Here is a 46578-nt window from a genome sequence, read left to right on the forward strand (position 1 = left end):
CCGCTATTTAATAATCCACTATAAATGTTTTCTTCACTATTATATTTATCTTTTTCAGATTGTTCTTCTTGTTTAACTTTATTTTCAGCATCATTCTTAGGTGATGAACATCCTACAAAAATACTTGTAATTGCTATAACTGTTAATAATGCTACTAAAAACTTTTTCATTATATTATTCCTCCTATGTATCTTTTATTTAACTTATCTTTAGTCATATATTTTATCTTTTCCAAAATAACATCTTAGTATTATTTATTTCCGCCTAATATTCTTAAAAATTCATCAGCCATATCTTCAGGTAATTCTTTTGCACCATCTTCAATCCAACTCATAAGCATATTATAAAAAGCACCTGAATAATCAAAGTTGCAATAGCTGATTATATATCATTCTTAAATAAAACATTACAAAAACAATAATTATTAAAGGTCGGATATACTATTAAGCATATCCGACCTTTAACTTTTTGATTTTAATGTTCCAATTTTTTCACCTTAAAACCCATTAATATAATTAACACTTGTTTTTATTTAATAATTATTGATTTTCTTCTACTGTATTTTCTACATTATTATTTTTAGAATCTTGTGTATTTTGCTTTTTCAATGCATTTGGCGGAGCGTCTAAAGCTGTTGATTTACCAAAGTAATAACCAATTATCATACTAAAGATAGGAATAAATTCATTACTTTTTACAATTCCTCTAATGCTTAAGTAGCAAAATACTCCTGTAACACTTAATGCAATTATCTTTCTTACACTAAAATTATAACTGCAAATACTATCTATAATTTTCACTAAATCCCCTCCCCTTAATAAGGGTATATTACTTTAGATATAAATTTATTACTATTTGTTTTATTGCTCTAAAAATAAATTTGTATTATAATGGACATACTTTTTAAAATGAGGTGATTAAATGAAATTTCTACAAGGAACTTATGGTATAGATCTTCTTTCTTTATTTCTATTTTTTTTAGGCTCATTATTTAATATGTGGAAGGGTACCTTTATTTTAGGTTATGTCCTTCTTATTTTAGGGATTTATAGAGCCTTTTCAAAAAAGGAATATAAAAGAAAACAAGAATTAATTAAATTTATTTCTTTAATTAACTCTGTTTTTAAAAGATTTAATAAATCTATTCCTTATAATCTTCCTGTATTTGATTTAAATAACTTATCATTTATTTTCCAAAAGATAAGCTATTGGTTTAATGAAAAGAAGAATTTTAAGATAACTAAATGCCCTTCTTGTGGACAAAAACTTAGGCTTCCAAGAGGTAAGGGTAAAATAGTTGTTAGCTGTAAAAAATGCTCAACTAAATTTGATTTAAAAACATAAATGCTCGTCAAAAGACGAGCATTTTTATTATTGATTTTTTATTACTCCTATAGCAACTCCTAATATACTAACTTCCTTATTAATTAAAGGAATAGGTGTATATAGTTCATTTGCAGGCATAAGCATTGGCACTTCACTATTCATATTTAAGGTCTTTAATGTAGCCTCTCCATCTAAGTTGGCTGCTACAATATCATTATGGTTAGCAGTATTTTGCTTTTTAATAACTACTAAATCTCCATTGCAGATATTTTTATCAACCATACTATCACCTTTTACCTTTAATATAAAGCTTTCTTTTCCTTTTTCTAGCCACATCTTAGGAATGTTAAATACTCCTTCTATGTTTTCATTTATTTCTATAGGATTACCTGCTGCTATATCATTAAATACAGGAACATCAATAAGCTCTTTTTCTTTAAATGATATTCCTTCATTTAAGAAAATTTCCTTTTCTGTAGATGCCGTATCTATATTAAAGTCGAATATATTTTTATTTTTAATATTTATATATTTATAATTACTAATAGTATTAATAATAGATTTTTTATTAGTTGCTTCAAAGGAAGTTTTATAGCTAAAGGTTCTTCCTTTAAAATCCGCACCTAAGGTTTTTAACTTTCTTCCTTTAACTAACCATGAGTATTTTTCACTATGTAATTCACTATTAACGATAAATATTAAAGAAGAATGAGACTTTCCACTATAAATATCCTTTAAAAAGCCTATTTCTCCCTTTGTTAACTTTTCACAATCATCAATTATTATATGTGTATAGTTAATATTATTATTCTTTATATAAAATCCTGCAAAAGTAATATGATCATATTTATCCATATAACCATTAACCTTTAATTCTTCATTATAAAGTTCCATAAGCTTAAAAAGAAATTCTCTAGTAGTTGAATTTTTAAGAACTCTTCCCGTTCTTCCTTTTCTTTCAACTTCCATATATTCTTCTAAAGTAAATGCTGAACTTTTAATCCATAATACTTCATCTAATAAAAAGTCTTTAGTAGAATTTTTTATTAACTTAGACTTTTTACTAAATTCTTCAATCTTATCATTTAATTTCTCAAAAATAATATATTGATTTTTTTCATCTATATTAGATAAACTAATTTTCTTTTCTCTTTTATAAGCTGCTGAATAAGTGCTTATTAGCTTTTCTAATGTTGATATATTAACTCTATTTTTATCTAATGAAAATAAGGAATAAAAGTAATCTCTATTTGATTCTTCATCATATAGCTCTAAAGCATTTCTAGTTTTCGAGTAATTAGATGTAACTATTAATATTTTATCTTCCTCATAAATACAATAATTATTTTCTAAATTAATTGCCCTATAAATTGCTGAAGTACTTTTACCTGTTCCCTTTTTTCCCTTTACTATCTGATAACCAACAGATTTTTGATTTATAAACCTTTTTTGTACCTTTGAAAACTCCATCTTTTTTCACCTTCCTCCACAATTGCATATAATACAACATTTTTACTTATATAAATATCATATATATCTAATGAAAAAGTGTCAATTCCAAATATAGTAAAAGATATAATTAACCTTACAATTTTAAAATCATTTCATAATTAATACTACATGAACTATTTTTCAATAGGTAATAATCATTGATAATCATTTCATTAAATCCAAGAGATTTATAAAACTCTCTTTCATACGTCTTTTTACTTTTAACTACAATATACTTAACTAAATCTTCTTTTTTTATTTCTTTAATTAAAGTCTGTATTATCTTAGCCTTTACTTTAAGTGATAAACTCTCTCCTTCTAATGTATCTAAGGAAACTATTAATAATTCATTTCTTATATCAATTAAATTATCTATTATTTCATCATTATAAATATTAAAATCACCATTTAATATATTTTTCCTATAACCATAATGAATATTTATTTCATACTTCAATTTATTGCTAAAGCTAAAGTTTCTTGTAGTTAAATTATAATAAGTATGTCTACATCCTAACATCTCCATAGGCGGAAATTCATTTATTATTTCTTTATGCCTTAAGTTCGCATTATTAAGAAAAGCTTTTACCTTATTTTCATCCCTTAACTTTAACTCATAAGCAATTTTTTCAAGACTTTTTATTATCACAAAAATCCCCCCTTATAAAGATTCACCGCCTTAATATAATTACAAAATTTCTAAATTAATCTTTATAACATTTTGTAATTAAATATTAAGGTTATATCCTTAAAGGTATTAACGTTACTTAACCTTTATGACAATATTTATTAATATCTTTTTATTTTTTTAGAAATAAATAATTAAAAAACACCATTTTATATTATCACTTTAAATATAAGTATAAAAAATGTCCAAGCAATATTTGCTTGGACTTATGTATCTTAATAGTTTTTTTTCCAAAGTGATGCACTAAATAATATTAACATAGGATATATTTCTAATCTTCCTGCTAGCATACAGAATGATAATACTATCTTACTTAAAGGAGAAAAGGCTGCAAAGTTACCTGTTGCTCCTACTGCTTCAAATCCTGGTCCTATATTACTTATTGTTGCTATAACAGATGTTGATGTAGTAACTAGGTCAAACCCATCAAGAGATACTATAAGCATTGCAATTAATGAAATAACAACATATGCTCCAATAAATAAAAATACTCCTGATATTATTTCTTCTCCTACAACCTTACCATCTATTTTTACACTTTTAACTCTCTTTGGATGTAATATCTTATTTATTTCTCTTCTTATTACCTTTAATATAATAACTATTCTTACAGTTTTAATTCCACCACCTGTAGAACCAGCCATGGCACCCATAAACATTAAAATAGTTAATATAATTTTACTGAATGTTGGCCACAGATTAAAATCTGTAGTTGCATATCCAGTTGTAGTTACAATAGATGCTACTTGGAATGATGATTGTCTAAATGACTCACTAAAATTTCCTCTATTTAAAGGCATAATATTTATAGTAATAAATATTATCGCTACTGCTACAGTTAAAAGATAAAACTTTAATTCTTCACTTTTAAATATGCTTTTAACATTTCCTTTAACCATTTGATAATATAATGCAAAGTTAACACCAAATAAAAGCATAAATATTGTAATAATCCACTCAACAGTTGGATTAGCAAAGGCAGCTACACTAGAATTCATATTAGAGAATCCACCTGTACCAGCTGTACCTAGTGAATGTATTAATGAATCATAAAGTGATAATCCCGCCATCATTAATAAAACAGTTTCTATTAATGTTAATATGAAATAAATAATATATAATATCTTAGCTGTTTCCTTTATCTTTGGAACTATCTTTCCTGGATTAGGTCCTGGACTTTCTGCCTTTAATAAATGGATTGTATTAGAACCTAATGAAGGAATAAGAGCTAAAATGAATATTAAGAATCCCATACCTCCTATCCAATGGGTAAAACTTCTCCAAAATAGTATTCCCTTTGGAAGAGATTGAATTTCTGTTAAAATTGATGCACCAGTTGTTGTAAATCCTGAAGCTGTTTCAAAAAATGCATCAATAAATGATGGAATAGCTCCACTAAATACAAATGGTAAGGCTCCTACTGCTGATATTAGAATCCATGCTACCCCAACAGTTATAAAACCTTCCTTTGCATATATTGCATTTTTCTTTGTTTTTATCCTACATAAGAAAAATGCTACAGGTGCCATTAATACAATAGTTAGTATAAATCCTAATGCATCTCCATCACCATAATAAAGTGCCACTAATAATGGAATTATTAAAAGTAATACTTCGTATTTTAAAACATTACCTAATACCTTTAAAACTACTTTATAATTCATATTAGCTTTCACCTCCAAGGAATATGTCATTAATGTCTAAAAGGTTAGTATTTTTAGTAACAATAATAACCCTATCATCATTTTTAAGACAATCATCCCCTGTTGGTATTATTATTTTATTATTTCTAAGTATTGTTGAAACTAATAAATCATCTATTAAATTTAACTCTTTAAGCTTAATGTTTTTATTTAAAGTCTTATCACCTATTAGGAACTCTATAGCCTCTGCCTTTTCGTTGCAAATTCTACGTATATGTCTTATAGAAGATCCTCTTTTATTTTTTAATGTTCTAACATACTTTATTATTTTATATGATGTTATAAGCTTAGTATTTACTATTGAGTTTATTCCAACAGATGTTGCAATTTCGTTATAATTATCTCTAGTAATTTTAGTTATTATATTATCTACATTATTGTTTGCTGCAAAGATTGAAGCAATTAAATTATCTTCATCTCTTCCCATTAAAGTAATAAAGCTATCCATTGCTGTTACTCTTTCAGAATGTAAAAGATCTTGATCCATTCCGTCTCCATTAATTATTATAGAATCAGGAAGTAATTCTGTAAGCTCTTCACATTTTTCAATTTCTTTTTCAACTATTTTACAGTTAACTCCAATTTCCTCCATAGCCTTAGCTAAATAGTAAGAAATCTTTCCCCCACCAATAATCATAGAATTTTTAACTCTAGTTTTATACTTTCCTAATTTTTTGAAAAGTGTTTGTATTTCTCTATGTTCACCAATTACATATATTCTATCATCTTCATGGAATACATAATCTCCATTAGGAATTATAACCTCATCATCTCTTTCTATCCCACAGAAGATTACATTTCCTTTTACAAAATCTATATCACTTATTTTCTTTCCTGCTAGTCCGATTTTTTCAGTTACTTTAAAACCAACTAAATTAACTTGACCATGTGAAAAGCTGTCTATACTACATACAGATGGGAACTTTATTCTTTTAGCAATTTCTGTAGCTACTGCCTTCTCTGGATTAATTACAAGGTCTATTCCTATTGCTTCTGTTAAAAGTGAAATATCCTCATCATAATCTGGTGTTCTTACTCTTGCTACAGTATGTTTAACACCAAGCTTTTTTGCTGCTAAAGAACAAAGCATATTAAGCTCATCACTATCAGTTACAGAAATTAAAATATCTGTCTCCTCTATTCCTGCTTCATATAAAACCTTTAGGTTTGTGCAAGTTCCTTTAATACACATAACATCTAAATTATTATTTATACGTTCAAGCGCATCTTCATTTTTATCTATTATAGTTACATTGTCATGTTCTAAAGAAAGATATTTGGCTAAGGTGTACCCTACTTTACCTCCACCAACAATAATAATATTCATCATTAGTCTCCTTATTTAATAATATTTATTTTATATCTCTTAACATATTCTTTATGATTATACATTATTGTATAGGTTTCTACAAATATTTTTAAAGCTTATATTTCAATATTATTTATTTTTCTACTTCAGCAAATTCTCCTGCAATAATATCTATGAAATCTTTTACCATCATTTCTATTTGAATTCCTATTTTCCCACCACTAAAAACTATATTTTTAAGCTCTTTTGCTGATATATTAATAAATGTTTTATATTTTTTCTTCATTCCTATTGGTGAACATCCACCTCTAATATAACCTGTTACTTTTAATAAATCTTTTACATCAATCATTTCAATACTTTTTTCTCCTGCAACTTTTGCAGCTTTTTTAAAATCTATTTCTTTATGTACTGGGATTACAAAGACGTATATATTTTTGCTATGCCCTAGTGTAACTAAAGTCTTATAAACCTCATCATTTGTTTTTCCTATTTTATGTGCTACAGCTACTCCATCTATTTTACCGTCTTTATTATCATAACCTAAAACATTGTATTCAATTTTTTCCTTATCTAATATCCTCATAGCATTAGTTTTTACTTTCGACATCTTAATTACCCTCTTTCGTTTTTTTATATTTTAACATAAAAATAAAATACATTATTAAAATTCTTTTGCATTTTTAAATTAATTTCATTTTTCAAATATTAAAAATAATATTTGAATATATTTACATATTATCCATTTTTATGTAATAATTAAGTGTATAAAATATTAGGAGGGAAAATTAATGATAAGCAAAAAATTAAAATGTCTACTTTCAATGAGTATGGCTATGGGCATGAGTTTTTCTTTACTTGGAAATACAACTTCTGCTATTTCTATTAGCAAAAATAATTCTCCTCATTCTGTAAACGATACCCAAACCGAAAAGGTAAATATTGCTCCAAGAGGATCTGCTACTGCAAATTCAACTGAAGTTGGTAGAAATCCTTCTATGGCAATAGATGATAACACTTCGTCTCTTTGGGCAGCTCAAGGAAGAGTTTTTCCATCATGGGTTAATGTAGAACTAGATAAGACCTATGAAGTGGAAGATATTGAAATAGTATTTGAAAAAGCAACTGCTTTCCAATTTGACGTTTCTGTATCAGAAGATGGTACTACATGGACTAAGGTTCACGAATATCGTGGTGATGAAGCTATAAAAAATCAAGTTATAAACTATACTGGTTTAGCCAAATATGTAAAGCTTGACCTTATTGATGTTAAAAACAATTCTACTATTTGGCCTGCTGTAGCTGAAATTAAAGTCTTTTCTAATATAGAAGTAGCTCCACCTCCTGTAGATGGAAATAATATAGCTCAAGGAAAAATAGTATATGGTCGTGATGATAATAAAACACATAAATTAAGTGATGCTGTAGATGGAAAGCTTAACACATACTGGGATGGAGGCCAATATCCTTCATACTTAGAAATTGACTTAGAAAATGTTTATTCCCTTGATACTATTAATATAGTTAATTATGAAGCTGGAAATAGATATTATGAATATAGTGTTTATGGAAGCGTAGATGGTGTTAACTTTGATAAAATAGCTGAAAAAACATCTCACTCTCCTTCAACTTGGGAGGGAGATACATTTGATCTTAATAAAGAAGTGGAGGCTAGATTTATTAGAGTTCTTTTAGAATATGGTTCTGCAAATGAAGCTGCTCATATTTCTGAAGTAAGAGTTTATGGTGAAGAAAGTGGACAAACAGGTTCCCCTGCTCCTGAAATAAATATTCAAAGCTTTGAAGATACAGAATACGCTGCACCAGTAACTACAGAAGATACTATTAATGAAGTTAATGGTATTGTAGAAAGAAGATTAGGCGCAGAATATATTTCATGGTTTGACTTTGAAGTAGCCCAAAGCTTAGATGGATTAGATTATTATGAAATCACAAATGGGGAAAATGGAAAAATTAAAATAAAGGGTAATAATGGTGTATCTATTGCTACAGGTTTAAATTACTATTTAAAATATTACTGCAAAGTAAATATAGCACAAAATGGTGCTCCTGTTACTATGCCAGAAACTGCTCCAGCTGTTGATGGCTTAATAAGAAAAGATACTCCTTATGAAACTAGATATGCATATAATTACTGTACACTTTCATATTCAATGGCATTTTGGAATGATGATGAATGGCAAACTGAATTAGATTGGCTTGCATTAAGTGGGGTTAATTTAGTCCTTGACTTAACTGCTCAAGATGAAGTTTGGAGAAGATTCCTAGGTAAATTAGGATATGATATAACTGAAATTAAAAATTGGTTAGTTGGACCTGGTTATATGGCTTGGCAACACATGGCTAATATGAGCACCTTTGGAGGACCTCTTCCTGATCAATGGTTTGAAGCTAGAACAGATTTAGCTAGAACTATGCAAAGAAAAATGAAAACTTTAGGGATGGAACCTGTTCTTCAAGGTTATTCAGGAATGGTTCCTACAAATATAAAAGATAAGAGACCTGATGTAGAAATTATAGCTCAAGGAACTTGGAATGCCTTCCAAAGACCTTCAATGCTTAAAACAACAAGTGCTGAATACGAAGAATTCTCAAGGCTATTCTATGAATCACAAGAAGAGGTATTTGGTAAGGATGCTACAAATTACTATGCTACTGATCCATTCCATGAAGGTGGAATTACAGGTGGAATGTCTAAGGGAACAGTTTATCGAGAAACATTAGATTCAATGCTTGAATATGATAATGATGCTATTTGGGTTGTGCAATCGTGGCAAGAAAATCCAACTCAAAATGCTTTAGATGGTGTTGGAACTGCTGATAGAGATCATTTATTAGTCTTAGATCTTTATTCAGAATTAGATCCAAGATGGCCTGGAAGATCTAATATTTGGGGATATCAATGGAAAACCCCTGAATTTGATGGAACTCCTTGGGTATGGAATATGTTAAATAACTTTGGTGGTAGAATGGGGCTTCATGGACAGCTTGAAACTTTAGCTACTGAAATTCCAAAAGCTTATAAGGCTACTTCTACTGGTAAACAATCAAAAATGAAGGGTATTGGTATCACCCCTGAAGCAACTGGAACTAACCCTGTAATATTTGATTTAATGTTTGAAATGGCATGGACTGAAGAAGAGGTGGATATAGACACTTGGCTTAGAAATTATGTAGAAAGAAGGTATGGTAAAGTTACTGATAATGCTTATGAAGCATGGCTAATACTAAATGAAACTGCTTATAAGAGAAGAACTGACTACCATGAGGGAGCTGGTGAATCTATTATAAATGCAAGACCTAAGTTTAATGTAAATTCTGCATCTACTTGGGGATCAGCTAAGATATCTTATAATAAGATGAAGCTAGAAGAAGCTGTTAAATTACTTCTTGAGGATTATGATACTTTAAAGGATAGTCCTGGTTACCTTTATGACTTAACAGATTGTTTAAGACAAGTATTAGCTAATTCATCACAAGAATATTATAAGAAATTCACTTCATTGTATAATACTGGAGACAAGGAAGGTTTTATAGAATATGCTGATAAATTCTTAGAATTAATTAAATTGCAAGAGGAGCTTTTAAGTACTAATGAAAACTTCTTATTAGGAACTTGGATTGAAGATGCAAAAGAAATTGCCTTTGATGACTTCTCAACCGATATGTTTGAAATAAATGCAAGAGCCTTATTAACTACATGGGGAGCAGTTAAACAATCTGAAGGTGGGCTTCATGACTATTCAAATAGACAATGGTCTGGATTAACTGGAGATTTCTATTTAAAGAGATGGGAAATGTGGATAGATACATTAAAAACTGCTATAGAAACTGGTACTACTCCTCAAGGCATTAATTGGTTTGAGTGGGAATGGGATTGGGTAAGATCAAATAATGAATTTACTACTAAAGCTTCTGATTTAGATGTTAAGACTATAGGAAATAGAATATTTGAAGAATTCTCGGTAAGTGAGCTAAATAAACCAGATCCATTAGCAATTCCTCAAGGAAAAATGAAGGCTACTGCTACAAGCTCTGAGCCAAGTACTTCCGAAGGACCTGCTGAGTATGTTTTAGATGGTGATAGCGAAACTATTTGGCATACTAAATATAGTGGTGGTAAAGATGAGCTTCCTCAAAGTATTACATTAGATTTAGGTGATAATTATGTTATAAATAAGTTCTCATATTTACCTAGACAAAATGGAACAAATGGAAATATTACTTCATATGACTTACAAGTAAGTACTGATGGAGTAAACTTTACAACTATTAAATCAGGTACCTTAGCTAATGATGCTTCTGAAAAAATCATAACATTTGATGATGTAACAGCTTCATATGTAAGATTAGTTGCAAAATCTGGTGCTGGTGGATATGCTACTGCTGCTGAATTAAATGTATATAAATCTGATAAAGAAATTGTAGTAGAAAAACCAAGTAACCTAATGGCTTCAGAAATTGAATCAAATAGTGCTAACATTACTTGGTCTGCTCCAAAAGAAACTACTGGTTTAGTTGGATACCTAATTTATAAAGATGGTAAATTATTAACTGAAGTAACTGCTTCTACTACTTCCTATAATATAGAAAACTTAAAATCTAATAGTATTTATGGATTTAAAGTAGTTAGTAAATACTCAAATGGTCAAACATCTAATCCTATATCTTTAAATTTAAGAACTCAAAAATAGTTAAATAATTTATAAATTTATCCCCTAAAATAAGTTTGATTATTTTAGGGGATTTAAACTTTTATATCTAAAGCTTCTTTTATAGCTTCTTTTTTATTTCCTTATAATTTGGCATATATACACCTACGTAATTCCAGAAATCCTTACTGTGATTAGGATGTTCTATGTGTGCTATTTCATGTAATACTACATATTCTATACATTCTAAAGGCTTTTTTATAAGTTCTAAATTTAAGCTTATATTTCTTTTTTGTACACTACAGCTTCCCCATCTAGTCTTCATAGATTTAATAGCAACTTTATTGACATTCTTATTTAGTATTTTACTGTACATTAAAATATATTTATTAAATATCTCTCTAGCTTGATTTTTATACCAATAATTAAGTAATAGTGCCTTTTTTTCCTTATTATCTATATACCGTGTATAAAGAACTAGATCTTCCCCTTCAATTTTAACCTCTTCCTTTAAAGCAGAAATAACTTTTAATATATAAGGTTTTCCAAGATAATAATGAACTTCTCCATTATCCATACTAATATTAGTTGTTCTCTTATTCTTATCTAATACATTTTTTAAAGAATCCTCAATCCACTCTCTTTTTCTTTTAATAAAGTCATCAATAATTTCATCCTTTAACCCATATGGTACAGATAAGTGAATTGTCCCATCAGGTTTAACCTTTAAAATCATATTTTTCATTTTTTTACGTTTAATACTTATCTTGTCTTTCATTTATATCTCCACTTACTTTTTCATTTTTACCCATAATATGAATTTTACCTATTCTAAATAAACTTTGTCAAATAATACTTAATATCATTTATTATCAGCTTAATTTATATTCTATTTTATCTATGTTATAATTATTAAAATATTTATTAAAAAGGAGAGATTAGTATGCCTCTTTTAAAAAAGGGAGATTATATAGGGATAATTTCATGTTCTAATGGAATAGATAAAAAAAATGAAAATCAAATAAATCATCTAAAAGAAACTTTGATTTCTCTAGGATTAATTCCTATATTTGCTGATACCATATATAAGGAATTTTCTATTTTTAGTGGTAGCGCTGAAAAACGTGGAAAAGAATTAATGAAACTTTTTACTAATAAAGACATAAAAGCTATCTTTGATATATCAGGTGGTGATGTATCTAATGGAGTATTAGACTATTTAGATTTTGAAGTAATTAAAGAAAATAAAAAGCCTTTTTTTGGATATAGTGATTTATCTGTACTCTTAAATGCATTATATACTAAAACCAATATTCCTACATATCACTATCAATTAAGAAATTTAATTGGAAGCTATAAAGATAAACAAATTAAAGAATTTAAAAACACCTTCCTTAATAATAGTAATGAATTACTAAAGTTTAACTATGACTTTATAAAGGGCTATTCATTTAATGGTATTGTAGTTGGTGGTAATATTCGTTGCCTTTTAAAGCTTGCTGGAACTGAATATATGCCTTCTTTTAAAGATAAGATACTATTTTTAGAATCCATGAGTGGTGATGTGGCTAAAATGGCTACTTACTTAACTCAATATAAGCAGCTAGGAATATTTAATGAAATTAACGGTCTTCTTCTTGGAACCTTTACAGAAATGGAAAGAGAAAATTACTCTCCTTCTATTGTAGATTTAGTTAAAGAAATAACTAAGGAATATAACTTCCCTATTGTTAAAACTTGCGATATAGGTCATAGCTATAATTCTAAATGTTTAATAATTGGAAGTTCTATTTTCCTTGAATAATTAAATACTAATAATAAAAATGCTGAAGGATTTATTTAATCTAATCTTCAGCATTTTTATCTTATCATATCCTTATAAAATTATATCTTTATAAAGTACTTTATCTATCTATTTTTTTAACCTTAAACTTATTATCTCTTTGAACAATTTCTATTCCTAAACGTCTTTGTAACTTTTCTAAGCTTTTTAAATTATTTATGTACTTTATCTTGCCTCTATTAACTAATACTTCTACCATTTCTATTATGTCTTTCTTTTGATCACTAGCTAATCTATTAAATCTATCCTTTAAGTGCCAAGCATTAATATAGGTTAATGTTTCCCATATTTGTTCTTCTGTAATTTTATTTATATCCATTAAAACCCAAGTAAAGCCTTTTCTTCTTTGCCCTGCTGGATAAGCTTCCTTAAAGAATTCTATAAAATGATTTATTTTCTTAGGATCCTTTTCTTTTACAAGCTTTCCCAGATCAGCCTTTAATTGATTTTTTAAATACATTATAGTATTAGGCTTTACCAAGTTAGACATTCCTTCAATACTGCTATATATAACATTATAAACTTCTTGCATTTTTTCTTCGTTTAAGCTCTCTTTATTTTCCTTTATTACCTTAATACACTCTAATACAGTTTTCTTTGAATTTAATTCCTTATTATATAAATCTACTAGAATTTCTTTTCCATTTAATTCATTAAAATCTACTATTTCATTTGTTTCTAAGCTCATATTTTAACCTACCTTTATTAAATCAATAACATTATTATATCATAATTTCATAATTTTAAATATGCAAATAAAAGACTTATACATAAGATAAGTCTTTTATTTGCAAACTTATAAAACTGCTAATTTGACTCATAAAAATTCTTCATAAATAAAGGGTAATTATTATTTTAGACTTACAAGTCATATATTAACATTAATTATATTATATTCCATATACCTTTTTAAGTAAACTCTTATTACTAATTTTTAACATACTAGATTTTTTCCTAAATGATGAAACCTTTTAACCTCAACATAATATAATATATTAGAATGATATTTATTATAATCTAAATAAGGTTTTCAACTACAAATATAATGAGGTTTTATTATGAAATATAATTCTAAAATTAAAATAAATAATTTGTCTTTAATATTAATTCTTATTTTTTTATCTCTAGCTTTATATACAATACACTATCTGCTTTTTAAAAATATATATGCAACTATATCCACAGTACTTTTTTCAATTGCTTTTACACCACTTCAAGCTGTAATTAATACTCAAATTATAAATAAGATTTTAATTCAACGAGATAAGGTTAAAAAGGAAAAAAAATTAGAAATGCTAGTTGAAAATTTTTATTCACAAATTGGAACAGATTTACTTAAGCTTTTCACTAATTCTGATTCTAATTTATCATCAATCACAGTTATTACTTTAGATAATAACTGTCTAGAAGATAACTACTTCCAATGCTTATCTTCTGCCTTATCCTCTTATAATTACTCAATTAATGAATCTGATATTAATTTTGATACTTTATATACTATTCTTAATTCAAATATAAATGTTTTTATGGATCTTCTTAATAATCCTATTTTAGATGAAGATACATCATTTACTGATACTCTTAATTCATTAGTTCATTTAAAAAAAGAACTAGAGTTTAGGTATATAGATTCAAATCTAGATGAAAAAGAAAAACAGCACATTATGAAAGATCTTAATTTAACCTATAGTTTACTTTCAAAAGAATGGATAAAATATATTGATAGATTATCTAAACTATATCCAGATATATATGTTAAAGAATTAATTTATTCACCATTTCATCTTAAAAGTAAGTCTGAAAAGGATAATATGTATTTTTCATATACTGCTAAAACTAATCTATAATATAAAAAAACTCAAGTTACCTTGAGTTTTTTATAAGTTATTATAATAATATCCCTGATTTAAGAAGATTACAGTTGTCACCAACTTTAATTTTCCCACCTCTTAATACCTTTGCAAATATACCATTAGTTGGCATTATACATTGCCCTACTTGATAAAATATTGCACATTTATCATGGCATTTCTTTCCTATTTGAGTTACTTCTAATAAAGTTTCTCCTACTTCTAGTTGTTGTCCAACAGGTAATTTATTTAATTCTATTCCTTCTATTACTAGATTTTCTCCAAAAGCACCAAAGTCAACATTTGCTCCTTTTCTCTTAAAATCTTCAATTTTTTCTAATGCTAAAAGGCTAATTTGTCTATGCCATTTTCCTGCATGAGCATCTCCTTCTATACCAAAGTCAAATAGTACATTTACCTCTTCTACCATTTCCTTTGATGTTCCTTTTGCTTTACTTGTGCATATTGCTATTACCTTGTTCATTTAATTAGCCTCCAATTTCATTCATAAATCTTAATTCTTCATCTTTGTTTATTTCATCAAATAGATGTTTTTCTGGTTTATCATAAATATTTTCTTTTATAACTTCTCTTAGTTCTTCATCAGTAATACCTTTTCTAATTAAGTCTCTAAGGTTTACACCATAATTCCAATGTAAACATCTTTTTAAAAATCCATCTGGTGTAACTCTTATTCTATTACATTCACTGCAAAAACAACTGCTTATTGCACTGATAAATCCTACTTTTCCTAAGGAATCATTAAACCTTATGTACTTAGCTGGGCCATCCATAGCCACTCTTTGTAATTCTTCAACTTCTTTAAAATTACTTTTTATTATATCTTGTATTTCTACATTAGTTACAGGCTTAAAGCTTTTACCTTCACCTATAGGCATTAATTCTATAAATCTTACATCAATACTTTTTCTTTTAGTTAAATTAATAAAATCTATAATTTCATCCTTATTAATTTCTTCTACAATAACTGTATTAAGCTTAACCTTAATATTGAACTCTAGGCATTTATCTATAGCTCTTAATACTTTATTTAAATCACCATTTCTAGTTAGTTTTTTAAATCTTTCTTCCTTTAAAGAATCTAAACTTATATTTACACCCTTTAAACCATTTTTAGCTAACTCTTCAACCTTATCTTCTAAAAGAATACCATTGGTAGTTAAATTAATAGTGTTAATTCCTAATATCTTGTTTATTCTAGAAATTAAATCTACAATACCAGGTCTTACTAATGGCTCTCCACCTGTAATTCTTACTTTCTTTATTCCAAGCTTAGCTGAATTTTCTACAATTCTAATTATTTCATCATCTGTAAGCTTATTATTAAAAGATAAAAAATCAGTATGGTTTTCTTCCATGCAATAAATACATCTTAAATTACAATTATCTGTAACTGATAATCTTAAATAATCTACTTCTCTATCAAACTTATCCTTCATTCTTTCCTACCTTCTAGAAGTTAAACTCTCCACTTTTTCCACCTGTTTTCTTAAGTAAGTGAGTTCCTTCTATAACCATTCTTTTATCTGATGCCTTACACATATCATAAATTGTTAAAGCTGAAACTGTTGCTGCTGTTAATGCCTCCATTTCAACTCCAGTTTTATCTACTATCTTAACTGTAGCTTTAATGTTTATAGCACTTTCTTCCTTATCTATATCAAATTCTATATCACAGCTAGATATCATAAGAGGATGACACATTGGAATTAAATTTGATGTTTGTTTACTAGCCATAATTCCTGCAACTCTAGCTACACCTAAAACATCACCTTTTCCTATTTTACCTGCAATTATTAATTCTAATGTTTCTTTATTTACCTTTATTTTAGATACTGCTATAGCTACTCTTTCTGTTTGATTTTTAGCAGATACATCTACCATTCTTGCATTTCCACTTTCATCAAAGTGAGTTAGTATATTACTCATAATAATCCGTCCTTTCTACTTTCCAAATGAACAATGTGGAAAAGTACATACTGGGCAATCTAAACAAAGACCTCCATGTCCATATTCAACAATATCATTTAATGTTAATTTTTCATCAGCTAATACTCTTGGAAGAACTAAGTCTAAAACAGTTCTCTTTGAATACATAGCACAGCTTGGAACTCCTAAAATAGGCGTTCTGCCATTATAAGCAAGTAAGAACATCGCTCCTGGTAAAACTGGAGCCCCATAAGTAACTAGTTCTGCTCCTGATTCCTTTATAGCTGTTGGAGTAACATCATCTGGATCTACTGACATTCCACCAGTACAAACAACCATATCTGCGCCATCATTTATAGCCTTATTTATTTCTTCCTTTATTCTTTCTTTATCATCTGGAAGAATAACCTGTCTTAAAATACTACTTCCATATTCATTAAGCTTTCTTTCCATAACAGGTAAAAAAGCATCCTTTATTCTTCCATGATATACTTCATTTCCTGTAGTGATTAAAACAATGTTTTTAGGTTTTATTTCTAAAACTTTAATAAGTTTTGTCTTAATTAAGTTTTCTGCTTCTATAATTTTTTTCTCATCTATAATTAATGGAATTACTCTTGTACCTGCTAACTTATCACCTTTTTTAACTGGAGTATTATTATGAATAGTTGATACTATTATTTCTCCTAAAGAGTTAAGCTTAAGTAAATTTTCCTTATCTATTTTTAATAATCCTGTTCTCTCCGCATAGAAATCAATTTTACCTTCTTTTATTTCCTTTGATTCTTCTACACCTTCACCTTTTACAAGCTTTGCTAATCTTATAGCAGCATCATTTTCATGTAATTCTCCTTCTTTTGGTTCCCATACATAAACATTATCTTTTCCTAATGATAATAATTTTTCTATATCTTCTTCTCTTATAATATGACCTTTTTTAAAGGCTCTTCCTTTAAATTCGCCAGGTATTATTTGAGTTACATCATGAGATAAAATAGTTCCTACTGCATCTTGTACCTTTATCATCTTCATTTAATCACGTCCTAATCTTCTTTGTTTATTAAATAGCTATAAATACTAATTAAAAATACTGCCAAAACAAAAATAATTATTAAAATATTTATGGCTTCTTTATTATTATTGTTTTCTATAGCATAATACATTGCCATTGGCAAAGTTTGTGTCTTACCTGGAATATTTCCTGCAACTAAAATGGTTGCTCCAAACTCTCCAAATGCCCTTGCAAAGCTTAATAATAATCCTGTAAATATACCTCTTTTAGAAAGTGGTAAAATTATTTTTGTAAATACTTGAAACTCACTAGCTCCACATAATCTTGCTGCTTCTTTTATTTCCTTATCTACTCCTAGTACTGCAACTCTTATACTTTGATACATTATAGGCAATGTGACTATTGTCGAAGCTATAACAGCTGCACCTATAGTAAATATTATAGAAATATTTAAATATTCATTTGCTAGTTTACCTATAAAACCATTTCTCCCACAAACTATAAGGATTAAGTATCCTATTGCAGAAGGAGGCATAAACATTGGTAGTATAATTAAGGTTTCTAAGAATTTCTTCCACCTTGAATCCTTATTTCCTATAACTCTTATCCCTAGCAACGAAATAATAAAGGTTATTATAACTGATATTATAACAACCTTAACTGATATATAGGCTGCCTCTAAAATCATTTTCTTGCTCCTATTTAATTTATACTAAATCCATAATCCTTAAATATATTTAATCCCTCATCAGATTTAATAAAATCTACAAAGTTTTTACTCTCTTCATAATTTTTACCTTTACTTATTACTCCTATAGAATAAATTATCTTTTTATGAAGGTTACTTGGAATTTCTAATAATGCTGTAGAATTCTTTAAATCTATAGAATCACTTTTATAAATAATTCCTAAATCTACATCACCATTTTCAATATAAGTCTTTACAACCTTAACATCTTTACCGTAGACAACTTTATCTTCAACTTCATTCCATACACCTGCATTTTCTAAAGCCTCTTTAGCATATTCACCTGCTGGAACTGTATTAGTTTCTCCGAGAGCTAACTTCATATCTAAGCCTTTTAACTCATCTATTGAAGTAATATCTTTATTGTACAAATTATTTTTTACTACAACTAAAGCATTAAATAATAAAGGATAAGTGTCTTCCTCTTTTAATAATCCTTCTTCTTTTAACTGATCTATATACTTTTCACTTGCTGAAAAAAATATATCTACATCTGCACCTTGTGAAATTTGCTTTTTAAGTGTTCCCGAACCACCAGTATTAACATTTATTTTCACATTATTATTTTCTTCATAAATACCTTTTATTTTGTTAATAGGTTCCGATAAGCTTGCTGCTACACTTATAGTAATTTCCTTTTTTTCTTCTTCTTTTACGGTTGAACATCCTGTAAATAAAGACATAAATAAAGCTGTGATACTTATTAATGCTATTCTTCTTTTAGTAACATTTTTTTTATTACCATTTACTTTCTTGCACATTCCTTTGCAACTCCTAACAATATATCTATTCCATGCTTTACATCATCAAGAACAAAATCTAATGCTTCCTTACAAGCCTTTGGACTGCCAGGCATATTTACTATTAAAGTATCCTTTCTTATACCTGATATTGCTCTAGATAACATTGCCCTTTTAGTTATTTGAAGACTATAAAATCTAATGGCTTCACATATTCCTGATGCTTCTCTTTCTATAACTAATCTTGTAGCTTCTGGAGTAATATCTCTTTTAGAAAACCCAGTTCCTCCTGTAGTTAAAATTAAGTTAACACCTAAACTATCACTCATATACATCATTTCCTTTGATAACATTTCCTCGTTATCTGGAAGAACTATATATTTTTCTACCTTAAAGCCATTTGCTTCTACTATTTCTCTAATAACTTCTCCGCTTTTATCTTCTCTTTCTCCTAAATATCCTTTATCACTACTAGTTATAATTCCAACTGTGTACATTTAGCTTTCCTCCAATTTCTTATATTCCTCTATTGTATTTATATTTGAAAAATCTTTATCTAAAAACCCTTCTATAACATTATAATTTAAAGTTAATATTAATTTTTGCAATTTATTTTCCTTTTTAATTAAAGCTTCTTCTAATGTGTTTACTATATTCTTATTATAAATAGAGCATAATGGTTGAAGTCTTTCATTTACCCTTGGTATAAGAACATCATATTTATTATTAATAGAACCTAATATATTAAAGACTAAATCATTAATATATGGCATATCACAAGCCACACAAAGACAAAAATCATTTTTGCAGTTTGTTAATGCTGAATGGATTCCTCCAAGAGGTCCTTGATCCTTATGAATATCTTTAAAAACTTTTAAACCAAACTCCTTATATACTTCTTCATTATTAGCTATTATAATAATTTCATTAAAATCCTTACCTGCTTCTATAATTCTTTCTATAAAGGTTTTTTCTTCATATTTAAGAAAAGCCTTATTGTTGTAATTCATTCTGCTACTTTTACCACCTGCTAATATCGCTAAGGTTTTATTAATCATCTTATTACCAATCCTTATTAAAGTTTTATTATATCTACTATACTTCCTTTATTTAATCCTTCACAGCCTTTTTCTACTTCAATTAAGCAATTAGAGTTTAATGCTGAACTTAATATACCGTTTCCACTTTTTGTTTGAGTTATAGAAACAAATTGTCCTTCCTCTGTGGAATAATAATTTCCTCTTATAAATCTTCTTTGAGGACTTTTCTTATTTAATTCATCAATTAAAACTGCTTTTTCCCTTTTAATTTGAATTAAATCATTACCCGATAGCTTATCTAAGGTAGTTTTTGCTAATAGTTCAAAGGTTGTTAATGCTGCTGTAGGATTACCTGAAAGACTGATAACTATTGAATCTTTAACCTTGCTGCATAATACAGCTGATCCAGGTTTAATAGTTATTTTCCAAAATAATTTTTCACCTTCTATAAGATCTATTGCACTTATTAAAAGATCCTTTTCACCAACTGATGCTCCCCCAGTAGTTATAATCAAATCTACCTTGTTAGCTACCTCTTTTATTTCTCTTGCAATACTTTCCTTTGTATCTTCTATATGCTCCATTATTTCTACTTCATAGCCAAGTTCCTTTAATCTAGCCATTAAGCTATATTTATTGCTATTATATATTTTTCCTGGCTTTAAAATTTCTCCAATATCTATTACTTCATCTCCAGTGCTAAGTAATGCAATTTTAGGTTTTTTATATACTGTTATTTCATTTACACCGGCACTTGCTAATATCCCTATATCAGCATAATCAAGTCTTTTTCCTTTTTTAACCAAAACCTTACCTTTACTTATATCTTCGCCCTTAAAGCATACATTTTGATTTTCCTTAACATTACAGCTTATCTTAATAGTATTTCCTTCTATTTCAACCTCTTCTTGCTTTATAACAGCATTTGCTCCTTTTGGAATTGGAGCTCCTGTCATTATTTTTATAGCTTCATTTTCACATAAAGAGCTACTACAAACTTCTCCAGCATATACCTTATCTATAACATTAAACGATATCTTGTTTTCTAATGTAGCTTTCTTAGTATCTTGAGCAATTATTGCATATCCATCCATAGCTGATTTATTAAATGGAGGATTATTTATCTCAGATTTTACATCTTCTGCAATAATTCTTTTTACTGAGTCTATAAGACTTATCTTTTCTTTATCTAATTTTTTCACTTCTTTATTTAGTATTTCTATTGATTCCTCTAAAGTTATAAATTTCTTCATATTAATTCCTTTCATAAAATAAAAGCTTATTACCTTTAAATTTGGACATAGGTAATAAGCTTTATCTAAAATTTAGATATTTCTTATTTTCCTTCCCAAATGTGGAGGCAAAATCCTTTCGAATCAAACCCTGTGAATTTAATAATTCAGGTATATATACCATAATCATACCTAAAACTTATTACTATCTTAATAAGCTTTGACTTTAGGTATATATACTCCAGAAAATATTATCTATTATTCTCTTTTTCCATTTCTATAATATCTACAAGACTTTTATAGTTATCCTTTTCAATTACAGGTACACCATCAATATCAATAAACACATCACTTGCAATTGCAATTAACTTATCCCTCGGCGTAATTATTTCATTACTTATATCTGATCTAATCACTTCTATTTTTCTTAGGTTACTTTTTTTATAACCCTCAACAATAATAAAGTCCTTGTTATCTATCATCTTTATTATATCCTCTAAAGATATTTCTTCTTCTAATTCTTTTATCATCGCAAACCTATTTTTAGAAGATATAATTACTGTTTCTGAGCCTGCTTCTCTATGTTTGTAAGTATCTTTTCCCTTATGGTCTATATCAAATCCATGTACATCATGTTTTATTGTACCCACACTATAATTTCTATTTTTTAATTCTTTAATTATTCCTTCTATTAATATAGTTTTTCCAACATTAGATCCACTTCCAATAATATTAACTATCTTAGGCATAAAAATCCTCTTTTTAAATTTATTTATTGTTTTTAATTAAATTTTATTTACTAGTTAATTATATCACAATAATCGACATTTTTAATCATATTTTTTATAATTTTGAAAATTTTTTTCTTTTTTAAAATAGTTTTGTAAATATAATATGAAATAAGTATTGTAACCTTACGGCTACAATACTTATTTAGATTTATTCCCATTTCTACTTGTAACTATACTCGAAGTTTTGTTCAATATTAAAAAAGTCAGAATAATCTATATCAAATAATGATTTTTTAACCTTAGACACATCTATACATTCTTTTATAAGCTGAGTTAACACACCAGCATAAGATAAATCTCCCTGAAGAATAGCCCCATAAATCTTACCATCCTTATGAATTACCTTTTTGTAGTTTCCATCTCTCTTTTCTACTTCTACTACATAGCTTTCATCTTCAGCTTCTACCATACCTAATGACATTGTAGGAACTCCAACAAAATTCATTGTATTTTTGCTTCCAAAGAAATCTGTCATTATAGTGTTATGTCCAAGCATATTGCTAGCTGCAACTATTCCCTCTTTTACAGCCGTTGGCCATATAGGGTTTCTTCCTGATACATCGCCAGCACCATAAATATTTTCTATATTAGTTTCACCCTTTTCGTTTATTAAAAGACCAAATCTATCAGTTTCAATAGTAGAGTTAGTTAAGAATCCAACATTTGATCTAACACCAGTAGCTACTATAACAAGTTCACATAGAACTTCTTCACCTGTGTTTAATAATAATGCTTTAGGATTTTTATCTTCATCAACTATAAGCTTTTCTGCCTTAACATTAAGCTTTAGATTAACTCCTGCTTCTTTAAACTTAGTTTCATAAGTAGCTGAAGCTTCCTTATCTAATTGTAGTGGAAGAACCTTTTCGCTCATTTCAACTAAAGATATATTAAGACCTAAATCTAATAATCCACTTACAGCATCTATACCAACAAGACCTGCTCCAAGCACAACTACGTTTTTAATTTGAGTTGTTTGTTCTTTAATTAATATAGCATCTTCTAAGTTTCTTAATCCTACTACATTTTTGGCTTCTCTTAAGTTTTCTATTGGTGGAATAAATGCTGAAGCACCACTTGCAATAAGAAGTTTATCATAGCTTACAACTTCACCATTTGAAAGAATTAAATTATTTTCATTTTCTTTTATATCTAAAACTGAAATACCTTTAATCCAATTTATATTGTTTTTTTCAAAGAAGTCTTTTTCAGAAAAATCTAGCCCTTCTATATTTCTGTGATTTGAAATATAGTGATGTAATATACATCTTGAGTAAACTTCAGTATCTTTAGAAATTAATACTATTTCAGCATCTTTATCAAGCTTTCTTAGAGTTTTTGCTCCACTTATTCCAGCTGCCGAAGCACCTATAACTACATATTTCATACTATTTTACCTCCTCTAATGTAATAGCTGCCATTGGACAGTTTGCCACACATCTAGCAGATCCTTCTTTCGAATCCTTACATCCATCACATTTCATTATTTCTTTTTGTGTTCTGCTATCAGCCTTTAACACTCCATAAGGACATGCCATTATACACATGTAACAGCTTGCACATCTTTCTTTGTCATATGTAACTCTTCCTGTTTCTTCATCCTTACTCATAGCCCCTGTCATACATGTAAATACACATTCTGGCTTATCGCAATGTCTACAGAAAATAGGAGCATACTTTCCATTACTATCTATAGTAATTCTGCTTCTTGTTTCCTCTGAATTATGTGATACTATACAAGCAGTTGTACAAGTTAAACAACCAACACATTTTGATCTATCTATTTTAATTCTTTTCATATTATTTAACCTCCTATGCTTCTACCTTTTCTATATTTACAGCAACAGTTTTAAATGATGGCTCTTTTGAATATGGGTCATATATTGATGGAGTTAATGCATTTGTTTCTATATAGTGTATTGGAGCATAGAAATGATCCTTTTTAACATTATCAGTAACCTTCGCATGGAATACACTTGACTTTCCATTAGTTGAAGTAATTTTCACTTTATCATTTTCTTTTATATTTAATTCTTTAGCTAATTCTGTATTTATATATACATAAGCTTCCTTTGAAGTTATAGCTGAAACAACCTTCATTTCTCTTGTTCTAGTTTGAGTATGCCATTGTCCTACTGTTCCTCTTCCTGAGTTAAAGATATAAGGGAATTCTGCTGAAACCTTAATTGGACATTCTGCTAGATCTTCAAACATAAATTTAGCCTTTTTAGAAGGAGTATAGTATTGATTATTTTCGAATAATCTTCTTTCATCTTCTTCTAAAACTTCACCTTCTCTAAATGGCCATTGAACTCCTCTTGAGTTTTCAAGCATTTCATAAGTAACTCCAGTTATGTCACATGGCATTCCTTTTGAACATTTCTTTAGTAATTCAAAAGTACTCTTTGGTGTTTCCCATCCCTTTAGTAATTCTCCCATTCCTAAAGCTTCACCAATTTTATAGAAAATTTCAAAATCTGATAATTCTCCCTCTTCCTTTTCTAAAACAGGTCTAACTGCTGATAAACGACGTTCAGTATTTATAAGCACACCTTCCTTTTTAATAGCAGGAACTGACGGTAGGAATAAGTCACATATTTGTGCACTATCAGTATCTTCATATATATCCTGAACTACGAAGAAATCTAAGTTTTCTACTGCTTTTTTAAATTCTTCATTATTAGTCCATGAATGTCTAGGGTTTGTACATATTACCCATAAACCTTTAATTTCACCAGCTATAGCTTTTTCAATTATAACGTTATATGGCAGGGTTGGTTTTGAAGGTAATAAGCTTTCTTCTATTCCTAATGCTTCTGATACAGCTTTTCTACGTACTGGATTATCATAATCTCCACCACCATAAAGACCTGCTGTATTACTAAATGCTCTTGACCCCATTGCATTACATTGTCCAGTTAATGAGTTTGCTCCTGTTCCTGCTCTTCCTATGTTTCCAGTCATTAAAGCAAGGTTAATTATTGATTGAGCAGTTCTAACAGCTTCGTATCCTTGATTAACACCCATTGTCCACCAGAATGAAACTCTTTTTCCATTATGTATAACTTCTGCTAATTCTAAAACTCTTTCTTTTGAAATTCCTGTTTCTGCTTCAACATCTTCTAATGTATATTGCTTAACGTGCTCTCTAAAGCCTTCAAATCCTTCAGTAAAGTTTTCAACATAGCTATTTTCAATCCATCCCTTTTCTATTAACACATTTGCAAGTGTATAGAAGAATCTTAAGTCAGCCTTCGGCTTTATATCTATCCACATATCAGAATTCATAGCTGTTTCTGATTTTCTTGGATCTATTGTAATTATTTTTGCATCCTTATTTTTCTTTATACGTCCCCAGAATACTGGATGTGCTATAACAGGGTTTGCTCCTATTAAAACAATTGTATCTGATAACTCTGCATCATTTAAAGTATACGGTGGAGCATCAAATCCAAAACTTTGCTTATGTGCAACTACTGATGTAGCCATACAAAGTCTCGTATTACCATCACCATTGATTCCCATATAGCTTCTTCCAACATGTCCAAGTAGCGCCATATCTTCAGTAGTCATTTGACCTGTACTTATAAATGCAACACTTTCTTTTCCATATTTATCTTGGATGCTTGTCATTTTTTCAACAAATGTATTTATTCCCTTTTCCCAAGAAACTTCTACCATATTATTGTTCTCATCTCTTAGCAAAGGTGATTTTCTTTTTTCTATCATTTTTTGTTGTTTATCAAGGTTTAATCCTTTAATACAGCAAAAACCTTTATTAACTGGATAATCTTCTGTAGGTGCAACCCTTACTATTTCTCCATTTTCAACATAAAAATCTACATTACATGCTAATGCACAAAAATTACAAGTTGATTGTATTCTTTCCATCTCTACAACATCTCCACTCATTTTATCGTTAATGTAATTTAAAACTACATTTTAATGATTAAAGTTTATCATTGTTTACTAAAATAAACTGTGATAATAATCACATATTGTTATTTAATTAACAAATTTTAATTCTACTACTTTTAAAAAAATCCGCTTTCCTATTATTTGTTAAATAATAGGAAAGTTGACCTAAATAAAAAAGATGTAGCTATAACTACATCTTTTCACTATAATTAAAAATACTATTTAACTTTCTTATAATAAATTTACGACTTCTTCCTTAGGAGCCTTTATTTTAAATATAATATTTTCATCTATTCTTACTTTTGTTTCTTCATTATTTACCTTAACTTCATCTGGATTAATATTTCCATTATATATTTCTTTATATCTAGTTGAAGAAATGTCTACAGAGAATTTTTTATCCTTTGCTCCAGTAAGCTTTATAATTGCTCCACCTTCTACCCCTGTATTTACTTTTATGTCTATAATGTTATTACTTTTACTGCTACAACCTAAAACTATTTTTTGTGGAGCATTTTCAATAGTAGCTTTTCCTAATATAGTCATCCATCCACCACTTAAATTTAATTTTGTCATTAATTCTAATTCATAGCTTTTTTCTAAATTCTTTAAAACTTTACCTAAATCATATACTGTTAATTCTAATTTCATCTCTCTACCTCTTAAACTATTTTAATGCAATATATTATTGCCCATTTATTATTATTTATTTTGCTTTTTTATATAATTATATTATCATCTTTTTATATTTTTTGCTAGTATTAAAAATTAAATAATAATAATTATTATTTAATTTATTGCTTAATAAAAAAAGGAAGCCTTTCGGCTTCTAAAACAAATCATAAATATCAGAAAATTCTATAGAAATTTTTTCTATCATAGTTTTATCTTTAGATTCAATAATATTCTTACTTTCTTCTTTTTCTTCACTCATTTTCACATTAGGAAGTTCTATTACGAATTCGCTTCCATCATCATCATTATCAGCAATATAAATTCTTCCTTCATGTAACTCTATTAATGATTTTGCTAAAGCTAGTCCTATTCCACTTCCTTCTTTTCTTCTATTAAGAGATTTGTCAGTTTGAACAAATCTTTCAAATACAGCATCTCTAAATTCTTTTGCAATTCCTATTCCATCATCCTTTACTTTAATAGTAACTATTTCTTCAGTTGATGATACCTCTACAAATATATTTCCACCTAACTCTGTAAACTTAACAGCATTAGCTAATAAATTAAGCATGACTCTTTCAATACTTTCCGGATCACACTTAACTTCAAGCTCTTCCTCAAAAGTATCGAATATTACATTTATTTCTTTAGTCTCTACATACGGTATAATCGAAAGTGTAATATTTTCAATTAAGCTAACTATATCGTAATTAACAAAATTCATTTTAATAAATCCAGAATCTATTTTTGTTATATCTACTAAATTATTAACAAGCCTTAGCATTCTAAAGCAATTTTGCTTTATTGTATTATCATATTTTTTATATGACATTGCCAGCTCAGCATCCCCTTGCTGCTTTTGACTTTCTAATAATTGAATACAAGAATATATGATATTAATAGGTGTTCTCATTTCATGAGATAAATTAGCAAAGAACTGTCCACGAATCTTTTCTACTTCTTTTATTTCATCATATTTTTTATTTAAATTTTCTACTCTTTCTCTTAAGCTACAATCTCTTGCAACAACCATTTTCCCTATAATATTATTTTCATCATCCCTTATATCACTAATCATAGTTTCAGTTGGGAAGATTTCACCTGATTTAGTTTTCCACATTTGATCTAAGTATGTAATTCCCCTATCTTTATCACAAATTATATTTTTCTCACTATGTAAAACCTTGGTATAATGTTGATTATCTAGCTCGTCCTTTTCATATCCTAATTTTAAAGAAACAGCCTTATTTATATATGTAAACCTATCATTTTCGTCTTCCATTAAAATTAAATCTTTAATGTTTTCTGTTATCGTCATAAGCTTCTTTTCACTATTTATAACTTTTTTATTTAATCTTTCTGTTTCATTTACTCTTCTAAACATTTCTATAAATAACCCTACTATTAAAATAAGAAATCCTATAAAAGAAAGAACTCTGTTATATATTAGAAGATTTTCAGCTGAGCTTTTAAATATATTTAAAACAAATATTCTTCTAATAGTAAATATACTTATACTTGACATTACAACTGAGTAGAAAAACTCATTTTTTATTACTGCTTTTTTTGCTAACATAGTAAGTAGATAATAATAATAAACAATAGACACTATATTTAACGCAGTAAAAAATTTCTGTAATATAATTGTTGAACCATTTATTCTTAAGTCAGATTCAAGGATAACAAGTAACAAATTTAGAATAATTGTAGTTAATATTGCATATCCTTTATTAGATAAAATAATGTTTTTTAATTTTTCTATTTTTAAAATTATTATAGTTAAAAAGAAAACTCTTATTATAAATGGAGATATAATCATATTTTCTAAACTTAAAAAAGCTGTACTTTTAGTTAATAAAAATTCATTTAAAAATATATATTCTATAAATATGCATACATAGCTTAATGTTAATATAAAAAATTCTTCATTTTTTTTCATATAATAATAAAGGGAACAGCAACTTATTGCTATCACACCCATAACAAAATTTATACCATCAATATCGTTTATAACTGTTGATTTTCCAATTAACTTTATATCAAAAACCATTCCTGCTAAAGTTATTAAAAATAATAATATCCCATTTAAAATTATTATATACTTTATAAGTATCTTACTTGTATTGTTATATAAATAATCCCTTTTATATTTCATATAAATTTTCTACTCCCCTCTTTTACTTAACAACTTTACTTGTGTTTCAAATAATTTCCTTTAAAGTTTTTTTTAAATACTTTAACTTAATTTTTCAAAAACCACTAACATATCTTAACATATTTAATTAAACTAGTCCTCATTTTTTCAAAAGAAAATCCAGCTAATATTTTTTTAGCTGGATTAATATTACCATATTATTTATTTACTACATTATTTTGTGCTTTTGTAACACCTTCAGTATCAACCTCTATTGCTCTTCCGACACTTCCACCTAACTTATCCCAACAATAGTTATGAACCTCTACTGAATTAGAAAAATCTCCATTTAACCACTTACCTAATTCTTCTACTATATACTCATCTATTCCCTTAAATGATTCTATAGAGGTTTTAATTGCATCCTTTGTTACTTCTTCGACACCCCATCTTTGTCCATCCTCTGCAATAATAAGACCATTTGCTAGTTGATGAATAAAATCATAACTTACTTCAGTATTAGCCGCCTCTTCAGAAACACCTTCTGCTGTGTTATTATCTGCACTTGAACTTTCATCAGATTTATTTTCATCTCCATCAGTTTTTGATACTGCGCTTACAACATTATTTTTTCCCTTGGCTTCTTGTTTATTTTGGTATTCAAAAAATACCATACTCCCCCAGCCAATTCCTATTAATGCTACAACCATAACTAAAGATACCACTAGTTTATTTAATTTTCCGTTCTCCATAACCCAATCCCCCAGTTAATTATTTAAATCTTTTTCCCAATAATATTGTACCATATTTTTACAATTAAGTTAAGTAAATATTTCTCTTTAACCTCTGCTCTTATTGGAATTAATGTATTTTATCTTAAATAATCCTAGGCTTTTTTTTGCTTTTTATGATATATTCTGCATATTTAAAATCATATTCGTCATCTATATCAATTGAATCTCTTTTATTCATTATATACGGATAACTTTTTTCCTTGTAAAAACTCTTATTTTGTCTAAAATAATTACAGTTAGAAATATAAATAGCACCATTAATCCTATAGATTTTTTTAAAATTTTGTCTTGTCTGATTTATTGAGTCATTAAAAACATAATCTAGTCTTTCATTATCATTTAATGTTATATTTAAATTTGTTTGATGATCTAACTCACATATGCTTACTACAGAATTCCCTTTTTTATTTATAAGTATTTCTACACTTTCAGTAATATCTATTTCACTCCTTAAAGGTGAAGTAGGCTGAAGTAATAAAATATAATCTCCATCTTTGATTAAAATAGTTCCCCCTTCAATCTTCAAAAGAAATTTTTTGATATAAAATAAAAAATCTACTTTTTATAGATTTTTCTATAAAAAGTAGATTGTAAATTTTCTTAAGTAATTTTAAAATGCTCTAATACTAAATTTAGTATTATTCATCCCATCCTTCTGGGAATTCAGCATTGTGGTAAACTTCTTGAACATCATAGTTCTTTAAAGTCTTAATCTATATTTCACTAGGTTTACACCTACTTTTAATTTCAAAGCATATTAACAGTTACCTTAACTGAAAACATCAGTAATAACATAATCATTATATAATATTAACTATATTATGTAAATATTATTTTGATACAATATTTATTTACTTTGTTTTCTAATTCTTATGTTTTCAGATTCCTTAGCTTCAATAAATTCACTAAATTCCTTAATATTTTTGAACTTCTTTATATATTCATCCTTAGTCATAAATTTTAATAATTCATGTACTGTAACTTTAAGGATAAGTAATTCTTCTACATTGCAAATTCCATATTCTGTGTAAAAATCTATTTTTCCATGCATCAGATCATTTCTTACACTTTTATAAACACTAATAACAATATCACTTATTTTCCTAGTTTTTTTAGGTTGCTTAAATATATACTTTGGTAAGTTTTGATATATTTCTTTTTTATCTATTACATTGAAAATTATCCTTAACTTTCTCCCAATATATGTACTGTCAAATTCATGTTCATCATTTTCTCTAAAAACATAGTTTAAAGCTATTGCCCATTTAATAACCCTTTCTGAAGAATACCCCTCACTGTATATTGAATAAATAATCTCTAATGTCTTACAAATCTTTTTTTCATAATCAGTTTTATATTTAAAATCCTTTTTTAATATTTCTAATACATTTTTTATACTTTCCATATCATAATCCATATCTTTTGCTACTAATTCCTTACTTACAAAATTAGGACATATCATATATTTACCATTATATATAGCCATATAAGAGTTTAAACCTTCTTCAACCTCAAGTATTGCCTTATTACTTATAACTATTTTTCTTTCACAATCTGGGCTTTTTTGTTTATTATATATTGCTAAATATAATGCCCCTATTGTTTGTTTTAAAATTTGTAATGCTAATGAATTATTGCCATCCTTGCATATATTTTTATAATTACTATACTTCCTCAAATCAATAATAGCAAATGTTGTCACTTTATTAAATTCATTTATAAATAAAAACTCACTTTGTAATTCCTTATCAATTATATTATTGAACAAATAATTACTATCAACAAAGTCAACATGCCCTACTTTTAAAATACTATTTTTATCTAGTTTTAATCCAAGTATTGGATAAATAAACCTATCTTGATTAATTACTTTATGAGCATATCCTAACTCAATATTTTTCCCCATATAAACCATATGATTCCTCCTACTATCTAAAATTTATTTATTCTATCTTTTGAATAATTTTAACAGGTGGTTCTAAAATATATTCCCAAAAACTTTCATCATTTTTTACAAATTCTTTTAATGCCTTTCCTTGCCAATAATAATCAGTTAACATTGATGCAATAAGCATAGATTGATTCTCTATTACCAATTTCTGAATTGTATCTACTAAAAACATATCAGCCTTAAAGATGTTTTCTGCTTCAACTTCCCAAATATCATAATCACTTATATTAATATTCATTAAAGAACATAATTGATTAAATTTATCTAAATTATCAATTGCAAAAATAGCATTTGCCCTTGAAGGTAAATTCTTATCTATTGCTTGTCTACCTTTTTCTAATAGTAATTCTGTTACTGGATGAATATATGTAAATGCACCACCTGTAGCAAAATAATGTTCACCATGAACACATACCCCCCTAGAAAAATACTTATTAAAATATTCTTGCAACAAAGAAGTAGTATAATTATCCATACACCTTATATCATTAATAATTTTTGATTCAATTATTTGCCCTTCCCTTAATAATCCTTTTTTAGCCATATGATATAACTTCATATATCCTCCTTTTTATACATTTAATTCTATTTATATTGTATTTTTTTCTAATATATAATGCAACATATTAATTTAATAAAACATATCAAACACTGATATAATCTTAATTATTGTAATAATATAATATTTGTTTTGTTGCATTTTGTTTTACTTTAAAATATTCTATGTTATCTTTAATGAAATTAAAGTAATTAATCTTCTAAATCATTTCTTCTGTTTTGTTCTTTATAATATGTTCTTTATAGAGTGCATATAGTAGCTATTTATATACTAATATAATTCTTATTGCTTAACTTTCCATACCCCTATCCCCCTTATATACCCTTGTTTAAAATATTTAATTATTACTAAAACATCCTATTTCTCCACTTTCCTTTTCTATTAATAATGGTAGTGCTTTTCTATGTGAATATTTTTCTTCATCAGCATAAAAATAAGCAACACCTTTGCACCTAAATAATAATTCATTAAAATCTTCTTCTGATAATTTATGTTCTGCTTCACTTAAATCTACTTCTTTTCCTTCTACATATCTTGGTTGTAAGTTCATCACTTTATATGTATTAGCTTTTCCAATTAAATTATTTCCTGTTCTTATTTTTTTAATATATCCATGTTCCTGTAGCTTTTTTAATACTTGCTTTGCTTTTGAGTCTGAAAATTTACCTATCCTTGCTAACTGCTCTGATAATAAGAAAAACAAATCACCTTTTCTTTGGCTATTATCCTTTTTATTAACTAACCTAATAATATATATTAATGCCATTCTTTCATAAATATCTAATTCAATATATTCCCCTTCATCAAGTAACCAGTTAGGAACCATAAAATACCTTTCTTGTTTATCACTATATTTTTCACCCTGTTCTAAATACAACACCTTTTTCATTTACAAATCCTCCACTCTATTTACTGTTTTATACTTTTTCTAAATTCTTCTATTGAATAATCAACTTTCTTTCCTGTTACTTCATCAATAAAATAAATATCTAATATTATTTCATTTTCTATATCAATTACATAAACTATCTTCATATCTTTCACCTCCTACATACATTTAGGTTCAAAGTCCTTAAATAACTGTGACTACCTTTTACATAAAGCTAAGTTGCTTACTCCTACACATTTGTGACATAAAAAAAGACAATGAAACTTAATTCATTGCCTAGCTAACATTTTATTTAATTCTTAAATTCATTAATGGACTTGTTTTAACACTTAATTCAATAATATTTTTATCTTCTAATCCTTGTAAGTATCTTTTTGTTATACTTATATCTTCATGCCCTAATAATCTACTCAATGAATAAACATCTAATCCATTTCTTAACTGTGCTTGTGCAAAATAATGTCTACAAGTATGTGGAGAGCATCTTATTTCATTTCTTATTTTAGCTTCTTTACCACAAAGTTTTACTATTCTTTCAACTGCTTCACCTGTCATTCTTTTTCCTCTATATGATAAGAAGTAAGCATCATCTTTTATAATACTATCTTTAATATATTCTTCTCTTGCCCTCTGATACTTTATCATTATCTTTTTAAGCATTGGACTTATTGGAACAACTCTTTCTTTTCTTCCTTTACCTTTAATATAAATAACAGTATCCTTTATATCTAATATACCTAGTGTACAAAGTTCAAGGTTTCTAATACCTGTATCAAATAAAACTGCCATTATACATTTATTCCTTGTTTCAAGATAATTCTTATAGGTGTACACCCCTAGCATCCCCTGTACTTCATCATCATTAAAGGTCTTAATTACTGTTCTTTTTTCCCTTTGCCATTCAACCTTTAAAGCTATATTTCTGTTTATATATTCTTCCTTATAGCAATACTTAAAAAATGCCCTTATGTTCTTTAATATATTATTTACATAAACAGAACTTCTTCCTTTACTTAATAAATACTGAAAATACTTTTTAATGTGAATATGATTTATTTCCTCTAATTCAAAAACTTCAAATTCTTGTTTACAGTATTCCATGAACTTTAAAATATTGTTCTTATACCCCTTTATTGTTCTAGGTGTATAATTCTGCACCTGTAACTCAAAAATAAATTCTTTTACAATATCATCTACTAACATAAATAAAAAAGCCACCTTTCATAATAAACTAAAATCATGAATAGTGACTAATTAAATTATTGCTTATTCTTTTTGTTTACTTCAGCCTGACAAACTTTACATATTCCATTATGTCCATCAGGTTTTGTTTTATTTCTATGGAAATCTGATAAACTTTTTGAAACTTTACAATGTTGGCACACCTTTGTAACTGTTGATTTTCTACTCATACTTAATACACCTCCATATTAAATTATATATTTTTAAGCAATAAAAAAGAAGCACTATTCATAACAAATTATCTGCTAATCTGCTTTGAAAAGTAGCTTCTAAATGAACACCATAGTCAAAACTATGCTTTTTGTTAACATTTATCATAATGAAGAGGCTTTTTCCCTACTTCATATTACTTTTACCTTCTGTAAAACATATTGTAAAAATACTGCTAACACTGAATATCACTGCATTTAACAGGATTATTCATCCCATCCTTCTGGGAATTCAGCATTGTGGTAAACTTCTTGCACGTCCTCGTCGTCTTCAAGTAAGTTTAACATCTTTTGGAATTTCTTAGCGTCATCTTCGCTAATTTCCGTATAAGTATCTGGTATCATTTTTACTTCTGCTTCTAAGAATTCAAGCCCTTCAGCTTCTAAAGCTTCTCTAACAGTTCCAAAATCTTCTGGAGCTGTAGTGATTATAAACACTTCCTCTTCTGCAGCAAAATCCTCTGCTCCTGCATCTAATGCTAACATCATTATTTCATCTTCATCTTTATCTTCTCTTTCAATAACGATTTCGCCCTTTTCTTGGAACATAAATCCTACACAACCTGAAGCTCCCATGTTTCCTCCACCTTTAGTGAAAGCACTTCTAACATTACCTGCTGATCTATTTTTATTGTCAGTTAAAGTTTCTACTATAACAGCTACTCCTGATGGACCATAGCCTTCATACACGATTTCTTCATAATTTACTGATGCAAGCTCCCCTGAAGCCTTCTTTATTGATCTTAAAACAGTATCATTAGGCATGTTTGCTGCCTTTGCTTTTGCTATTGCATCTCTTAATTTTGGGTTAGTGTCAGGTACAGGCCCTCCGTTTTTTACAGCTAAAACTATTTCTTTCCCTAATTTCGTAAATACCTTACCTCTTTTAGCATCTGCCTTACCCTTTTTATTTTGGATATTATGCCATTTTGAATGTCCTGACATGTTAATTCCTCCCAACTGTTAATTTAAAATTTATATTTTATAGAGAGAATTATAACATAATTATCCTTATATGACAAATATCAAACTACCCACTTACTTTAAGAAAAGCTCTTCAATATTCTTTAGTTTACCATAAATAGTTATTTCATCATCTTCTTCAAAAATATAAGTTGGCTTAGGACAATTAATTTGATGTCCATTTCTTTCCACCATTAACACTTGAATTTCATGATCTCTCATTAGCCTGCTTTCTAAGAGGCTTTTTCCAACTAAAAAATTATTATGTGATAAGGTTATAGTATAAATAGAATATTCTTTTCCCTCTAATAACATTTTATATTTTACATATACTCCACCAAATATCTTTCTTTTTATTATAAAAGACAGACATTTATCTATAAGCTGCATTACATTTCTACTTTTTATACAAAATATTACTATTGCTCCTATTCCTAATACTAAAATAATTACTTCTGGAACCTTTTTACTTGCAATTAATCCTATTAAAAAAGAAACAAAGGTCACATTACCTACATATCCAAGTATCATTACCCAACTAGCAATTTTTCTTCTTCTTTTATGACTTGAAATATGCTCTGACTCCTTTGTTGTATAGCCAACGCTTGTAAGCATTGATATTACTTGGAATCGAGCCTTGTCATATGGCAAACCAGTATTTACAAATAATAACGTAAAAAACTCTATAAATAATAGAAATATTATTAAAAAAACCATAAATACAATTACGCCCATTGATACACGCCCTTTATAATTCCTTATATAATAATCTATTAACTTTATAGAGTTTTTGACAATTTATTTTATTATTTTATATAATCTATCTTCTTCTTTAAAATATATTCCTTCTTCTGAAAGCTTAACTTCAATCTTACCACTAGATGATTCTATCATTTCGCTTTTTATATATTCTATCTTAGTATTTTCTGAAAGAATATTAATCACTACCTTATCAGAATACTCTGTATCTTCTATATGCCAATTGTTTTGTGCACAAACATATTGTACCTTTCCAAGCATATCATAATCCATATAAAGTGAAACCTTACTTCCTTCAACCTTTTCTACAACCCCTCCGGCTTTAAGGGCTATAGATGCTCCCTTTGTATATGCTCTAGTTAATCCTCCAGCACCAAGCATTATTCCACCAAAATATCTAGTTACTACAATTGCACAATCTGTAACATTGCTTTTTTTCATAACTTCTAATATTGGAATACCTGCTGTTCCTTGTGGCTCTCCATCATCGCTATACCTTTGAATACCCATATTTTTACCAACTACATATGCCCAACAATTATGTGTTGCTTGCTTATGCATATTTTTTATTTCAGATACAAATACTTTTGCCTCTTCTTCTGTTTCACATCTTCTAGCATAACCAATAAACTCTGATTTTTTTTCTATAAAACTATCTTCTCCAAAGTTTCTTATAGTTATATATGTCATATTATTTAAGCTCCCCTCTTATTTTCTCTATTCCTTGTATTATCTTTTCTTTACTTACTTGTGAAAACCCTATCTTAAAGAAATAACTTCCATCCTGTGGATATCTAAAAAATATAATACAAGGAGTTATATATACTCCCTTTTCTTTAAGGTTATAAAATAATTCAAGTGATGTTATATTTTTATTTTTTATTTCTAAATAAAAGTTTAATCCACCTTTTGGATCTATAAAGTTTACATAATCTATTAATTCATCTTGAATTAATTTTTTCATAAACTCATATCTTTTTCTATATTCGCTTCTTTGAAAATCTATATGTCCCTTCCAAAATCCTTTATTTATATATAAATCTAATGCTCTTTGCATAAGGCTTGATGTTGCTATATCTGTATTTATCTTAGAGCTTTGCATGTTATCTCTAAATTCATTAGGTGTAATAATGTAACCTAACCTTATTCCTGGCAAAAATATTTTCGAAAAACTTTTTATATATATTACTCTATCATTTTTATCTAGACTTTTAAATGGTTTATGCTTTATATTTTCATCATAAATAAGCTCTGATAGATAATCATCTTCTATAATATAAAAATCATATTTTTCTGCTAAAAAAAGAAGCTTTTCTTTTTTTTCATCGCTATAGCTTATTCCTGTAGGATTATGAAAATAGCTCATAGTATAAAAGCACTTAATTTTATTTTTCTTTAGGATTTCTTCAAATTCATCAATATTTATTCCATCTTCCTCCATGGAAGCTTCAAAAATATTTGCTCTTCTCCATTTAAATACAGATAATGCCCCACCATATGTAGGCTTTTCTACTATAACATTATCATTGATATTCATTATAGCTTTTGATGCTATATCTATCCCCTGTTGTGCACCGGATACAATAAGAATATTTTCTAAATTTAATTTTTCTTCCCAAAAAAACTTATTTATAGTTTTCCTTAATTCTTCATACCCTAAGGGCTCCTTCATAATTAATGAATTAGCACCATCCCTATCTAAAACTTCATTTATTACTTCCTTAAACTCGTTAATAGGAAAATACATTTCACTATTAGTTTGTCCTGAAAAATCAATTATTTTGTCTATTTCTTCCGATGTTAACTTCTTAAAATATCTTGAATATTCCTTATTAAACAAAGGTAAAATATCTTTTTTCTTTGCATATGTACCTGAACCCATCTTTTGATAGGCATATCCTTCATTTCTAAGCTTTTTATATGCATTCACTACTGTAATCTTATTTACATTTAATGATTCTGCTAAAAATCTTATAGTTGGAAGCTTTGCTCCATCATTAATGCTATTACTATCAATTAGCTTTTTAATATGATTAGCTATTTGAATATACTTTGGCTTTTCTTCTTTAAATTCAATATAGAATTTCATATTTACTATTACTCCTAAATTAATGATTATGATTTATATAAATAAACATTTTCATATGTAATCATATTTCCATAGGAATCATTAAAGGATCTTGAATCTTTCAATATAATACCTTTTTTATATAACACCTTTAATATATCTTGTAATTTTATATTAAAAGCTTTAAATTCATCACTTTTTCTTATTTCGAAGGAGCTTAAAGCTTCATTTTTTTCCTTTAAATATTTTATTAATGGATCTACTGCATCAATTAAGTTATACTCTAAAAATTCTTCTATATAACTTATAGTATTTTTAATAGTTTCCACTGTAACCTTGTTTGATAATAAATTATTTACTTTAAAATCTAACGAATCATTAAAATTACATGCCATACTTAAAGAATCCTTACTTACAGTATATCCATTCATATTTAAGTATAACTTAGAAAAACTATCTAATGCTCTTATTAAGACTTCATATGATGTATATGTTCCACCACTATGTAAATATTTTTTGCAAATTCTTATGTCTTTATATAGTTGACCTAAATAGACTAAATTCCATTTTTCCTTATCCTTTAATATAGAATACTTTACATTACTGTAAATAAGCTCTATATCTTTATCTACACAATAAATCATCTTCGAAGATAAAATAGTGTTTTTTATTGTACCTTCTTTTCCAATTGAATTATAAAGATCCATAAAAGAATTTTTACTTAAAAACTTAGTATGTACAGGTATATCTAATATGTCAGAATATACATCTCTTACTTTATTGAACTCATCTTTACAAATAACAAATAAATCAATATCTGAACCTTCCCATAAGTCACCTGTAACCATGCTTCCAAAAACAAAAATAGAAATTATATTATTATTTTCCTTTAGCCCATCTGTTATTTCCTTAAATGCTTTTTGATAATCTATTATCGCCTTTTTCATTAACGTTCTTGCCCCCCTTAAATGTATAATTATTATCATTATATAAAAAAACTACGATGAAGTCTAATCCCCATCGTAGTAAACTTTGTTATAACAATGATATAATTCATCATAATACTCTTTGTCTAAGTCACAAAAGCTGGATTTATAGTAATTTTCATCTAAACAGCCTGAATTTTTTATATCCATTTCAATAATTCTTCTATAAATTGCATTTCTTCTCTTAAAAGTTTCAAATACACAATAAGATTCTTTTATTATTTCATAAGCTAAATCTATAGGTAATCTAATTTGCTTTTTCTTAGCATATGCATTTGCTTGCATATTTTGTGCTGTAATAGCTGCACCTTGCGCTGCTTGTGTTAGAAAGAACAATACGTCTATTATTGGTCTTACTTTTCTATCATAGAAAAACTTTTCATCTTCTCCTGCAACTAAAAGTGAACTAATATTTGTTTGTGCATTATCAAGTACAGATGCTAATGCTGTAACCTTTGTAAATGATTGATTTAACCTATTTCCACCTGTGCCTTGACAGTTTTGTGGAACATTAAAACATCCTGTACAGCCCGTGGGACAAGGGCCTATATGGCTAATAGGACATGGCCCCGTATAACCTAGAGGACAGATTCCTGTTGCTCCCGTAACGTCTATAGGATATGTACCTGTATGACCTTTAAAAACCCCATCTATTCCTGGCTCGCCAGTATAAACATTTGACTTAGATAATTTTAGTTTTTCATATTTTTCTTTATCACTTTTATAAACCTTATCATCAAATTTCCCTTTAATTTCTGTTTCATACTTACCAGTTGTTTTATTTAAAATTTGTTGAAGTACTAGTTTTTGATTATCAGATATATTATTATCATTTATAAGTTTATTTAAAACCTGCGCTTGTATAAGCTGATCAAGTGCAACAGCTTCATCAAAAATAATTGGTCCGCTTTCACTAGTGATAGCTTCTAACCGTTCTCCTGTACCAACACAAGTAACCTCTCCTGTATTGGTACAAGTGACCTCTCCCGTATTAACACAAGTAACATTCGTAAAACCTTCATAATTACAGTTATAATTAATTTCATCACACAATACACCTGTACATTTGTCTTTAGGATACACATCTTCGCAAGTATATCCTACTACATCTGTAGTGCAAGAATCTAAATCGCTATATAAAATTGAATGGCCTTTGCTTTCTTTTTTACTTTTGCCTTCATCTCTTCTTTTTTTGCTCAATTAATCATCTCCATAACATGTTTGTTATAAGTATATTAATTTACTTTACCTCATATTCCATTTCATGTTACAAATTCAATTACTGCATTATTATATCAATTACAAAATCCTTAGATTTATTGTATGACTCTTCATCAACTTCAACAATCATAAATGTTCCATTATCCTTGTATTCTTCTTCTAAAACTCTCCCATTTCTATGAAGATATGAATTTATATCACTTCTATCATAAGGAATTAAGTATTCACATTTTTTCATTTTGTAAGGAAGTCTTTCTTCTATAAGTAAAAGAAGCTGGTCTAAATTAATTTCTTCCTTAGCAGAAATTTCAATAGTTTCATATTCACTACAAGCATCATATATTAGTTCTTTTTGTTCTTCTGAACATTTATCTATTTTATTTAAAACTAGAATTGTATCCTTATCCTTTGCACCTAGTTCTGATAAAACATCTTCAACTGCTCTTATTTGCTCTAAGGCATACTCAGAAGATGTATCAACAATATGACATAAAAGATCAGCATATATTACTTCTTCTAAAGTTGACTTAAATGCCTCAACTAAATCATGAGGAAGCTTTCTAACAAATCCTACAGTATCTGTTAGAGTTACTACTCCCTTGTTTTTTAAAACTATTGCTCTAGTTGTAATATCTAATGTTGCAAATAACATATCAGCTTCAAATACTTTTTCCTTTCCTTGGATTTCCTTTTGAGCTGCTATATCACAAAGTTTATTTCTTAAGGTAGATTTACCTGCATTTGTATATCCTACTAATGATACCTTTGGTATACTTTCCTTATTTCTTTTTTCTCTTTGTGTTTCTCTAACCTTCTTTATCTTTTTTAATTCATCATTTAAATCATAAATAGTTTCTCTAATATGTCTTCTATCTGTTTCAAGCTTCTTTTCACCAGGACCTCTTGTTCCAATACCTCCGCCTGTTCTTGAAAGTACTGTCCCAAGACCTTGTAATCTACCAAGTCTATATTTAAGCTGAGCAAGCTCTACTTGAATTTTAGATTCTTTACTTTTTGCTCTTCTTGCAAATATTTCTAGAATTAAAGTTGTTCTATCAATTACCTTTGCTCCTAATGCTGCTTCTAAGTTTCTTACTTGAGAACCTGATAACTCATCATCAAAAACAATTAAATTTGCTCTTTCTGTTTGTCTTAAATGAGCTATTTCTAATACTTTTCCTTTTCCTATGTAAAATGCAGGATCTATTTTACTTCTGCTTTGGAACACCATATCTAAAACTGGAATTTCACATGCTTTAGTAAGCTCCTTAAGTTCTTCTAAGCTTTCCTTTGTATCTGAACCTACAAGAATAGCTCTTTCGCCTTCATCTTCAACTATTTCTCTTTCCTTTATTAGACCTTCTATATGCTTTATCTTATCTAATATATGAATTGAAAGAACTTCATCAACTGAAAGATTTCCCTTTTCTTCATAATCTAAAATATCATTTGTTATAGTTAACATACCTAATGAACAATCTATAATTTGACCATTATGGATTCCAATAGCCATTATTGCATCAAGTTTTAATTTTAATAAAGCTGTTAAATCTAATGCTGAAAAGTTACTTAAACCATTTGGGTGAGTATGAATAACTCTAACTCCTGATAGCCTTTTTTCTCTTATATCAATCATTGCAACTTCAACAGATGTTGAATCACCAACAGCAACTGATACCACCTTTCCTCTTCTATCTACCGCTACACTTATTTCTCTTTCTAATATGGTAGATATACGGGTAATAGTATTTATTATATCTATACTACATACCTCATCTTTTAATACTTTTACTTTATAAAGGTTTTCAAGCTCCTCTAAAAAAGATTTCTTTATTCCATCTATATTTCCATGTATCATAGAATCACCTCACTATTCTTACTCTTGACAACTTTCATATAATTTTATACTATAAATTTAACATTGTAAATACGGCAATGTAGTTGTAACTACATAGTTTGGAGGATTAAACCATGGATGACAAAAAACGTAATATACTTTTTACAGAAGAACAAATTCAAGAAAGAATAAATGAATTAGGAAAAGTTATCACTAATGACTACAAAGATAAAAAGCTTTATGTTTTACCTTTACTTAGAGGTAGCTTTGTATTTGGAGCAGATATTTTTAGAGCTTTAGATTGTAAAGCTAAAGTAGGATTTATGACTACTTCAAGCTATGGACATAGTGAAGTAAGCACAGGTGAAGTTAAGGTAGTTAATGATATTCCTGACAACATAGAAGGATGGGATGTATTAATTGTAGACGATATAATAGATACAGGATATACTATGGAGTTTGTTATAAACTACGTTAAAGAGCGTGGTGCAAGTTCAATAAAAACATGTACTCTTTTAGATAAACCATCTAGAAGAAAGGTTGACTTAAAACCAGATTACTGCTGTTTTGAAATTGAAGACTTATTTGTTGTAGGATACGGATTAGACTACAATGGTTTCTATAGAAATGTTCCATATGTATTTAACTGGGAAAGTTAAATGTATTTAGGCGTAATAATTATATTACGCCTTTTTTCTTTTATAAACAGAATTTTTCACTCCTCCTGAAAGTTAGAATTCCTTATGCAGGGGATAACCGTTCTTACCTAGCGCTTAAAGAAAAGGTAATGTTGCAACGGCCATCCATCAGATAAAATTTAATTTTTATTAAGATCTATAGCTGTATTAGGTATTTGACCTACTATAATAGTTTCTGAAATAGGAATTTGTACTGAAACTTCTACTTCTGTACTATTTAAAGGTATCATTACCCTTATCTTAAGATTTACATTTAAATAAATTTTATGTCTCGTTTGATTTATTCCTGCACTTTCAAATATAGATTCATAATTGCTTTCAATATTACCTACTTGCTCCATTTTTATTTTAATTGTTGGACCTAGGTTATGGATAACTGAATTTTTAGTCATATACCCTACTGGTACCCCTATACCTAACTCTTCTAACTTTGATAATTTTTCATTACTTTCAAGTATAAGCTTTGAAGATAAATAATTTAACTTAACAGTATCAGCTCTTACCATAGATATATTTCCATTATTATCTTTTTCTACTACCATAATGTCTTTATAGTCAAATTCTTTTGAATACACATCTAAGGCCGTTTCATGAATTATACTGGTTGCCTCTCTTTTCATTTCTGATTCAGCAATAGTAATTATAGCTGGCATTACACTTTTATCAATTAAAAATAAAAAAGAATTAAATAAAATAAAAATGGTGATAATTATAGCTATGAACCTTTTATGTTTTATCCTTGGAAACTTTTTTTGGGGCTTAATATAGTACTTCATAATCACCTTTTTAGAGTTATTATTTTACTCTTTATATAAATATGCTATAATAATTTATAATATTTATTTTTATTTTAAATTTATATAATAATTTTACAATTTAAATGAGGGAGGAACTGATGGCTAATAAAAATACTTCTAAATCTGAAAAAAGCCAAGCTAAAACTAATAGTGGTACTACTAGCAAAAAAACTAAAAAGAAAAATAGTAAATCTAAATATAAAAAATTCTTTAAGAATACTCTACTTGGAATATTAATAGCTGGATTAATATGCTTTGTAGTTGGTCTTGGTTATCTTTTTGCAATTATAAAAAATACACCGCCACTTGATGTAAATGCTGTACTTAACTTAAGTCAGCCTTCAATGCTTTATGATAGCAATGGAGAATATATAGATAATCTTCCTACTGAAGAAGAAAGATATGTAATAAAGTTTGATCAAATGCCACAAGATTTAAAAGACGCTTACGTAGCTATAGAAGACGAACGTTTTTATTCTCACCCTGGTATTGATGTAAGAAGAATACTAGGTGCACTTTATAGAGATGCAATTTATTTCGTTACGGGTGAAGGTGGACTTCATGGTGCTTCTACTTTAACTCAACAATTAATTAAAAATACTATTTTAACAAATGAAACAACAATTGAAAGAAAGGTTAAAGAAATATATCTTTCTATTCAACTTGAAGATAAACTTACTAAGGATCAAATTCTAGAAGCTTACTTAAATACAATACCGCTTGGAGGTATGATTTATGGTGTTGAAGCTGCTTCTCAATATTTCTTTGAAAAGCCTGCTATAGAGCTTACTTTACCTGAATCTGCATTTATTGCAGGATTAACTCAAGCTCCTACAGCTTATAGCCCATATAATCCAGCAAATAAGGAAGATCCATCTACGTACTTAGATAGAACTCAACTTGTTCTTTCTAAAATGCTAGAACTAAATTATATTACTGATGAAGAATATGCAAGTGCATCTACTTTTGTAAGTAATAATGAATTTGCATTTTCACAATCTGAAATTAATTTCAGATTAAATTATGAATGGTTTGCTTATCCAGCAGTTGACCAAGTAAAAAGAGACTTAAAAAACAAATATAAATATACTGATGAAGAACTTTCTAAACTTATGGTTAATGGTGGATTAAAAATCTATACGACTATGGATAGAAGGTTACAAGATTCTACTCAAGAAATATTAAATGACAGAGATAACTTAGCTGTTGATGGAGGCTATGAGGAAATCGATGAAAATGGTACTCCTAAACTTCAAGCTTCAGCAGTAATTATGGATTATAGAAATGGTCATGTTAAAGCATTAGTAGGTGGAAGAGGTACACAACCTGCCCACTCACTTAATAGAGCTTACAGTGGATTAAGATCCATAGCTTCTAATACAAAGCCTTTAACTGTATATGCACCAGCAATAGATACTAAGAAATATACATCATCAACTCCAATTAATGATGCTGGTCTTCCATCAGATATTCAAGCTCAATATCCTGGATGGTCTCCTGCAAACTGGGATGCTACTAATCATGGATATATTTCATCTCGTGATGCAATTAGATGGTCTAAAAATATTCCATCTATAATAGTTGCTAATGATATTGGAGTTAATACAGCTATATCTTATGGTGAAAAATTAGGTTTAGTTTATGGTGAAGCTTCTAGAGTGTTAGCAACTGCTGCACTTGGAGAGTTTGCAAATGATCCTAATGATATGGATGGTGGTAACACTTATCTTTTAGCAGCTGCTTATGGTACATTTGGAAATAACGGTATATATACTGAACCAAAGCTTTATACAAGAGTAGTTGATGCAACTGGTAAGGTACTTTTAGAAGATGAATCTGTTCAAAGACAAGTTTTCTCACCACAAACAGCTTATATAATGCAAGATTTACTAACTGGTCCAGTTAACTTTGATGCTGGTGGAGCTAAAGTACCTAATATGCCTACTGTAGGAAAAACTGGTACTAATGATTCTGTTTCAGATTTCTGGTTCTCTGGATTAACTCCATACTACTCAGCATCTGTTTGGATAGGTTATGATACTCATGATGCAATGAGCGGTTATAGTTCTGCTGCTGCAAGCTTATGGGGTAAAATAATGGCTCCTGCTCACGAAGGACTTGAATATAGAGAAATAGCAGAAAGACCATCAGGAATTACTAACGTAACTGTATGTAAAGACTCTGGTAAAAAAGCTACTGACTTATGTTCTAAAGATCAAAGAGGTGGTAGAGTTTCAACTGAAATGTTTATCGAAGGAACTGAACCTTCAGGATACTGTGATGTTCACGTAACTGCAACAGTTAATAAAAATAATAATAAACTTGCTACAGATCAAACTCCTAAGAGTTTAGTAGAAACAAGAGTATTCATTAGAAAGCCTTATGCTAGTCCATATGCTATTGATTATCCATATATTCTACCTACAGTATATGATGATACAAAGGCTGAGCCTGAGAAACCAACTACACCTAACAACAATAA

46 protein-coding genes and 1 riboswitch are annotated in these 46578 nt (G+C 28.0%); of the genes, 6 read left to right on the plus strand and 40 right to left on the minus strand.

Going from position 1 to position 46578, the window contains the following annotated elements; translation table 11 throughout:
• Window positions 1–250: 250 nt before the first annotated feature.
• Window positions 251–385: a TetR-like C-terminal domain-containing protein gene (locus tag ACRDBA_RS16185; RefSeq protein WP_438574009.1), complete on the minus strand. Its 135-nt coding sequence runs from the start codon at window positions 383–385 to the stop codon at window positions 251–253.
• A gap of 154 nt (window positions 386–539) precedes the next feature.
• Window positions 540–800, minus strand: coding sequence for a hypothetical protein (locus tag ACRDBA_RS16190; RefSeq protein WP_438573964.1), 261 nt, complete (start codon window positions 798–800; stop codon window positions 540–542).
• Between the two features lie 121 nt (window positions 801–921).
• Here ACRDBA_RS16190 and ACRDBA_RS16195 point away from each other — a divergent pair, with 121 nt between their 5' ends.
• Window positions 922–1344 carry a hypothetical protein gene (locus ACRDBA_RS16195; protein ID WP_438573965.1) on the plus strand — a complete coding sequence of 141 codons (423 nt, stop codon included), beginning with the start codon at window positions 922–924 and terminating at the stop codon, window positions 1342–1344.
• Window positions 1345–1371: 27 nt separating this feature from the next.
• Here ACRDBA_RS16195 and lexA read toward each other — a convergent pair whose 3' ends face one another.
• The 5 genes from lexA to ybaK form a co-directional block, all read right to left on the minus strand.
• A complete protein-coding gene (gene lexA, locus ACRDBA_RS16200) occupies window positions 1372–2796 on the minus strand; it encodes a transcriptional repressor LexA (RefSeq protein WP_438573966.1) in 1425 nt (474 codons plus the stop codon).
• A 115-nt stretch (window positions 2797–2911) separates the two neighbouring features.
• On the minus strand, window positions 2912–3466 hold the full coding sequence (locus ACRDBA_RS16205) for a hypothetical protein (protein WP_438573967.1): 555 nt from the start codon (window positions 3464–3466) through the stop codon (window positions 2912–2914).
• A 254-nt stretch (window positions 3467–3720) separates the two neighbouring features.
• Window positions 3721–5169 carry a TrkH family potassium uptake protein gene (locus tag ACRDBA_RS16210; protein ID WP_438573968.1) on the minus strand — a complete coding sequence of 483 codons (1449 nt, stop codon included), beginning with the start codon at window positions 5167–5169 and terminating at the stop codon, window positions 3721–3723.
• A 1-nt stretch (window position 5170) separates the two neighbouring features.
• Window positions 5171–6535, minus strand: coding sequence for a Trk system potassium transporter TrkA (gene trkA / locus ACRDBA_RS16215; protein WP_438573969.1), 1365 nt, complete (start codon window positions 6533–6535; stop codon window positions 5171–5173).
• 115 nt (window positions 6536–6650) lie between these two features.
• A complete protein-coding gene (ybaK, locus tag ACRDBA_RS16220) occupies window positions 6651–7127 on the minus strand; it encodes a Cys-tRNA(Pro) deacylase (RefSeq protein WP_438573970.1) in 477 nt (158 codons plus the stop codon).
• A gap of 181 nt (window positions 7128–7308) precedes the next feature.
• On the opposite strand from ybaK, the gene ACRDBA_RS16225 reads away from it, so the two are divergent.
• Window positions 7309–11232 carry an alpha-N-acetylglucosaminidase TIM-barrel domain-containing protein gene (locus ACRDBA_RS16225; protein WP_438573971.1) on the plus strand — a complete coding sequence of 1308 codons (3924 nt, stop codon included), beginning with the start codon at window positions 7309–7311 and terminating at the stop codon, window positions 11230–11232.
• A 79-nt stretch (window positions 11233–11311) separates the two neighbouring features.
• Here ACRDBA_RS16225 and ACRDBA_RS16230 read toward each other — a convergent pair whose 3' ends face one another.
• On the minus strand, window positions 11312–11968 hold the full coding sequence (locus ACRDBA_RS16230; protein ID WP_438573972.1) for a M48 family metallopeptidase: 657 nt from the start codon (window positions 11966–11968) through the stop codon (window positions 11312–11314).
• A 165-nt stretch (window positions 11969–12133) separates the two neighbouring features.
• Here ACRDBA_RS16230 and ACRDBA_RS16235 point away from each other — a divergent pair, with 165 nt between their 5' ends.
• Window positions 12134–12994, plus strand: coding sequence for a S66 family peptidase (locus ACRDBA_RS16235; protein ID WP_438573973.1), 861 nt, complete (start codon window positions 12134–12136; stop codon window positions 12992–12994).
• A gap of 100 nt (window positions 12995–13094) precedes the next feature.
• Here the strand turns inward: ACRDBA_RS16235 and ACRDBA_RS16240 are convergent, their stop codons facing one another.
• A complete protein-coding gene (locus ACRDBA_RS16240) occupies window positions 13095–13721 on the minus strand; it encodes a hypothetical protein (protein WP_438573974.1) in 627 nt (208 codons plus the stop codon).
• 370 nt (window positions 13722–14091) lie between these two features.
• Here ACRDBA_RS16240 and ACRDBA_RS16245 point away from each other — a divergent pair, with 370 nt between their 5' ends.
• Complete coding sequence (locus ACRDBA_RS16245; protein ID WP_438573975.1) at window positions 14092–14880, plus strand: hypothetical protein; 789 nt, start codon at window positions 14092–14094, stop codon at window positions 14878–14880.
• Window positions 14881–14920: 40 nt separating this feature from the next.
• Here ACRDBA_RS16245 and ACRDBA_RS16250 read toward each other — a convergent pair whose 3' ends face one another.
• The 30 genes from ACRDBA_RS16250 to hflX form a co-directional block, all read right to left on the minus strand.
• Complete coding sequence (locus ACRDBA_RS16250) at window positions 14921–15367, minus strand: MOSC domain-containing protein (protein ID WP_438573976.1); 447 nt, start codon at window positions 15365–15367, stop codon at window positions 14921–14923.
• A gap of 4 nt (window positions 15368–15371) precedes the next feature.
• Entirely contained in the window at window positions 15372–16343 is a 972-nt protein-coding gene (moaA, locus tag ACRDBA_RS16255) for a GTP 3',8-cyclase MoaA (RefSeq protein ID WP_438573977.1), read from the minus strand.
• Between the two features lie 13 nt (window positions 16344–16356).
• Window positions 16357–16833, minus strand: coding sequence for a cyclic pyranopterin monophosphate synthase MoaC (moaC, locus tag ACRDBA_RS16260; protein ID WP_438573978.1), 477 nt, complete (start codon window positions 16831–16833; stop codon window positions 16357–16359).
• A gap of 15 nt (window positions 16834–16848) precedes the next feature.
• Complete coding sequence (locus ACRDBA_RS16265) at window positions 16849–17865, minus strand: molybdopterin-binding protein (RefSeq protein ID WP_438573979.1); 1017 nt, start codon at window positions 17863–17865, stop codon at window positions 16849–16851.
• 11 nt (window positions 17866–17876) lie between these two features.
• Window positions 17877–18533: a molybdate ABC transporter permease subunit gene (gene modB, locus ACRDBA_RS16270; RefSeq protein ID WP_438573980.1), complete on the minus strand. Its 657-nt coding sequence runs from the start codon at window positions 18531–18533 to the stop codon at window positions 17877–17879.
• 14 nt (window positions 18534–18547) lie between these two features.
• Window positions 18548–19354: a molybdate ABC transporter substrate-binding protein gene (gene modA / locus ACRDBA_RS16275; RefSeq protein WP_438573981.1), complete on the minus strand. Its 807-nt coding sequence runs from the start codon at window positions 19352–19354 to the stop codon at window positions 18548–18550.
• Entirely contained in the window at window positions 19339–19830 is a 492-nt protein-coding gene (locus ACRDBA_RS16280) for a MogA/MoaB family molybdenum cofactor biosynthesis protein (RefSeq protein ID WP_438573982.1), read from the minus strand. Before ACRDBA_RS16280 ends, modA begins: the two co-directional genes overlap by 16 nt.
• Window positions 19831–20391 carry a molybdenum cofactor guanylyltransferase gene (locus tag ACRDBA_RS16285; RefSeq protein ID WP_438573983.1) on the minus strand — a complete coding sequence of 187 codons (561 nt, stop codon included), beginning with the start codon at window positions 20389–20391 and terminating at the stop codon, window positions 19831–19833. It lies immediately after the preceding gene.
• A 17-nt stretch (window positions 20392–20408) separates the two neighbouring features.
• Window positions 20409–21626: a molybdopterin molybdotransferase MoeA gene (locus ACRDBA_RS16290; protein ID WP_438573984.1), complete on the minus strand. Its 1218-nt coding sequence runs from the start codon at window positions 21624–21626 to the stop codon at window positions 20409–20411.
• A gap of 72 nt (window positions 21627–21698) precedes the next feature.
• A riboswitch (molybdenum cofactor riboswitch) is annotated at window positions 21699–21864 on the minus strand.
• Window positions 21857–22354 (minus strand): molybdopterin-guanine dinucleotide biosynthesis protein B, encoded by a 498-nt coding sequence (mobB, locus tag ACRDBA_RS16295; RefSeq protein WP_438573985.1) that lies wholly within the window; start codon window positions 22352–22354, stop codon window positions 21857–21859. It overlaps the preceding riboswitch by 8 nt.
• Before the next feature lie 202 nt (window positions 22355–22556).
• Complete coding sequence (locus ACRDBA_RS16300) at window positions 22557–23783, minus strand: NAD(P)/FAD-dependent oxidoreductase (RefSeq protein ID WP_438573986.1); 1227 nt, start codon at window positions 23781–23783, stop codon at window positions 22557–22559.
• A 1-nt stretch (window position 23784) separates the two neighbouring features.
• Complete coding sequence (locus ACRDBA_RS16305) at window positions 23785–24195, minus strand: 4Fe-4S dicluster domain-containing protein (protein WP_438573987.1); 411 nt, start codon at window positions 24193–24195, stop codon at window positions 23785–23787.
• 13 nt (window positions 24196–24208) lie between these two features.
• Window positions 24209–26287 (minus strand): molybdopterin oxidoreductase family protein, encoded by a 2079-nt coding sequence (locus ACRDBA_RS16310; protein WP_438573988.1) that lies wholly within the window; start codon window positions 26285–26287, stop codon window positions 24209–24211.
• 258 nt (window positions 26288–26545) lie between these two features.
• Window positions 26546–26965 carry a UDP-N-acetylglucosamine pyrophosphorylase gene (locus ACRDBA_RS16315; RefSeq protein ID WP_438573989.1) on the minus strand — a complete coding sequence of 140 codons (420 nt, stop codon included), beginning with the start codon at window positions 26963–26965 and terminating at the stop codon, window positions 26546–26548.
• Window positions 26966–27143: 178 nt separating this feature from the next.
• Window positions 27144–29144: an ATP-binding protein gene (locus tag ACRDBA_RS16320; protein WP_438573990.1), complete on the minus strand. Its 2001-nt coding sequence runs from the start codon at window positions 29142–29144 to the stop codon at window positions 27144–27146.
• Between the two features lie 197 nt (window positions 29145–29341).
• Complete coding sequence (locus ACRDBA_RS16325) at window positions 29342–29875, minus strand: DUF6241 domain-containing protein (RefSeq protein ID WP_438573991.1); 534 nt, start codon at window positions 29873–29875, stop codon at window positions 29342–29344.
• A 124-nt stretch (window positions 29876–29999) separates the two neighbouring features.
• On the minus strand, window positions 30000–30443 hold the full coding sequence (locus ACRDBA_RS16330; RefSeq protein WP_438573992.1) for an acylneuraminate cytidylyltransferase family protein: 444 nt from the start codon (window positions 30441–30443) through the stop codon (window positions 30000–30002).
• 321 nt (window positions 30444–30764) lie between these two features.
• Window positions 30765–31832, minus strand: coding sequence for a hypothetical protein (locus tag ACRDBA_RS16335; protein ID WP_438573993.1), 1068 nt, complete (start codon window positions 31830–31832; stop codon window positions 30765–30767).
• Between the two features lie 28 nt (window positions 31833–31860).
• Window positions 31861–32427 carry a hypothetical protein gene (locus tag ACRDBA_RS16340; RefSeq protein WP_438573994.1) on the minus strand — a complete coding sequence of 189 codons (567 nt, stop codon included), beginning with the start codon at window positions 32425–32427 and terminating at the stop codon, window positions 31861–31863.
• A gap of 337 nt (window positions 32428–32764) precedes the next feature.
• A complete protein-coding gene (locus ACRDBA_RS16345) occupies window positions 32765–33316 on the minus strand; it encodes a hypothetical protein (protein ID WP_438573995.1) in 552 nt (183 codons plus the stop codon).
• Between the two features lie 20 nt (window positions 33317–33336).
• The gene (locus ACRDBA_RS16350) at window positions 33337–33462 is read right to left on the minus strand and encodes a hypothetical protein (protein WP_438573996.1); all 126 of its coding nucleotides are present in this window, start codon (window positions 33460–33462) and stop codon (window positions 33337–33339) included.
• A 142-nt stretch (window positions 33463–33604) separates the two neighbouring features.
• Window positions 33605–34519, minus strand: coding sequence for a tyrosine-type recombinase/integrase (locus ACRDBA_RS16355; RefSeq protein ID WP_438573997.1), 915 nt, complete (start codon window positions 34517–34519; stop codon window positions 33605–33607).
• Window positions 34520–34575: 56 nt separating this feature from the next.
• A complete protein-coding gene (locus ACRDBA_RS16360; protein WP_438573998.1) occupies window positions 34576–34728 on the minus strand; it encodes a hypothetical protein in 153 nt (50 codons plus the stop codon).
• A gap of 246 nt (window positions 34729–34974) precedes the next feature.
• Window positions 34975–35712, minus strand: a complete 738-nt coding sequence (locus tag ACRDBA_RS16365) for a YebC/PmpR family DNA-binding transcriptional regulator (RefSeq protein WP_438573999.1) — start codon at window positions 35710–35712, stop codon at window positions 34975–34977.
• A gap of 93 nt (window positions 35713–35805) precedes the next feature.
• Entirely contained in the window at window positions 35806–36465 is a 660-nt protein-coding gene (locus ACRDBA_RS16370) for a cation:proton antiporter regulatory subunit (RefSeq protein WP_438574000.1), read from the minus strand.
• A 63-nt stretch (window positions 36466–36528) separates the two neighbouring features.
• The gene (locus ACRDBA_RS16375) at window positions 36529–37179 is read right to left on the minus strand and encodes a YigZ family protein (RefSeq protein ID WP_438574001.1); all 651 of its coding nucleotides are present in this window, start codon (window positions 37177–37179) and stop codon (window positions 36529–36531) included.
• 1 nt (window position 37180) lies between these two features.
• Window positions 37181–38578 carry a PLP-dependent aminotransferase family protein gene (locus ACRDBA_RS16380; RefSeq protein WP_438574002.1) on the minus strand — a complete coding sequence of 466 codons (1398 nt, stop codon included), beginning with the start codon at window positions 38576–38578 and terminating at the stop codon, window positions 37181–37183.
• A 26-nt stretch (window positions 38579–38604) separates the two neighbouring features.
• Window positions 38605–39504, minus strand: a complete 900-nt coding sequence (locus tag ACRDBA_RS16385) for a nucleotidyltransferase domain-containing protein (protein WP_438574003.1) — start codon at window positions 39502–39504, stop codon at window positions 38605–38607.
• A gap of 63 nt (window positions 39505–39567) precedes the next feature.
• Window positions 39568–40743, minus strand: a complete 1176-nt coding sequence (locus tag ACRDBA_RS16390; RefSeq protein WP_438574004.1) for a hypothetical protein — start codon at window positions 40741–40743, stop codon at window positions 39568–39570.
• Between the two features lie 79 nt (window positions 40744–40822).
• Window positions 40823–42622, minus strand: coding sequence for a GTPase HflX (gene hflX, locus ACRDBA_RS16395; RefSeq protein WP_438574005.1), 1800 nt, complete (start codon window positions 42620–42622; stop codon window positions 40823–40825).
• A 113-nt stretch (window positions 42623–42735) separates the two neighbouring features.
• On the opposite strand from hflX, the gene hpt reads away from it, so the two are divergent.
• On the plus strand, window positions 42736–43260 hold the full coding sequence (hpt, locus tag ACRDBA_RS16400) for a hypoxanthine phosphoribosyltransferase (protein ID WP_438574006.1): 525 nt from the start codon (window positions 42736–42738) through the stop codon (window positions 43258–43260).
• A 158-nt stretch (window positions 43261–43418) separates the two neighbouring features.
• On the opposite strand, the gene yunB is transcribed toward hpt, so the two are convergent.
• On the minus strand, window positions 43419–44075 hold the full coding sequence (gene yunB / locus ACRDBA_RS16405) for a sporulation protein YunB (RefSeq protein ID WP_438574007.1): 657 nt from the start codon (window positions 44073–44075) through the stop codon (window positions 43419–43421).
• Between the two features lie 119 nt (window positions 44076–44194).
• Between yunB and ACRDBA_RS16410 the strand changes: the two genes are divergently transcribed.
• Window positions 44195–46578, plus strand: a 2384-nt coding sequence (locus tag ACRDBA_RS16410; protein WP_438574008.1) for a transglycosylase domain-containing protein, incomplete at its 3' end; no start/stop codon positions are given.

The sequence above is a fragment of the Clostridium sp. genome (assembly GCF_051654825.1).
Classification (GTDB): Bacteria; Bacillota; Clostridia; order Clostridiales; family Clostridiaceae; genus Clostridium.

Excerpts from the sequence above, each read along its gene's own strand:
- ACRDBA_RS16195 (WP_438573965.1), top strand. The coding sequence starts at position 922 with ATGAAATTTCTACAAGGAACTTATGGTATAGATCTTCTTTCTTTATTT.
- lexA (WP_438573966.1), bottom strand. The coding sequence starts at position 2,796 with ATGGAGTTTTCAAAGGTACAAAAAAGGTTTATAAATCAAAAATCTGTT.
- ACRDBA_RS16210 (WP_438573968.1), bottom strand. The coding sequence starts at position 5,169 with ATGAATTATAAAGTAGTTTTAAAGGTATTAGGTAATGTTTTAAAATAC.
- trkA (WP_438573969.1), bottom strand. The coding sequence starts at position 6,535 with ATGAATATTATTATTGTTGGTGGAGGTAAAGTAGGGTACACCTTAGCC.
- ybaK (WP_438573970.1), bottom strand. The coding sequence starts at position 7,127 with ATGTCGAAAGTAAAAACTAATGCTATGAGGATATTAGATAAGGAAAAA.
- ACRDBA_RS16225 (WP_438573971.1), top strand. The coding sequence starts at position 7,309 with ATGATAAGCAAAAAATTAAAATGTCTACTTTCAATGAGTATGGCTATG.
- ACRDBA_RS16230 (WP_438573972.1), bottom strand. The coding sequence starts at position 11,968 with ATGAAAGACAAGATAAGTATTAAACGTAAAAAAATGAAAAATATGATT.
- ACRDBA_RS16235 (WP_438573973.1), top strand. The coding sequence starts at position 12,134 with ATGCCTCTTTTAAAAAAGGGAGATTATATAGGGATAATTTCATGTTCT.
- ACRDBA_RS16240 (WP_438573974.1), bottom strand. The coding sequence starts at position 13,721 with ATGAGCTTAGAAACAAATGAAATAGTAGATTTTAATGAATTAAATGGA.
- ACRDBA_RS16245 (WP_438573975.1), top strand. The coding sequence starts at position 14,092 with ATGAAATATAATTCTAAAATTAAAATAAATAATTTGTCTTTAATATTA.
- ACRDBA_RS16250 (WP_438573976.1), bottom strand. The coding sequence starts at position 15,367 with ATGAACAAGGTAATAGCAATATGCACAAGTAAAGCAAAAGGAACATCA.
- moaA (WP_438573977.1), bottom strand. The coding sequence starts at position 16,343 with ATGAAGGATAAGTTTGATAGAGAAGTAGATTATTTAAGATTATCAGTT.
- moaC (WP_438573978.1), bottom strand. The coding sequence starts at position 16,833 with ATGAGTAATATACTAACTCACTTTGATGAAAGTGGAAATGCAAGAATG.
- ACRDBA_RS16265 (WP_438573979.1), bottom strand. The coding sequence starts at position 17,865 with ATGAAGATGATAAAGGTACAAGATGCAGTAGGAACTATTTTATCTCAT.
- modB (WP_438573980.1), bottom strand. The coding sequence starts at position 18,533 with ATGATTTTAGAGGCAGCCTATATATCAGTTAAGGTTGTTATAATATCA.
- modA (WP_438573981.1), bottom strand. The coding sequence starts at position 19,354 with ATGTGCAAGAAAGTAAATGGTAATAAAAAAAATGTTACTAAAAGAAGA.
- ACRDBA_RS16280 (WP_438573982.1), bottom strand. The coding sequence starts at position 19,830 with ATGTACACAGTTGGAATTATAACTAGTAGTGATAAAGGATATTTAGGA.
- ACRDBA_RS16285 (WP_438573983.1), bottom strand. The coding sequence starts at position 20,391 with ATGATTAATAAAACCTTAGCGATATTAGCAGGTGGTAAAAGTAGCAGA.
- ACRDBA_RS16290 (WP_438573984.1), bottom strand. The coding sequence starts at position 21,626 with ATGAAGAAATTTATAACTTTAGAGGAATCAATAGAAATACTAAATAAA.
- mobB (WP_438573985.1), bottom strand. The coding sequence starts at position 22,354 with ATGCCTAAGATAGTTAATATTATTGGAAGTGGATCTAATGTTGGAAAA.
- ACRDBA_RS16300 (WP_438573986.1), bottom strand. The coding sequence starts at position 23,783 with ATGAAATATGTAGTTATAGGTGCTTCGGCAGCTGGAATAAGTGGAGCA.
- ACRDBA_RS16305 (WP_438573987.1), bottom strand. The coding sequence starts at position 24,195 with ATGAAAAGAATTAAAATAGATAGATCAAAATGTGTTGGTTGTTTAACT.
- ACRDBA_RS16310 (WP_438573988.1), bottom strand. The coding sequence starts at position 26,287 with ATGGAAAGAATACAATCAACTTGTAATTTTTGTGCATTAGCATGTAAT.
- ACRDBA_RS16315 (WP_438573989.1), bottom strand. The coding sequence starts at position 26,965 with ATGAAATTAGAATTAACAGTATATGATTTAGGTAAAGTTTTAAAGAAT.
- ACRDBA_RS16320 (WP_438573990.1), bottom strand. The coding sequence starts at position 29,144 with ATGAAATATAAAAGGGATTATTTATATAACAATACAAGTAAGATACTT.
- ACRDBA_RS16325 (WP_438573991.1), bottom strand. The coding sequence starts at position 29,875 with ATGGAGAACGGAAAATTAAATAAACTAGTGGTATCTTTAGTTATGGTT.
- ACRDBA_RS16335 (WP_438573993.1), bottom strand. The coding sequence starts at position 31,832 with ATGGTTTATATGGGGAAAAATATTGAGTTAGGATATGCTCATAAAGTA.
- ACRDBA_RS16340 (WP_438573994.1), bottom strand. The coding sequence starts at position 32,427 with ATGAAGTTATATCATATGGCTAAAAAAGGATTATTAAGGGAAGGGCAA.
- ACRDBA_RS16345 (WP_438573995.1), bottom strand. The coding sequence starts at position 33,316 with ATGAAAAAGGTGTTGTATTTAGAACAGGGTGAAAAATATAGTGATAAA.
- ACRDBA_RS16350 (WP_438573996.1), bottom strand. The coding sequence starts at position 33,462 with ATGAAGATAGTTTATGTAATTGATATAGAAAATGAAATAATATTAGAT.
- ACRDBA_RS16355 (WP_438573997.1), bottom strand. The coding sequence starts at position 34,519 with ATGTTAGTAGATGATATTGTAAAAGAATTTATTTTTGAGTTACAGGTG.
- ACRDBA_RS16360 (WP_438573998.1), bottom strand. The coding sequence starts at position 34,728 with ATGAGTAGAAAATCAACAGTTACAAAGGTGTGCCAACATTGTAAAGTT.
- ACRDBA_RS16365 (WP_438573999.1), bottom strand. The coding sequence starts at position 35,712 with ATGTCAGGACATTCAAAATGGCATAATATCCAAAATAAAAAGGGTAAG.
- ACRDBA_RS16370 (WP_438574000.1), bottom strand. The coding sequence starts at position 36,465 with ATGGGCGTAATTGTATTTATGGTTTTTTTAATAATATTTCTATTATTT.
- ACRDBA_RS16375 (WP_438574001.1), bottom strand. The coding sequence starts at position 37,179 with ATGACATATATAACTATAAGAAACTTTGGAGAAGATAGTTTTATAGAA.
- ACRDBA_RS16380 (WP_438574002.1), bottom strand. The coding sequence starts at position 38,578 with ATGAAATTCTATATTGAATTTAAAGAAGAAAAGCCAAAGTATATTCAA.
- ACRDBA_RS16385 (WP_438574003.1), bottom strand. The coding sequence starts at position 39,504 with ATGAAAAAGGCGATAATAGATTATCAAAAAGCATTTAAGGAAATAACA.
- hflX (WP_438574005.1), bottom strand. The coding sequence starts at position 42,622 with ATGATACATGGAAATATAGATGGAATAAAGAAATCTTTTTTAGAGGAG.
- hpt (WP_438574006.1), top strand. The coding sequence starts at position 42,736 with ATGGATGACAAAAAACGTAATATACTTTTTACAGAAGAACAAATTCAA.
- yunB (WP_438574007.1), bottom strand. The coding sequence starts at position 44,075 with ATGAAGTACTATATTAAGCCCCAAAAAAAGTTTCCAAGGATAAAACAT.